The sequence below is a fragment of the Streptomyces sp. NPDC030995 genome, assembly GCF_055571215.1.
In genome coordinates this window covers 406,213-455,754 of the sequence record NZ_JBVIFS010000003.1, presented here as the reverse complement: position 1 = coordinate 455,754, position 49,542 = coordinate 406,213, and the positions used below count along the sequence as shown (strand labels likewise).

Here is a 49,542-nt window from a genome sequence, read left to right as displayed (position 1 = left end):
CGTAATCGGGTGCACACACACTTAGAGCGGGCACACCATGTCGGAATAAGACCGGTGCGCCACAACGTCCTCGCTGTGTTGTTGCCTGCAAGCACCCCGAAACCGGAGCCTTACAGGTCTTTTTCAAAGGAACCTCATCCACCGAAGTGGACGGGGTATCAACTTCTGGCGTTGATTTTTGGCACGCTGTTGAGTTCTCAAGGAACGGACGCTTCCTTTGTACTCACCCGCAGCAACATTGGCTGGGGCTTTCCTCCGGGCTTTCGTTCTGTTCTTGCGTTTCCGACTCTATCAGACTCTTTCGTGTCCGACTTCCTCGGCGCTTTCCAGGTTCTCGCTTTCGCGTTTCCCTTTCCGGCGGTTCCGACTCTATCAGCGAATTTCCATCTCTCTGACCACTCTCCGCATTCCCAAAAGGGCATGCAAAAAGGAGACTGAGATCAAGATCAATGCTGAAGAGGAGGAGTCCCGTCCATCCGGCGTTCGCGAGAAGTTCACACGAGCCGTCCTGGCAGGAGTCACGACAGTACAGGCCCCGTGGTGCCCAAGCAAATCGATTCAGGCGTATGGTCTAGTCCACCGGTCTAGTCCACTAGTCTCCGTGCCTAAGGGTCAGCCCGTGATCGAGACCAACATACGGGCGAACCCGAACATCTAGTGACTTATCCTTCTGAAGAGTACGCCGTTCGCAACAGGCAGTGACGGCGACACGATGAGCCCCACCCCTGGGAGGCCCCCATGACCAGCGTGACGTCCCCACTTGCCGGGCGCGCCATCGGACTCGCGGCAGTGCCCGATCCGGTGTTCTCCGGCGCGATGGTGGGACCGGGCACCGCTATCGATCCTGTGCGTGAGCCCTCGGAGGCGGTGTCCCCCGTCGATGGGGTGGTCGTCTCCTTGCACCCGCACGCGTACGTAGTCGTCGACGGTGAGGGCCACGGTGTACTCACGCACCTCGGCATCGACACGGTTCAGCTCAACGGCGAGGGCTTCGAGCTGCTCGTCAACAAGGGCGACACCGTCACCCGCGGCCAGGCCGTCATCCGCTGGAACCCCGCTGCTGTCGAGGCCGCCGGCAAGTCGGCGATCTGTCCCGTCGTGGCTCTCGAGGCGACGGCCGACTCCCTCTCCGACGTCGTCGAGTCCGGCGACGTGAAGGCTGACGACGCGCTCTTCAGCTGGCAGTGACGCTTCCGCCCGCAGAGGCGAGTCGGACATCCACCGCGGCGGCTCGGCCCGCCGCTCAATCGGAGACGGGTGAAATGGAGACAACGCTGCGAGGCGTCGGCGTGAGCCACGGTGTGGCGATCGGCGAGGTGCGGCACATGGGCACGGCTGTTCTCGAGCCGCCGGCCAAGCAGATCACCGCGGACGAGGCGGAGCGCGAGCAGGGGCGCGCCCGTCAGGCCGTGAGCGCTGTGGCGGCCGACCTGATCGCGCGGGGCCAGCTGGCCGGTGGCGAGGCCCAGCACGTGCTCGAGGCTCAGGCGATGATCGCTGAGGACCCCGAGCTGATGGCGGACGTCGACCGGCGGATCGCCGTCGGCAGCACCGCCGAGCGCGGGGTGTACGACGCGTTCGCCGCCTACCGCGATCTGCTCGCGGGGGCCGGGGAGTACATGGCCGGCCGGGTGGCCGACCTGGACGACGTACGCAACCGCATCGTGGCGCGGCTGCTCGGTGTGCCGATGCCGGGTGTGCCCGACAGCGACGAGCCGTACGTACTGATCGCGCGGGACCTGGCTCCTGCCGACACGGCTCTGCTCGACCCGGCGCTCGTCCTTGGTTTCGTGACCGAGGAGGGCGGGCCGACCAGCCACAGCGCGATCCTCGCGCGGGCGCTGGGCGTGCCGGCGATCGTGGCGCTGCCGGGTGCCGGTGAGATCGCCGAGGGCACCGTGATCGCCGTGGACGGCAGCACGGGTGACCTGTTCGTCGACCCGTCGCCGGAGAAGCGGGCCGAGCTGGAGGCCGCGGCCGCCGAGCGCAAGGCCGCGCTCGCCGCCTCGTCCGGTCCGGGTGCGACGTCCGACGGTCACAAGGTGCCGCTGCTGGCCAACGTCGGCGGTCCCGCGGACGTGCCGGCGGCCGTCGAGGCCGGGGCCGAGGGTGTGGGTCTGTTCCGCACCGAGTTCCTGTTCCTGGACGACAGCAAGAAGGCGCCGTCCGAGGAGAAGCAGATCGAGTCGTACCGCAAGGTGCTCGAGGCCTTCCCCGAGGGGCGTGTCGTCGTGCGCGTGCTGGACGCCGGCGCCGACAAGCCGCTGGACTTCCTGACTCCGGGCGACGAGCCGAACCCGGCGCTGGGTGTCCGCGGGCTGCGTTCGCTCCTGGACCACCCGGACGTGCTGCGTACGCAGCTCACCGCGCTGGCCAAGGCGGCAGAGGGTCTGCCGGTCTACCTCGAGGTCATGGCACCGATGGTCGCCGACCGCATCGACGCCAAGGCCTTCGCGGACGCCTGCCGCGAAGCGGGGCTCAAGGCGAAGTTCGGCGCGATGGTGGAGATCCCCTCCGCCGCGCTCCGGGCGCGCTCCATCCTGCAGGAAGTCGAATTCCTGTCGCTGGGCACCAACGACCTGGCCCAGTACGCCTTCGCCGCCGACCGTCAGGTCGGCGCCGTCTCCCGGCTCCAGGACCCGTGGCAGCCGGCGCTGCTCGACCTCATCGCCATGTCGGCCGACGCCGCCAGGGCCGAGGGCAAGAGCTGTGGTGTCTGTGGTGAGGCCGCTTCCGATCCGCTGCTGGCCTGTGTGCTGACGGGTCTGGGTGTCACCTCCCTGTCGATGGGTGCCGCTTCGATTCCGTACGTGCGGGCGACGCTCGCCAAGTACACGCTGGCCCAGTGCGAGCGTGCCGCGGCGGCCGCTCGCGCGGCGGACAGCGCCGAGGAGGCCCGCGTGGCCGCCCAGGCGGTGCTGTCCGGGGAGTAGCCGGACGGTGTGCTGTGGATCGAGGGGCCCTCGCCGGTGGCGAGGGCCCCTCGGTCGTCCGGGCGGGCGCCTAGGGCCTGTCTTTCGGATCAGGCCCGGCCTGATCCGAAAGACAGGCCCTAGTGGTGGGGCCCGGGGTCGTCGACCTCGTAACCGGGGCAGTATTCGACGCCCGGTTCGGGGGCGACGGGGTCTCCGGTGTCGGCGTCGGTGCAGTAGGCGTTGAAGACGGCCGCGGCCGACAGGGCGGTGAGGCGGCCCCGGTCCAGGCGCCAGCCGTGGACCCGGTCCCGGTGGCCCTCGGTGGTGCTGCGCGCCACCAGTCCCCCGGGTCCGCCGAGGGCGAGCCCGGCGGCCAGCACGGTCACGAAGTCGAGCCCGTCCCGGCCCTCGATCCGGGGCGGCGCGTCCGGATCACCGGTGGTGTCGGCGTGGAGGACGGCGACGAGCTGTTCCGCCTCGGTCGGGATGCTGCAGACGAAGTGGTGGTGGCCGGGTCCGGCGCCGGCCACGAGGCGTTTGAGCGCGTCGGAGGCGCGGTCGAAGGAGGCCTGGCCGATGTCCTCGCCGCAGTCCGCGCAGGTGCCGACTCCCGCGAGGAGGGTGGTGGCGTACTCCCAGGTGGCCTGGCGCACCGCCTCGTCGACGAGGAGCGGGACGAGTTCGTCGATGGGCTGGCCGCTGTAGGGCAGTACGGCGCCGCTGCCGGCGAGTTCGGCCGTGAAGCGGGTGCGGGTTTCGGCGGTGTCCGGGTCGAGGCCGTTGTCGGCGCAGAAGTCGGCGTATTCCTCGGGATCGAAGAGGGCGACGGTGGTGTGGATGCCCTGGGCCGCGAGGGACCGGAGCAGGCCGTCGACGTGGCGCAGGTAGTCGCTGTAGTCGTCGTGGTGGTCGAAGGTGAAACTGCGGTAGTCGCGCATGGCCGCGAAGTCCCCGGCGTCGGCCAGGAGGCCGACGGTGCTGGGGACCTCGCGGCGCAGTGTGCGGCGCCTGGCGGTGGTGCGGGTCCTGTTGGTACCGGTGTCGTTCTTGCGTGGCATGGCTCCCCCTGAGTGCTGCAATCATTTGCTCACTCAGAGTAATCACGACCACTGACAGTGACCTCAGCCGCGGGTGCGGGCCAGCTCCTCGTAGAAGTGGAGGAGGTCGAGGTTGTCGACGGAGCCCGGGTTGACCGCCTTGGCCAGGGGCGCGCCCTGGAGGAGGCGCTTGACGGGGACCTCGATGCGCTTGCCGGTGAGGGTGTGCGGGATGCCGGGGACCTCGATGATCTCGTCGGGTACGTGCCGGGGGGAGAGCTCCTCGCGGATCGTCGCCTTGATGCGGGCGCGCAGGTCGTCGTCGAGGGTGGCGCCGGGGGCGAGGTGGACGAAGAGCGGCATCCAGTAGCCGCCGTTCGGCTCCTCCAAGCCGATGACCAGGGACTCCTTGATCTCGGGGAGGCGTTCGACGGCCTCGTAGATGTCAGCGGAGCCCATCCGGACGCCCTGGCGGTTGAGCGTGGAGTCGGAGCGGCCGTGGATGATCACCGAGCCGTGGTCGGTGATGGTGATCCAGTCCCCGTGGCGCCAGACGCCCGGGAACATCTCGAAGTAGCTGTCGCGGTAGCGGCTGCCGTCGGGGTCGTTCCAGAAGTGGATCGGCATGGACGGCATGGGGTTGGTGACGACGAGCTCGCCGACCTCGCCGGTGACCGGCTTGCCCGACGGGTCCCACGCCTGGAGGTCGGTGCCGAGGCAGGCGGCCTGGAGTTCGCCGATGTGGACGGGCAGGGTGGGGACGGCGCCGGCGAAGCAGCTGCAGACGTCGGTGCCGCCGCTGACGGAGGCGATCCACAGGTCCTCGGCCACCTCGTCGTGGAGCCAGCGGAAGCCGTCGGGCGGGAGCGGGGAGCCGGTGGTGGCCACGCACTTGACGGCCGAGAGGTCGAAGTCCCGGGCCGGGTGGACCTCGGCCTTGCGGCAGGCCATGACGTAGGCGGCGGAGGTGCCGTACAAGGTGGCCTTGGTGCGCTCGGCGATGCGCCACTGGGCGCCGGTGTCCGGATAGCCGGGGCTGCCGTCGTAGAGGACGACCGTGGTGCCGGTGAGCAGGCCGGAGACGAGGAAGTTCCACATCATCCAGCCGGTGGAGGTGTACCAGAAGAACCGGTCCTCGGGGCCGAGGTCGCAGTGCAGGCCGAGCTGCTTGAGGTGTTCGAGGAGGATGCCGCCCTGGGACTGGACGATGGCCTTGGGGAGGCCGGTCGTGCCGGAGGAGTAGAGGACCCAGAGGGGGTGGTCGAAGGGGACCGGCTCGAAGACGGGCTGGGTGGCGGCGGAGGTCAGGTCCGACCAGGTGAGGGCGCCCGCGGGGGCCGGCGTACCGAGCAGCGGGATGTGGACCACGGCGCGCAGGGACGGGAGCTCCGCGCGGAGCTCGGCGACGGTGTCGCGGCGGTCGTGCTCCTTGCCGCCGTAGCGGTAGCCGTCCACGGTGAACAGGACGACGGGCTCGACCTGCTGGAAGCGGTCGAGGACGCTGCGGGCGCCGAAGTCGGGGGCGCAGGAGGTCCAGACGCCGCCGACGGCGGCGGTGGCGAGGAGCGCGACGGCTGCCTCGGGGATGTTGGGGAGGTAGCCGCTGATCCGGTCGCCGGGGCGTACGCCGAGGGCGCGCAGTTCGGCGGCGAGCGACCCGACCTGGCGGCGGAGCTCGGCCCAGGTGACGGGGGTGACGTCCTGGGTCTCGTCCACGTACAGCAGGGCGGGTTCGGCGGCGCGGGCCGGGTCCTCGGCGGCGCGCAGGGCGTGCTCGGCGTAGTTGAGGGTGGCTCCGGTGAACCAGCGTGCGCCGGGCATGGACCGGTCGGCGAGCACGGAGGTGTACGGGGTCGTGAAGCGGACGTCGAACCACTCGGCGACGGCCTGCCAGAAAGTGTCGAGCTCGTCGACGGACCAGCTGTGCAGGGCCGGGTAGCCGCCGTCCGCGGGGGCTCCGAAGCGGGTCGCGGCCCAGGCCTGGAAGGCGGTGATCCGGGCCGCGGCGATCCGGTCGGGGCCCGGCGCCCAGAGGGGTTCCGGCTGCGTGGCTGAGGTCATGGGTCGGCTCCCGGTCAAGTCTGCGGCTCGCGCTTCGTGTGCGTACGGTGCCATCGCGCGGGGGGTGTGCACGCGGCGGCTCACAGGGACGATGCCATGTGATCGACCGCTGCACCAGGGCTGCCCTGGCCGGTCGGGTGACCGCCGCGGGGGTTCGCTCCCGGGTGAACGGCAGTTGAACGCAGTCCCCGCGGCCGGGGCCCGGTGGCAGGGTGAGCGGCATGAACGGTCGTGATCTGGTGCGTGCGGTGAAGGACATCGGTACGGAGCGCGGTCGGCGCGCCTTCCTCTCGGCCTGGCGCCACCGGCGCGCGGACGCGGTGGGGCTCCCGCGCCGGGGCGCGGAGCGGGCGCGCGTGCCGGGGCTGCTGACCGGTACGGAGCCGCTGCCGGGCGGGGGCGTGCTGCGGTTCGCGCGCGCGGAGCTGGTGGTACGGGTCATGGCGGGCGGCGCGGTGTTCTGGGGCTGGGACGGGGCCGGGCCGACGCCCTCGTACGCGGTGGTGGGCAGCGGGCCGGAGCCGGATCCGCGGGCCGTGCTGGAGCCGGACACCGGGGGCGGCTGGCGGGTGGTGTCGGAGCGGGTGACGGTGGCGGTGTCCCGGAACGGGGCGGTGGAGGTGCGCACCCCGGGCGGGACGGTGCTGCGGCGGGAGTCCCCGCCGCGCTGGTGGGAGCCGGTGGATCCCCGGATGGGCGGGGCCCGGTGGTCGGTGCGCAGCGAGGTGCCGGCGGACGCCCGGTTCTTCGGGCTGGGCGGGCGGGCGTCGGGCCCGCGGCTGCGCGACGGGGCGTACCGGCTGTGGAACACGGACCCCAAGGGGGGCTTCGGGCCGGGTGTCGACCCGCTGTACCTCACGATGCCGGTGCAGCTGGTGGTCGCGGACGCGGGGACGCACCTGGCGTTCCACGACAACTCCTGGGACGGCCGGGTCGTACTGCGCGAGGGCGAGGAGGGGGCGGGTTCGGGCCCGGACCGTCCGGGGGCGAGCGAAGTGCGCATGGAGGGCGGGCCGCTGCGGTGCTGGGTGCTGGTGGGGACGCCGGCGCGGGTGTTGCAGGGCTGGTCGGGGCTGACGGGTGCGCCGGCGGTGCCGCCGGAGTGGGCGCTGGGGTACCAGCACGCGCGCTGGGGGTTCGGGAGCGGGGCGGAGGTGCGGCGGGTGGTCGCGGGGTACGCGGCGCGCGGGCTGGCGCTGGCGGCCGTGCATCTGGACATCGACCACTACGACGGGCACCGGGTGTTCACGGTGGACGAGGAGAGGTTCCCGGATCTGCCGCGGCTGGCACGGGAGTTGGAGGAGCTGGGGGTGCGGCTCGTCTCGATCGTGGACCCGGCGGTGAAGGCCGGCGACGCGGTGCACGCGTCGGGGCTGACGGTGGGAGGGGGCGGCGCCTTCGTACGGGACGCGCGCGGCGGGGAGGTGCGCGGTGAGGTCTGGCCGGGCGAGTGCGCGTACCCGGATTTCACGGATCCGGGGGTGCGGGAGTGGTGGGGCGGGCTGTACGAGGAGCGGCTCGCGCGGGGCTTCGCCGGCTTCTGGCACGACATGAACGAGCCGGTGTCCTTCGCGGCGTTCGGGGACGCCTCGCTGCCGCGGTCGGCCCGGCACGCGATGGACGGCGCCGGCGGGGACCATCGCGAGGGGCACAACGTGTACGCGCTCGGGATGGCGCGGGCGGGCTGGGAGGGCCTGGTCCGGCTGCGGCCCGACGAGCGGCCGTTCCTGTTCTCCCGGTCGGGCTGGGCGGGCATGCAGCGGTACGGGGGCACGTGGTCGGGTGACGTGGAGAGCAGCTGGGAGGGGCTGCGGGCCTCGCTGGCGCTGGTGTTGGGGCTCGGACTGTGCGGGGTGCCGTACTCGGGCCCGGACGTCGGCGGCTTCGGCGGTTCGCCCTCGCCCGAGTTGTACGTGCGGTGGCTGCAACTGGGCGCCTACCTGCCGCTGTTCCGGACGCATTCGGCGATCTGGGCGGGGCGGCGGGAGCCGTGGCAGTTCGGGCCGGAGGTCGAGGAGCAGGCCCGGGCGGTGCTGGCGGAACGGGAGCGGCTGCGGCCGTACTTCGTGACGCTGGCCCATCTGGCGCGGCGGACGGGGGCCCCGTACGTGCGGCCGGTGTGGTGGGGGGCGCCGGAGGAGCGGGGGCTGCGGGACTGCGAGGACGCGTTCCTGCTGGGCGATGCGCTGCTGGTCGCGCCGGTGCTGGAGTGCGGGGCGGACCGGCGGGCGGTACGGCTGCCGCGGGGCCGGTGGTACGACACCGCGACCGGCGCGGCGCACGAGGGGCCCGGGCAGATCCTGCTGGACGCCCCGCAGGGGCGGATCCCGGTGCTGGCGCGGGCGGGCGCGGTGCTTCCGGTGCGGGGCGCCTCCGGCGACGGTGGGGTGGAGCTGGAGGTGTGGGCGCCGGCGCGGGGGCGTACGGGCGGCGGGGTGGTGATCCGGGACCCGGGTCCGGGGTTCGAGGCGGGCCGGGTCGAGCGGTACACCGTGCGGTGGGCCGGGGACGCGGTGGTGGTGGAGGACGAGGCGGGGGCCGTGGTGGAGGGTGTGGTGGTGCGGGGGGTGGGCGTACGTAGTCAGGGTCAGCGCGGGCGCTGAGCTTGAGCCTCCTTCAGGAGTTGCGCGTACGGCGTCTGGGCCATCGAGCCACGCACGAATGCCAGACCGTACCGATCAACAGCCTGCCGCTGTTCTTCGGGATCGTTGAGGTCGATGGCCTTCCTTTCAGCCGGACTCGCAACACCCACATAGACGACCGGCTTTGAGCGGTACAACCACCAGACCGTCACACGCTCCCGACCTCGCGTCATGTTCAGGAGCTCACTGCTTTGGGAGATGTCGGCCTGATATCTGAAGTACTCCCCCTTGTTGGCCGGCAGGGGCCCCGGAGGTTCGTCGTCCTTTCCTTCCTTCTTGAGCTTCCCCCGCCACTTCCCGGACTTCTCATAATCAGCATCCAGCGTCATTCTGTCCTGCCTGAACGCGTAAGCCTCGACCTGGGCCGTGACTGCTTCATATTCACGGTCAAGCTTTCCGGGGTCTGGGATCTCGATGACCACATCCTCCGAAATCACCTCCTGCGGACTCAACTCCCGCCCCGGCGGCTTGACCAGCTCACCAGGTTTGAGCAGTTTGTACCTGTCTTTCGGATCGCTCGCGAGCTTGGCATGGATCCAGTAGATGCTGCCGAGGATGTGGACCGGAACCTGGCCGGAGTTCTTGAGACTCAGACGAACGCGCAGGTACATCTTCGTCCCGTCCCTGTTCAAACTCGGCTTCCCGATCTCGGCTGCGCCCTGCACCAGCGGGCGCGACATCGAGGGAAGGTAGACCTGCGTATACGCCAAGTTGGTGATGACGAGGAGGGTGGAGACGATCGCCCCGATCGCAATTCGCCCAGGATAACGGAGCGCCTTCCACACCCGGCGGCGGCAGAGTATCCACAGACCCCATGAAGAGCAGAGCACGAGGGCTATCCAGAGCAGCAAACACAGCGCGTATGACGGCCTGCCCCTGTTGGCGATGTACATCAGGAGCAGCACCGAACCGACAAGAAGTTCGATCAATGCCCCGAGCAGAAGGACCGGACCCGAGTACCTCAATCTCCGCTTACGCCAATAGTCGAAAACAGCCGCGAAGGCGATCACTTCCACGACGGCCATGAACAGGAAAATGAATCCTGTTACCCGACCGGCGAAGGTAAGGGCATCAAGGGAGTCCTTCACGCCTATCCAGGTGCACATGGCTGCAGTCGCCAGGAAGCCAACTGCCATGATCGTGCCGGTAATGCGCCGCCCCCAATTCCGGGCCGGCCAGACAGAACCGTGCCCGCCGCGCCATTCGATGTCGGCATCGGGTGCCACCCCGGCACGCTGCAGGACTTTCTCCAGTTCGCGGGGGCACCACACCTTTCGCACGGGCTTTCCGTCGATCACGACTTTCCGCAAGCCGATGTCATCCGGTGGCCCTACGACCACAGCAGGCTGGTTCTCCATGGCATCAGCCTGCTCCTGCACTTGGGCGGACGCCCCTGGAGCGCGCGTCCCGGGAGCGCCTCCCGTGCAGTGACGGGGGCGCAGCCGTCACCCGAATGGAGTAACAGGGTGCGCCCTGGACGCCGTGTGGGGTGAAGCTGATGACGACCGTGTCGCTCGCCCTTGTCGGAGGTCCTGATGCGTACACGACTTTCCGGTTTCATCGCCGCCGCACTGTTGATCGTTCTCGGCACCATGGCTCCTGTGGCGCAGGCTGCCGTGCCCGCCATCGACGGGCAGACGTGCATGGACGGCGGCGGAACGGTGGAGTACGAGTCCACCAAAGGCTCGTGGATCTGCGTCGATGGCGAGCACAACGGCCAACCGATCGACTGAATCCCTTCGAGTCGTGGCACCCCGGCCCCACGACCACCGGCGTCGCGGTCGTCAGGCGTAGCGGCCCGCGAACCAGGAGGCTGCTGCCTGGGTGTGGAGGGGGAAGGCTAGGACCGACGGGGTGCGCAGGATGTGCCAGCCCGTGGTCTCGTCCGTCGGCTTCGAGAGGGGGAGGTCGGCGGCGGGGCGGGGCGGGAGGAGGCCGAAGAGAAGGAGGTGGCCCGCCGGGGAGCTCAGGGCGTCGGCCAGGGTGACGTCCGAGGCCAGGGCCGTGATGCCGGTCTCCTCGCGGAGTTCGCGGACGACCGCGTCGCGCCAGTCCTCGCCGAAGTCGATGAAGCCGCCGGGCAGGGCGATGCCGCCGAGGGCCGGTTCGATCGTGCGGGTGATGACGACCAGGCCGGTGCCGTCCGCGTCCTCGACGGGGAGGAGGGCGACGGCCACCGGCAGCGGGTTGCGGTAGGCGGTCGCGCCGCACGAGGTGCAGGTGCGGGGCCAGGTGGTCGTACCGTACGGCGCTCCGCAGGTGGAGCAGTGCGAGTCCTTCAGCTGTGCCGGCATCCCGCGATGGTATGCCAAGGGGTATGTGGACGACGGCTGTTGTGGGAGTGCTCGCGGTGCTGGCCGGCGGGTCCGCCCCGCCCAGGTTCGCCGCGCTGCGCGAGGTGGATCCGAGCGTCCGGCAGGACATGCGGTATGCCGGTGCGCGGAATTTCACCGGCGGGGTGGTGGACGGCTACGAGGAGCCGGTGTGCCTGCTCGCCCGGCCCGCCGCCGAGGCGTTGCGGCGGGCCCAGCGGCGGCTGCTCGGGCAGGGGTACTCGCTGCGGGTGTACGACTGCTACCGGCCGCAGCGGGCGGTCGACCGGTTCGTGTCGTGGGCCCGCGGGGAGGACGGTCCGGACGACCGGGAGGCGAAGGCCGAGTTCTATCCGAACGTGGAGCGGAGCCGGCTGATTCCCGACGGATACATCGCGGAGAAGTCCGGGCACAGCCGTGGGAGCACGCTCGACGTGACCCTGGAGGAACTCTCGGGCCGGGAGGTCGACATGGGGACGCGCTTCGATTTCTTCGATCCGCTGTCGCACACCGATGATCCGCGGGTCACGGGCGCCCCTCGCGCAAATCGGCAGTTGCTCAAGCGGGTGCTGGGCGAGGAGGGGTTCGTGAACCTTCCCGAGGAGTGGTGGCACTTCACGTACAAGCCGGAGGTGTACCCGGACACGTATTTCGATTTCCCGGTCGCTGTCGCCGCCGTCCGGCCGTGAGTACCGTGCCCGCATGACCTTCAGTACGTACGAAGAGTTCTGGCCGTACTACGTCGCGATGCACTCCCGCGCCGCCACCCGCTGGGTCCACCTCACCGGCACCCTCACCGGCCTGGCCCTGACCGCCTACGGGCTCGCGCGCGGGCGGGGGCGCTACCTCGCCGCCCTTCCCCTCATCGGGTACGGGACGGCCTGGCCCGCGCACTTCTTCATCGAGGGAAACAATCCGGCGAGCTTCGGCAATCCGGGATGGTCGCTGCGCGGGGACGCGCAGATGATCCGGATGATGCTGGCCGGGCGGGACGCGGAGTTGGGCGAGATCGCCCGGAAGTGGCTCGCCGAGAACGGGTGACCCGGCCGCCCTCCCGTGACAAACTTCTGACGATCCGTCAGTTCTTTGGCATGGGAGGGGTCTTGGCACTCACACGTACACCCGTCGTGAGCGGGTGGTTCACCGAGGACGCGTCGGTCGGCGGCTTCCGGCTGCTCGGCACCCGTTGCTCCGCCTGCACCGCGGTGTTCTTCCCCCGCGAGGACGCGTACTGCCGCAATCCGCACTGCCCCGGCGGTGGCGAGCTCGCCGAGGTGCCGCTGTCCCCGCGGGGCCGCGTCTGGTCCTACACGGACGGGCGCTACCGGCCGCCCGCCCCGTACGTGTCCGATCCGGACGCGCCCTGGGAGCCGTACACGCTGGTCGCGGTGGAGCTGGAGGCCGAAGGGATGGTCGTGCTGGGGCAGGCGGCGCCCGGCGTGGGCATCGCCGATCTGGCGGTCGGGATGGAGGTCGAGGTGGTGGGCGGCGTGCTGAACGAGGACGCCGACGGCGGGACGGCCTGGACCACCTGGCAGTTCAAGCCGGCGGGAGGGGCCCGGTGAGCGCCGACATCGCCGTCCTCGGGGCCGGGATGCACTCCTGGGGCAAGTGGGGCCGCAGCTTCGTCGAATACGGGCGGGCCGCGGCGCGGACGGCGCTCTCCGACGCCGGACTGGACTGGACGGACGTGCAGTCGATCGTCGGCGCCGACACCATGCGCTCCGGATACCCCGGCTACGTGGCCGGCGCCACCTTCGCCCGGGCGCTCGGCTGGCAGGGCGCCCGGGTGACCAGCGTGTACGCGGCCTGCGCGTCCGGGGCCCAGGCCATCGGGGCGGCCCGCGCGCAGATCCTGGCGGGCCTGGCCGACGTGGTCCTCGTGGTCGGCGCGGACGCCGCACCCAAGGGGTTCTTCGCGCCGGCGGGCGGCGACCGGCCGGACGATCCGGACTGGCTGCGCTTCCGTGTGCTGGGCGCCACCAACCCGGCCTACTTCGCGCTCTACGCCCGCCGCCGGATGGCCGTGTACGGGGACACCCCGGAGGACTTCGCCCAGGTCAAGGTGAAGAACGCGGCGGCCGGGGTGCTCAACCCCCACGCCCGCTACCGCCGGCCCGTCACCGCCGAGGAGGTCGCGGCCTCGGCGGTCGTCGCCGATCCGCTCCGGCTGCTCGACATCTGCGCCACCTCCGACGGGGGCGCGGCGCTGGTGCTCACCAGCATGGACTTCGCCCGCTCGCGCGGGGTGGCCGATCCGGTGCGGATCCGGGCCGTCTCGACGGTGACGCCCACGTATCCGCGGACCGTGCTGGACCTGCCGGACATCGCCACCGACTCGGCGGTGGCCGCGGCGCCGGCGGCCGGATCGTTCCGGTCCTCGATCGCGCGCGCCGCGTACGAGGAGGCGGGGACCGGTCCGGAGGACCTCTCCCTCGCCGAGGTGTACGACCTGTCCACCGCCCTCGAGCTGGAGTGGTACGAGGACATCGGGCTGTGTGCGCAGGGCGAGGGGGCGAAGCTCCTGCGGGAGGGGGCCACCGCACTCGGCGGCCGGATCCCGGTCAACACCAGCGGCGGGCTGGCCTCCTTCGGGGAGGCGGTGCCGGCCCAGGCCATCGCCCAGGTGTGCGAGCTGACGTGGCAGTTGCGCGGTACGGCCGGGGACCGGCAGGTGCCGGGGGCACGGGCCGGGATCACCGCCAACCAGGGACTGTTCGGGCACGGGTCGGCCGTCGTCGCCGTGCGCTGAACAGCTCGTGCTGTCCGAACGCTTGACGGCCCCCGGCGGCAGGTTCACACTCGCTCCACGGTCCCGCGCCGCGACCGGGACCCCGAAGCCCCCCGAGAGAGCTGCGGCCCGTACCCCAGTCGGCGGGGGTACGGGCCGCCTCCGCGTCAGGCCCCGGCCTCCGCCGTGCGGCCCAGGCGCCGTTCGCGGGCCAGGGACATCGCGTGCTCCACGACCCCCACCAGCACGTCCTTCACGGATTCCCGGTCCCGTGCGTCGCACAGCAGGACCGGTACCCCGGGATCGAGGTCGAGTGCCGTCCGTACGGTGACCACGGGGTGCCGGTCCGCTCCGTCGAAGCAGTTGACCGCGACCACGAAGGGGATCGCGCGCCGCTCGAAGTAGTCGACGGCGGCGAAGCAGTCCGCGAGGCGGCGGGTGTCCGCGAGGACCACGGCGCCGAGCGAGCCCTGGGCCAGCTCGTCCCACAGGAACCAGAAGCGGTCCTGCCCGGGCGTGCCGAACAGGTACAGCACCAGGTCCTCGCGGAGCGTGATGCGCCCGAAGTCCATGGCCACGGTCGTGGTGCTCTTGCCCTCCACTCCCCCGGTGTCGTCGATGCCGACGCCCGGCTCGGAGAGCCGTTCCTCGGTCCGCAGCGGTCTGATCTCGCTCACCGCACTGACCAGGGTGGTCTTGCCCACCCCGAAGCCGCCCGCGACCAGGATCTTCAAGGTCAGCGGTTCGACCGGCGACACCGCGTGCATGGCACCGGTGCGGCTAAAGCGCCCGAAGGCCATCGATCACCTCACGCAGAATGGATTCATCGGGCAGTTCGGCCGGTGGCACCGGCCGGGTCACATGGACCAGTTCCTCGTCGACCAGGTCGCCGATCAGGACGCGTACGACCCCGACCGCGAGGTCGAGGTCGGCCGCGAGTTCGGCGACCGACTGCGGTCGGTCCCGGCACAGCCCGAGGATGTGGGCGTGTTCTGGGGAGAGGGTCAGGTCCCACACCGGATCGTCGGCCGCCGGTTCGGCGACGACGAGCGCGATCAGGTCGAGCCGGTGCTGGCCCGCGTGGCTGGTCCGGCCGCGGGTCATCGCGTACGGGCGCACCACGGGGCCCGCTTCGTCGTCGAACCAGTGCGCGTGGTCAGGAGTGGGGGCGGACGGATCGGCGGGGATGCCGTCGGGATGGTCCTGGCCTGGATCGCTCATGCCGTCCGTCTCACCCTCCGGCGGGCAGCCCGGTGCGCGGGGCGGTCGCCAGGTGGTCGCCCACTCGCTTGACCATCAGCGTCATCTCGTACGCGACCTGCCCGACGTCGGAGTCGGAGTCGGCCAGTACGGCGAGGCAGCTGCCGTCGCCCGCGGCCATGACGAAGAGGAAGGCCTCGTCGAGTTCGACCACGGTCTGGCGGACGCGGCCGGAGTCGAAGTGCCGGCCGACGCCCTTGGCCAGGCTGTGGAAGCCGGAGGACACCGCCGCCAGGTGCTCGCTGTCCTCGCGGGTCAGGTCCTTGGAGCTGCCGGTGGGCAGGCCGTCGCCGGAGAGGACCACCGCCTTGCGGATGGAGCCGACCCGGTCGACGAGCTCGTCCAGGAGCCAGTTGAGCGGACCGGAGCCGCGGCCCCTGCTGTCGTTGCCGGTCTGCGGTGCGGTCATCGACCGTCCCCCTCGTTCTCGGATCCGGGACCGCCGGCGGCGGATGTGCCTGCCTCGGTCCCGGACTGCTGTGCGTGCTGGTTGCGGCCCGCCGTCCAGCCACGCTGGAGTGCGGACATGCGCGTACGTACGTCTTCCGCGTCGCGGTCGGACGCCTGGTCGGCGGCGGCCTCGGCGGGTGCGGGCGACGGGGTCTTCTTGAGCTGGGGCGCCAGGTTGGCCTGCCGGACCCGGCGGGGCAGCCCGCCGGTGCCGGGGCCGGGTGCGGGGTCCGTGTCAGCGGATCCGGCTGCGGAGGCGGGGGCGGGCTGCGGGACCACGGACACCGGGCGGGGCTCCACCCGGCGGCCGTGCTCGGCGACCAGGGTCGGGGTGGGGCGGCGGCGGGGCAGCGGTACGGCTCCCGAGGAGCGGGGGCCGTCGGGGTGCGGGGCCTCCAGGCGCTGGGTCTCCAGCCGGACCGGGCCGGTGGGGGCGAGCGGCTCGCGGTCGCGGTGGCCCGTACGGGCGCCGCCGCGCTCGGCCGTGTGCCGGTCGGCGTGCGGGCGGTCCGCGGGGCGCAGGCCCAGCAGGGCGCTGCGCGGGATGCCGTTCGGCGGGGTCTCGTCGTCGAGCGTGGCCATGGCCGGGCGGCCCGCCGCGCCGGCGCGGCCCTTGATCCCGGTGGCGGGCCCGCCCAGGACCGCGGGGTCGTCGAGGCCGTCCAGGGCCTCCAGGGCGCCGCCGACGAGCGGGGCCTCCAGCTCGACCGGGCCGCGCAGTTCGGCGACGGGCAGCGGCCGGCCGGCCGGCGCGCGCTCCACGGCGGCGGGCGAGGGCCGCTCGGACGGCGTCCTGCCGACCTGGCCGGGCCGTGCGGCCCGGGTGAGCCGGGCGGGCTCGGGGCTCTGGGCGCCGTCCAGCCGCACGCCCGTGCCGTTGGTGTCGGGGGCGTCGGTGAGCAGGGCCGCCGGGAGGAAGACCACCGCGGTGGTGCCCCCGTACGGACTGTGCTGGAGGACGACCTTGACGCCGTGGCGCTGCGCGAGGCGGCTGACGACGAACAGGCCGAGGCGGTCGGTGTCGGAGAGTTCGAACTCGGGGGTCTCCGCGAGCCGGAGGTTCGCGTCGAGCAGTGCCTCCGGGGTCATGCCGAGGCCGCGGTCGTGGATCTCCAGGGTGAAACCGTTGGCCACGCGCTCGCCGTGCACCTGGACCGCGGTGTGCGGCGGCGAGAACACGGTGGCGTTCTCCAGGAGTTCGGCGATGAGGTGGGTGATGTCGGCGACGGCGGGACCGGCGATGCCGAGACGCGTGAGCCGGCGCACCTCGATGCGTTCGTAGTCCTCGACCTCGGCGACGGCGGCCCGTACGACGTCCATCAGCTGGACGGGCTTGCGCCACTGGCGGGAGGGTGCGGCGCCGGAGAGGATCACCAGGCCTTCGGCGTGGCGGCGCATGCGGGTGGTCATGTGGTCGAGGCGGAAGAGGTCGGCCAGCTCCTCGGTGTCCTCGGTACGGCGTTCCATGGTGTCGAGGAGGGTCAACTGGCGGTGCAGCAGCACCTGGTTGCGGCGGGCCAGGTTGACGAACACCTCGGAGACGCCGCGTCGCAGGTCGGCCTGCTTGACGGCGGCCTCGACGGCGGCGCGCTGGAGGGTGTTGAGGGCCTGGCCGACCTGGCCGACCTCGTCCTTCTCGTACTCCAGGTGGGGCGCCTCGGTCTCCACGTCCACGTGTTCGCCGGCGGCGAGGCGGCGCATCACGCCGGGCAGCCGGACGCCGGAGGCCTCGTGGGCCTCCTTGCGCAGCCGTGACAGGTCGCGGACCAGGTCGCGGCCGATGCGTACCGAGAGGACCACGGAGACGATCAGGGCGATGAAGCCGAGGACGCCGGCGACGGCGGCCTGGATCATGACGTCCATGGCGACGGGCTCGATGCGCTCCTGGTAGCGGTCGCCGGCCTCGGTGTTCATGGCCGCCAGGTCTTCGAGGACCTTGACGGCGGCCTCGTCCCACTGGGCAGCGGTGACGCTGCGCGGCTTGTTGACGGCGCCGCCCGCGATGAACCGCTCCTCGGCGTCGCGCAGGGGCTTGCTGTCGGGGTCCTTCCAGTACTGCTCGAAGCGCTCCCGGTCATCGGCGGGGAGGGTCACGAGGTTGAACTCGTAGAGCAGGGTGCGGTTCGCGGCGAAATCGGAGACGCGGCGGACGTCGGGCGCGGTGACGTTGCGCGCGGCGAGGGCGGAGGCGACGACGGCGTCCTCGCGGGAGAGCAGCTCGCGGGCGCGGCTGATGCCGACGAGGGCGCGGCCCTCCTTGTCGACCTCCACGTTGTCCAGGCCGTGGAGGTTCATGAGGAAGTCGTAACAGGGGTCGACGAGACGGTTGTAGAGCTCCAGGGCCTGGCTGGGGTCGAGGGCGTTCTGGTCGACCGAGTGGCGCATGGAGCCGATGCCGTGGAAGGCGGCGACGATCGAGCGCAGGCGCCGGACGCTCGCCGGGCTCATCTCGTCGAGGACCTTGGGGTCGCGGGCGCTCTCGGTGATCTGCTGGACGGCCTGGTCGGTCTCGGTGCGGCGCTTGACGAGGTCGGCGGTGGCGGTGGCGGCCCGGGGGTCGCCGAGGACGACGAGGGTCTGGCGCCGCTCCTTCTGGATGACGCGGACGACGTCCTCGACGGGGTAGCCGACCTTGTCGATGATGTAGGCCACGTCGAAGAGCTGGATCGCCTCACGACCGGTGATGACCGTGGCGAATCCCCAGAGGGCGGTCAGGGAGACGAGCGGCACAAGGAGCAACGCCACGATCTTCCGGCGGATGGACTTCCCGCGAAAGCGCATGGCCTCCCCAGCCTCCCCCAGGTCAACCCCGTTACCGGGGGTCGGTGTTCCGTCATTTAAACGGCGTGAGCCTACTACTGCCCGGGGGAAGGTTCGAAGGCGTGTCCGGACGTTTTCGGCCGGACACCTGGACGAAGATCACCAGTTGTCCGATACTTCCGGTCAAGAGCGGACCGATATGTGACTGATGACACTTGATGAGGCATCAGTTCCCGCAACCTGATGGATGGCTGGAATTATTCGTTCCGCGATCATCGGGGCTGGTGGAGGCATTCCGCGATTCGGGAATCTCTCGACGCCGCCGAACGTCTGTCTGTTCGAGGGGACGCATCGGGGTAGACGTGGTGGGGATAGGCATGGCGGACCGCGCGGTGGGGAGTGAGCGGACCATGAGCAAGTACGAGAACGGCGGCGGTGGTTCCCGGCAGGGGCTGTGGGTGGAGGAGCCGGCGCGGCGGCGCCGCATGCCGGATCCGGTGCGGACGGCCGCGGTGCGGGCGGTGCTGATCGTGTCCGTCACGCTGACCCAGGCGACGATCAGCTTCTTCCTGGCCCTGACCGGCTCCTGGCTGGCCTTCCCGATGGCGCTCGGCGCGGTCGGGGGGACGATCGTGGCCACGTGGGGCGTGCTGGACGTGTGGATCACCCGGCAGACGTGGAACCAGCGGTACGGGGTCCTGTCGGAGCCGAGCAGCACGGCGCGCAGCCGCCGCCGTGAGGCCCGCCGGGCCGCCCGGGCGGCCCGGGCCGCGCGCGAGAGCGGCCCGGGCCGAATACCCCGCGAGGACGGCCCCCTGGCGGCGTTCGGCCGCCGGTAACGGCTACCCGGGCCCGGGCCCGACGGACGGAGTCCGTCAAGAAGCGGAAGCGGTGGCGCTGCGGCGGAACATGCGGGTCGCCGTGATTTCGCCGTGGATGGTCTCCTCCTCCGGGGACTGCTGCGGCAGACCCGGGCGGAGGTGTTCCTCGACGCTGATGTACTTCAGGCCCGCCCGCAGGTCCGCGTCGTTGCGCAGGCGGATCACCAGCGGGAACTCGGCGAGGGCCGTGGTGTCGAACAGGCCGGTCGTGTACAGCAGCTGGACACCGAGCGCGTCGGAGACGGCCCGCTGGAGCTCCAGCAGGTACGTGGCGTTCGCGCGGCCGATCGGGTTGTCGAGGAACAGCGTGCCCGCGTGCCGGTGCTTGTCGCGGCCGCGGTCGTTGCTGCGCAGCGCCGCCATCGTGCAGTACAGCGCGATCGCCGCGGTCAGCAGCTGTCCGCCGGAGAACACGTCGCCCATCTGGCCCACCGGCACCCGCTCGGCGCGCAGCACCGCGTCCGGCTTGAGGATCTCCACCGCGATGCCCTTGGGTTCGAGGGCCGCCTGGACGCCCCTCAGCAGCAGGGACATGCCGTCGCGGCGGCCCTCGCCGAAGGAGGCGCTGCTGTTCTTCTTCACGGCCGTGCGGGTGGCCTCGTCGATGACCTCGCCGAGCCGCTCCGTGAGGGTGGCCTGGTCGGGCTCCTCGAAGCGGATCCGCAGGAACTCCTGGCCCGACCACTCCCCCAGGCCTTCCGGCAGCTGGGAGAGCCGCTGCGCGGAGCGGAGCGTGGCCAGGGCCGACTCCACGAGGCCGCGCAGGCGGTCGACGATGCTGTCGCGGTTGCGCTCCAGCTGGGCGAGTTCGTCGGTGAGGACGCGCAGCCGGGGGGCGAAGGCCGTGGCCCAGGCCGCCGCGTGCTCGGGCAGCGCGGAGGCGGGCAGTTCGCGGATCTGCTGGCGCGCGGGGGTGCGTACCTGCTCGTAGCGGCTGGCGTTGGCGTGCCGGACCAGGATGTCGCTCGCCTCGCGCACCGCGGCCTCGGCGGCCGAGAGGTCGGCCGCGCAGGCGCGCAGGGAGCGGCGGGCCTCGGTGGCCGACTGGCGGGCCTCCTCCAGGGTCCCCGGGTGGGCCACCGGCTCCTGCTCGTCGTCGGCGTGGGTGTGGTCGCGCAGCAGGTCCCGCAGCAGGGCGGCGGTCTCGTCGAAGCCGCCCGCGCCGTCCTCCGCGGTGCGGTGGGCGCGCAGCAGGTCCGCGTGGGCGGCCCGGGCGCTCTCCACGGCCGCGGTGTGGGCGGCGAGCTGGGCGGTGGCCGTACGCAGCAGTGCCTGCGCCTGGTCCACGTGCTCGGGGATCAGTTCCTCGGGCAGCTCGGTGTGCGCCTCGCCCTCGGCGGGGGCGTGCCGTTCGGCCTCGCCGCGCAGCCGGCCGAGCTGCTCGCTCGCGGTGGACGCGCGGGTCTCCAGCATCTGTACGAGGGACTCGGCGCGGGCGGCCGCGGCCTGCCGGGAGGGGCCGTCGGCGCCGTCGGTGCCTTCGAGGAGCTGGGCGGCGCGGGTACGGACCTTGTTGGTGAGGCGGTCGAGCTCGGCGAGGGCGGCGCTCTCGTCGCTCTCGGCGCGGGCCTGTTCGGCACGCAGGTCGGCGCCGACGCCGACCTTCTCGTAGAGCTGCGAGGCCGCGCGGTAGGCCTCGCGCAGGTCCGGGAGGGGCACGCGCCGGCCGCCCCCGTCGCCGTCGGGCAGCTGGTCGGGGGCCCCGGCGATCTCGGCGCGCTCGGCGCGCAGGGCGCGGGCGGTGCGGCGGGCGTCGTCGGCGGCGCGCTGGGCGGCGCGGCGGTCCTCGTCGGCGGCGCGGGCCCGGTCCAGGCAGACCTCGGCGCGGGCCTCGGACTCGGCGGCGTCGTCGGCGAGTTCGCGGAGCCGGGCCTGCCAGCCGGCGCGTTCGCGCAGGCGGAAGGCGAGGCCGGCGAGGGCGTCGGCGACGCGGCGGGCGCGCTGGGCGGTGTCCTGGCGCTCCTCGCGGACGCGGGCGGCGTCGGCGGCGGCCTCGTCGGCCTCGGCGCGTACCGTACGGGCCTCCGCGAGCTCGGCGTCGGCCTCCTCGGCGAACGTACGGGCGGCCGCGGCCTGCTGCGCGAGTTCGGCGAGGCGGCCGGGCGGGCAGCCGGTGCGCCACGAGGCGAGGCGGGCGGCGAGCTCGCGGTCACCGGCGAGGCGGGCGGCCAGGTCCCGGATCTCGGTGTCGCGGGCGGTCGCGCGGGTGCGCAGTGCCTGGCGCTCCTCGTCGGCGGCGTGCTCGTCGTGCATGGCCGGGTTCGGCGGTACGAGGAACACCGCGTCGTCGTCGGTCTGCGGGACGGGGGCCAGCAGGGCGGCGGCCGTGCCGACGGCGACGGCGGAGCGGGGCAGCAGGGCGGCGGCGGACAGCACCTCGCGGGCCCGGCTGTGGGTGTCGGGGTCGGTGATGACGACGCCGTCGACGAGTTCGGGGCGGGCGGCGAGGACCGCGGCGTGGTCGGCGGGGTCCACGGACTGGGCGAGGTAGCGCCAGCCCGGGAGGGCGGGGATGCCGTGCTCGCCGAGGTACTCCACGGTGGCCAGGACGTCGGGGCCGGGCGGCAGCAGGCCGCCGTCGCCGAGCGCGCCGAGGATGCGGGCGTCGTCGGCGGCGGCGGTGCGCAGCTCGAACAACTGCCGTTCGGCCGCTGCGACTCCGTCGGTCAGCAGGGTCCGGAGGTCGTCGGCGCCCCGGTCCAGGTCCTCGACGGTGAGCCATCCGGCGGGGGTGGCGTGCTGGGCCGCGCCCGGCGCGGTGTCCTGGCCGGGCCCGGCCGCGCCGTCACCGGAGCGCGGGGACGGGACCGAGGCGTTCGGGAACGAGGCGTTCGGAACCGAGGCGTTCGGGGCCGACGGGAGGCCCAGGAGAGCCGCCAGGCGCGGGGATTCGGCGAGGGAGGCGGCGGCCCGGTGTTCGGCCTCGTGGGCGGACTCGGCCGCGTCCGCGGCGTCGGCCGCGCGGGCGGCGGTGAGCTCGGCGCGGGATTCCGCGGCGGCGGCCTCGCGGGCGGCTTCGGCTGCGGCGCGGGCGGCTTCGCGCGATTCGTCCCAGGCGGCCACGGCGGTCTTCTCCGCGTCGGTGGCGGCGAGGGCGGCGCGGGCCGGGTCGGCATCGGGCGCGGAGTCATCGAGCCAGCCGGCGCGGACGGCCTCGGCGGTCTCCTGCTGGACTTCGGCGAGGCGCGAGCGGAGGTGTTCGGCCTCGCTGCGGGCCCGCTGGGCGGCCGTGGCGGCGTCGGTGGCATCGCGGTGGGCGGCCTCGCCGGTGGCTTGGAGGGCGGCGGAACGCTCCTCCTCCTCGTTGGCGAGCCGCTCACCGTGCTCGGCGGCGGTGTGCAGGGCCCGTACGAGCTCACCCGCGGCGGTGGCGCGCGCGGCGAGCGCCGGGGCGGCGTCCCGCTCGGCCTCCAGGATCGCGGCGGCGACGCGGGCGGAGCGGTCGGCGGCGGCGCGGTGGCGGAGCACGATCTCGGCGGCCTGCCACGCGGAGTGCAGCGTGCGGGCTTCGAGCAGTTCGCGGCGCTGGGCGGCGGCGGCCTTGTCCGCGACGGTCAGGGCCAGCGAGGCGTGCCGGTAGGCGAGTTCGGCGGAGACGGCGGCGCTGCGGTCGCGTGCGGACTCGGCGGCGGTGACCTCGTGGGCGGCGCCGGTGACCCGCTGGGCGAGGTCGGCGGCCCGGCCGCGGTCCTCGGTGGCGCGGGCGGACAGCCTGCGGGCGAGGGTGCGCGTACGGCGTTCCGCGCCCGCGTGGACGTCGCGCAGCCGCGAGCGGGTCGCGGCGGCCTCGACGATGCGGGTGAGGAGGTCCACCGAGCCCGCGGTGAAGTCCCGTTCGGCCATGAGCTCGGCGCGGCGGCCGAGCTTGTTGCCGAAGCCGTGGACGAGGTCGGCGAGGCCGTCGGTGTCCCGGGTGTCGGTGACGGCCCGCAGCAGGAGGTCGGTGAAGTCCGAGTCCTTCTTCACCGCGAAGAGGCCGGCCGCCTCGCCCTCGTCGGCGTTCATCTCGCGCTGGTAGCGGAAGAGTTCGGGGTCGAGGCCGAGCTCGGTGAGGTGCTCGTTCCAGCGGTCGTGGATCTCCTCGAAGTACACCTCGAGGTGCGGGTAGGCCTTGCCGGCCTCGGTGAGGGCGTCGCGGAAGCCCTTCATGGTGCGGCGGCGGCCCTGGGCGCCGGAGGCGCCTTCGACGGGCGGGCGCACGGCGGTGGCCTCGGCGACGGGCAGGTTGTCGAGGCCGAGGCCCGGGCCGGGGCGGAAGGAGTACCAGGCCTCGGCGAACTTGCGCGGGTCGTTGGAGACCTGGCGGCCGCGCCATTCGCTGACCTTGCCGACGACCACGCACTCGCCGGTCTGGGTGTGCTGCCACTCCAGGGCGACGTGGCCGCAGTCGTCGGCGAGCAGGAACTTGCGCAGCACGCCGGAGCTGGCGCCGCCGAGGGTGTTGCGGTGGCCGGGGAGCATCACCGAGAAGATCAGCTTGAGCAGGACGGACTTGCCGCCGCCGTTCTCCAGGAAGAGCACGCCCGCGGGCGCGGGGCGGCGCGGCGGGCCGGTGGGCTCGTCCTCGAAGAACTCCGCCTGGGCCGGCGCCGGGTGGGGCACCGGCTCGCCGACTCCGCGCAGGTCGAGCACGGTGTCGGCGTAGCGCGCACCGGCGGGCCCGATGGAGTAGAGGCGGATCCGGGACAGCTCGTACATGGCGGCGGACTCTCGTGGTGTCTTGGTGCGGACGTACGGATGTACGGAGGGCGGGTGGCTCAGGCGTGGAACGGGAGACCGGCGTCGGCGGCCAGGTCCAGGTCGTCGCCCTCGGGCGGCGGCAGGAGGGTGGCGGAGCCGTCGCTGACGGGGACCACGCCGAGTTCCAGGAGCTCGGCCATCGCCGCGCTGCCCGCCATGTCGCGGACCTGGAGCTGGTAGCGGGGGGTGGTGCGGTAGGTGCCGCCGGCCTCGTCACCGGTGCGCTGGAGGAAACCGGAGTCGGTGAGGAAGGCGGCGGCCTTGCCCACGATGCCGGTGGTGGACCCGGCGAGGCGGCGGGCGTCCTTGGTGGCGCCGGTCGCGCTGCGGCGGGCGTAGACGCGCCAGGCGGCTTCCAGGCCGGGGGCGTCGGAGGCCGGGTCGGTGTTCTCGCCGAGCTCCTCGGCGCGCTCCTCCAGGCGGCGGCAGGTCTGCCGGACGAAGGCGTCGACGCCGTTGACGGTGATGCGCCCGATGTAGCCGTCGTCGGCGAGGTCCTCGGGGCGCGGGAAGGCCAGGGCGGCGACGGCGAGGTGGGCGAGGCCGTGCAGGAACCGGTCGGCGGAGTCGGCGGCGGTGCGGCGGGCGTAGTCACCCATCCGGACGGCGAAGACGGAGTCCTCGCCTGCGGCGACGGCCATGCCGGCGCGCGGGGACACCTCCAGGACGACGAGGCCGAGGCCGGTGGCGACGGCGTCGGCGAGGCGGCCGAAGGCCGGGTCCTCGCGGTAGCGGCGGAGCAGCTCGGCGTACTCGGCGTCACGGGCGGGGAGCAGCTTGGGCTGGAGCCCGAAGGCGACGAGCCGGGCCGCGTCGGCGGCGTCCGCCGGGGTCACCGGGGCGGCGCCCCGCGCCGGCGCGGCCGTGACCGGCTGCACGGGCTCGCTCCACGCGGTGGGCTCGGCGTGGTGGTCGCTCACGGGTACGTCTCCTCGGCGGTGCGGATGGTGCGGGTGGTGCGGGCCAAATCCAGCCTCGTCGGCGTTTGAGGCGCGGGGTCTGGGGCAGCGCCCTGGGGGCACCCCCCAGCGGTAGCCGGGGGAGAAACCCGGCTCCGCCGGGCACCGGGCTCCGCCCGGACCCGCTCCTCAAACGCCGGAGGGGCTGAATCGGGAGCCGGCGGGGCTGAGATGGCGACGCCGGTCATGAGGCCTCCGCGCGATCGGCGGCCATGCCCGCGGCGTCGAGGAGGGCGGTGCCGACGATGAGGTCGGCGCCGCCGAACTCGTGGTCGTCGAGCTGCGTGCCGTCGTCCACCGCGAAGAGCAGGCGCTCCTCCCCCTGACGGTACGCCGTGCCGACGGCCGGGCTCGCCGCGTGGACGGCCAGCAGGGCTACCAGGTACGGCAGGTCCGGGTCGCTGCGGCGGGCCTCCGCGAGGAGTCCGGACAGCCGGCGGGGGGCGTCGTGCGGGAGGTCCAGGAGCTCCATCGCGGCGGCGAGCTGCTCCTCGCTGAAGCGGCTGTCGTCCGGGGTGGCGATGAGGTCCGGCTCCGGCATCTCCGCGCCGAGGTGCTCGCGCTCCACGGGCGGGGTGAGCAGGATCTCGACCAGGTCGGCCACCCGCACCGAGACGGGCGTACGCAGCCCCGCGCCGGAGGCGAAGAAGGCGTCGGTCACCCGGCTCGCCTGCTCCAGGGGAAGCGGCAGCAGCGGGGCCACGAGCTGGCCGTACAGGTCGATGCCGGAGCGCGGCGCGGGGGCGGCGAAGGCCTGGCGGTCCTGCTCGGCACGGAACAGCGGGCCCGCGTCCAGCAGCCGGGACTGGAGCTGGGTGTGCCGGCGGATGCAGTCCTTGACGATGTCGACGAGCTCGGCGGCGCGCCGCTTGTTCTCGGGCTCCTCCGCCTCGTCACGCGCCTTGCGGATGTTCGTCAGGATCGCGTTCTCGTGCCGGTAGCGGTCGGCGACGTGGTCGAGGGCCTCGGCGATCATGTCGGGGACGGCCTGGAGCCAGTCCACCGCCCGGACGTTGCGCCGCGTCGCGTCCAGCGTGCGGCGCAGGGTCTCCGCGTACTGGACGGTCCGGTAGCGGGCCTGTTCGGCCGCGAGCTGGGCGTCGGCCAGCCGCCCGCGGCTGATCAGCACCTCCAGCTTGACCTCGGCGGCGATCTGGGCGCTGGTCACGTCGGTGTCGAGGGCGCCGACCAGCACGTTGACGGCCTCGTCGGTGGTGCGCAGGTAGACCGCGCCGCCGTAGCCGGGGACCTCTTCGATCAGCTTGAAGTCGTAGTCCCGGCGGACGTAGACACCGTCCGGGCCGAAGGTGCCGTAGATCGCGCGGAAGCCGCGGTCGACGCTGCCGACGTTGATCAGGTTCTCCAGCACCCAGCGGGCCACCCGCTCGTGCTCGGCCGCCGGACGCGAGGGGGCCTGGGCGGCGACGCGGGGCAGCAGCCTGGCCACTATCTGCTCGTGGTCGGCGCCCGTGTCGAAGTCCATGTTGAGCGTGACCAGGTCGATCGCGGCCAGCGCGACCTCCGCCATCGCGTAGACCCCGTACTCGCCGGCCAGATTGGCCTTGCGTACGTCGAGGTCGTGCAGCGGGGCGGTGCAGGCGAGGGCGCGAAGCCGCCGGGCCAGGCCCTCGTCGGCGGCCGGGCCCGGCGCCGGGGACGGAAGGGTCTTCGCCGGGGCGGGGAGAGTCACGGACAAAGACTAGGCGCTGACCCTGACAACATCCCAAACGGCATGGTTCGGCCGGATCGTCCCGGGCCGCCTGCTCTACGCTCGGCGCATGGATTCCATGATCGCATCCGCACCCGTGATCGACCTCAACGCCGACCTCGGCGAGGGCTTCGGGCGCTGGACGCTCACCGACGACGAGGCCCTGCTGTCCGTCGTGACGAGCGCCAATGTGGCCTGCGGCTTCCACGCCGGGGACCCGTCCATCATGCGCCGGGTCTGCGAGCTGGCCGCCGAGCGGGGGGTGCGGATCGGGGCCCAGGTGTCCTACCGCGACCTCGCCGGCTTCGGCCGGCGCTCCATGGACGTGCCGGCCGGCGAGCTGGCGGACGAGGTGGCCTACCAGATCGGGGCGCTGGAGGTGTTCGCGCGGGCGGCCGGCTCCCGGGTGTCGTACGTGAAACCGCACGGCGCGCTCTACAACCGCACCGTGCACGACGCCGATCAGGCGGCCGCCGTGGTCGCGGGTGTCCGGCTGGCGGCCGGGTCCGGTGCCACGGGCGGCCTGCCGGTGCTCGGGCTGCCCGGGTCGCTGCTGCTCGTCGCCGCCGAGGAGGCCGGGCTGGCCCCCGTACCGGAGGCCTTCGCCGACCGCGCCTACACGCCGGCCGGGACCCTGGTGCCGCGCGGCGAGCCGGGGGCGGTGCTGCACGAACCGGACGCCGTGGTCGCACGGGCGGTCGAGATGGCCGCGCGGGGCGCGGTGACGGCCGCCGACGGCTCCCGGGTGGCCGTGGCCGCGCGCTCGCTGTGCCTGCACGGGGACACCCCGGGAGCGGCCGGGCTCGCGCTGCGGGTCCGGGAGGCCCTGGGCGCCGCCGGGGTGCGGGTGGAGGCCTTCGCGTGAGGACCCTGGTGGTCGGCGGCGAGGCGCTGCTCGTCGAACTGGACTCCGCGGCGGAGGTGGCCGCGCTCCACGCGGAACTGCTGCGCCGCCGGGACGCGGGCGAGCTGGGCCCCGTACGGGACCTGGTGCCCGCGGCCCGGACCGTACTGCTGGACGGCGTACGGGATCCGGCCGCGCTCGGCGACCGGATCGCCCGGTGGGAGGTGCCCCCGCTCGCGGAGTCGCAGGGGCCGCTGGTCAACGTCCCGGTGCGGTACGACGGGCCGGACCTGGCGGAGGTGGCCCGGCTGTGGGGGGTGGCTCCGCGGGAGGTGGCGGGCCTCGTCGGCGGCACGGTCTTCCGGGTGGCCTTCTGTGGTTTCGCGCCCGGCTTCGGCTACCTGACGGGGCTTCCGGAGCACTTGCACCTGCCCCGCCGGGACACTCCCCGTACGGCCGTCCCGGCGGGCTCGCTGGCCCTCGCCGGGGAGTACGCGGGGGTGTACCCGCGCTCCTCCCCCGGCGGCTGGCAGCTGATCGGCTCCACGGACGCCGTGCTCTGGGACCCGGAACGCGAACCGGCGGCGCTGTTCGCCCCGGGGGTACGGGTGCGGTTCACGGAGGTGACCCGATGAGCGGGCTGCTGGTGGTGCGGCCGGGGGCGCTGACCACCGTCCAGGACCGGGGGCGGCCGGGACACGCGCACCTGGGGGTGCCGCGCAGCGGGGCGCTGGACACGGCGGCGTACGCGCTGGCCAACCGGCTGCTCGGCAACCCGCCGGGCGCGGCGGCGCTGGAGACGACCCTCGACGGGGTCGGCCTCCGGGCGCTGACCGCCACGGTCGTGGCGGTCACGGGCGCGCCCTGTTCCGTACGGGTCTCCGGGCGCCCGGCGGCCTGGGGAGCGCCGGTCGGGCTGCCGGCCGGGGCGGAGCTGGAGGTGGGCGGGGCGGAGTCGGGGCTGCGCAGCTACGTCGCCGTGCGGGGAGGCCTGAGCGTCCCGCCGGTCCTGGGCAGTCGCGCGACGGACCTGCTGTCCGGCCTGGGGCCGCCGGTGCTCCTCGCCGGGACGCTGCTGCCGGTGGGCCCCCCGGGCCCGGATCCGGCGCCCGGCGCGGACGCCTGCGGCCTGCCCGGGCCGCCTGCGGAGCTGCTGCTCCCGCTGCGGCTCGGGCCGCGGGCGGACTGGTTCACGGAGGCCTCGCTCGACGGGCTGTGGCGTGCGGTGTTCCGGGTGTCGGCGATGTCCAACCGCATCGGCCTGCGCACGGAGGGCGGTTCCGCCCTGGTCCGCGGCCGCCCGGGCGAACTCCCCAGCGAGGGCATGGTGCTGGGCGCGGTCCAGGTCCCGCCGGACGGCCTGCCGGTGGTGTTCCTGGCCGACCACCCGGTGACGGGCGGCTACCCGGTGGTGGGCGTGGTCCCGCCGGGCCCGGCCCTGGACGCGGCGGCGCAGGCCCGGCCGGGTACGCCCGTCAGGTTCCTCCGGTCCCGATGAAACGTTCCGGGGCGCTGCGGCCAAGTACAGGGTGAGGGGGCCGACGGGGTCCCCGACGCAGGGGAGGAACCGGGTGCGCAGCCCACGACACGAGACCGGACCACCGGATCTCACCACGCCCGAGGGGTTCGGCGCGTTCTACGAGGAGCACATCGACGCGGTCCTCGGCTTCGTCACCCGCCGGGTCGCCGACCCGCACCTGGCGGCCGACCTGACGGCCGACATCTTTCTCGCGGCGATGGGATCGGCCGGGGCCTACCGGGGCCACAGGGGAGCCCCGGTCGCCTGGCTGTTCGGCATAGCCCGCAACGTCCTGTCGGGCCATGCCCGGGGACGCGCCCGCGAGAGCGGCGCGCTGGCGCGGCTCAGCGGACGCCGGCTGCTCGACGACGAGGACGTCGCGGCGCTGGAGGAACGGATCGACGCGCAGCGGGCCTTCAGGGCCCTGGCCGAGCGCCATGCGGCGCTGTCCGAGCCGCTGCGCGCCGCGCTCGACCTGGTCGTCGTCGACGAACTCACCCCGGCCGAGGCCGCGCAGGCCCTCGGCGTCACCCAGGCGACCGTCCGGGTCCGCCTGCACCGGGCCCGGCGCGCGCTGAGCGCCCCGGGCGCCGTCACCGAACGCCAGTTGGAGGTAGCCCGATGAGCACCCGGCCCAGCGGCTTCGAGGACCGGCTGAAGGCCGCGCTCCTGGCCCGCCTCCCGGAGGCCCCGGCCCCGTCGCCGGCACCCACCTCCGCCCGCCGCTATGGCATCCCCCTCGTGGTGGGCGTCGCCACGGCCGCCGTCGTCGCCGTCATGGCCCTGCCCGGCAGCGCCCGCAACGGCTCGCTGCCCGCCGGTGGTCCCACCGCCTCGCCGAGCCCCTCGGCCACGGACGCGCCCGAGATCAAGAAGGATCCGGACGGCTCGCTCCGGTTCAAGCTGCCCGAGAACAACCAGATCCCGGCCCTGGTGGACGAGCTGAAGGCACTGGGGGTCCCCGCCGTTCTGATCCCGATGCGGCCGCGGTCCCAGTGCTCCGAGCCCGGCGGTGGGTACCGCGGTCCGCAGGCCGACCCGGAGGCCGAGATCATGCAGTCCGGCAAGGGCGACTTCGACCTGAAGGTCAACGCGAAGACGGTCCCCCCGGGGTACTCGCTCACGTTCGAATGGGCGGAGTACCACCCGCTGGGTCAGTGGGGGCGCGGCGTCGGCGTGATCGAGACGTCCAAGGTCGCGTCCTGCCACATCGACTACTCCGAGGGCTTGGAAGAAGCGCTGAAGGCGGCCACCGAGCCGCCGAAGGACACTGGCAAGACGATCGAGGTCGCGGTGCCCACGCCTGATGAACTGCCCGAACTGGTGAAGAGGCTTCAGGCGCAGGGGGTCAGCGTCGCGGTGACCGAGATGAAGCCCGCGTCGGAGTGCTCGCACATGGGTGGCGGCTACCGCGGTCCGCAGGCCGACCCCGAGGCCGATCTGTTCCGCATGGGGGGCGGAACCACGTTGAAGATCAACTCGAAGACGGTCCCTCCGGGTTACACGCTCGTGTTCTCGAAGGCCAGGCCATCAAGCCCTTACGCGCAGGTCCGGTACGGCGTGAAGGAGACGTCGAAGGTCACGCCCTGCGAGATCGACTTCTCCCCGAGCGACGAAGAACAGGCCAGGTTGCAGGCCGATTTGCAGGCCAAGCTCAAGGAACGCCAGGGCAGTTCCCAGCCTCCTGCGTCACCGCCCAGTACGTCATCGCGGTAAGCCCGGCCTTCCGCCCCGGCCCCTCAGGGCCGGGGCGCACGCGTGCCCGCGACGAGACGACCACGATCAGGTGTCGGCAGGGCTCGATGGCCGGCACGCGGAACGGCCCCGCCTTCAGGCCCGGTTCGATCCGGATGCCCGTCGGCCGGGGCCGTTCGCGTTCCCGAAACGTGGAACCGCAGTGCCGCCCACGGTGTCCCTCCTACACGGGGGACTCCGGCGCGATCCGGCTCCGCACGGCCGACTGGACGTCCTCTTCCTCCGCCGGGTCCGCCGCCAGGCGGCGCAGCCGGGGCGCGACCCGCGCGTCGGCGGTTTCGGCGTGGTGGGCCGCCACCTCGCGGGTGGTCTCCTCGCAGTCCCAGAGGCACTCGACCGCGAAGCCCGCCGCGAAGGAGGGGTCCGTGCTGGCCAGGGCGCGCGCGGCCCGGCCGCGCAGGTGGGACGAGGCCGTCTCGCGGTAGATGTGGCGCAGTACGGGGGCCGCGCAGCCGATCGCGAGGCGGCCGGCTCCGTCGACCAGGGCGAACAGCCGCTGCGTGTCCGGGCCGGAGCCGCGGACCGTGGAGCGCAGGGCGCCCAGGACCAGGGACGCGTCCTCGGCTCCGCCCCGAGCGGCCAGGGTGGCCGCGGCGGCCGCGCCCAGCGCGTCGGGGCGGTGGACCCAGCGCCGGGCCCGATCGACGGCCTCGGAGCCGCACATGCGCTCGTAGGCGGCCACGGCGGGCTCGTCGGCGGCGGCTTCGATGAGGTCCAGCACGGCCGGGTTGTCCGGTTCGGCGAGGACCAGGTGGTGCAGGGCGGTGGCGCGGGCCGCCTCGCCGGAGGCACCGGCGGCGGCCGCGAGGATGGCGGCCCGGTCCTCGGGCGCGGCCACGGCGGCCAGGCAGCGCGCGGCGGGCACGTGCAGCGGCGTGCCGCGGCGCAGCCCGTCGGCGGCCCAGTCGAAGACGGCCTGGACTCCCCAGCCCGGCCGGGGCCCGTTCGGGGTGAGCTGGCGCTGCCAGCGGTCGAAGGAGCCCTGCTGACGGGCGGCGCGCAGGCGCTCCCCGTACTGCGGCGACTCCTCCCACAGCCACCACGGCCGGGGCTCGTACGCGTCGCGGACGGCGGCGGCCAGCCGCGCCTCGCCCTCCGCCGTGGCGGGGAAGCGGGCCAGGACGGGCGCGGCCAGGGACCGCAGCCCCTCGTCGTCGTCGCGCAGGGCGAGCTCGTCGAGGGCCCAGGCCCAGTTCGCCCCGGAGGCGGCGTACCGGCGCAGCAGCATGAGCGCGTCGTCGCGGCCGTACGAGGCCAGGTGGCCCAGCACGGACAGGGCGAGGCCGGTCCGGTGGTCCTCCTCGTCGAGGAGGTCCTCGGCGCTGAAGAGGTGGGCCTCGATCTCGCCCAGGGGGCCGTCGAGATCCAGGTACAGCCTGGCGTAGTACAGCGAGCGGTTCTCGACCTGCCAGTCCTGGCGCGGGTCGCGGAGCACGCACTGGTTGAGGGCCTCGAGGGCCTCCGCCCTGGGTGCCGCGAGTGCGTGCAGCGTGCCGTCGCCGCGGCCCCGCTGGAGGAGCCCGAGCAGGGTGCCGCTCGGCGCTATGACTGGTTCGAACATGGGAATGGCCTCAAATCAAGCTGGGGACGCAACCGGGAATCGGGATTCACAGGGCCGCGTAACAGCATGTGAGGACGTCCGCCGTCATGTTCCGCTCGATGTAGACCATTGCCTTCTCACTCTCGTCGGTGCTTCGTGACCATGGGAGCCGGTTCCGCAGGGCCGGGCCGGGACACCCGTTGTGTCCTGCCCGCTCCTGCCCGTCCCCCGTGCTCGCGAATCGAATCCGACGCCATGATGACCCAGCCGGTTTGTGCACCGCGACCACATTTACGGCCGCCGTGACCAACCTGTGAGGTCTGTGGCGCTCCCAGCCCGGCAAAAAGCGGACTACTTGGCTCCGAAGAGTTCCAGCAGGTCGGCCTTTGCGAACATGCGCGCCGTGTCCACGGCGGAGGGGGTTCCGGCGTTCGGATCGGCCCCGCCGGCGAGCAGGGCGCGGATGACGGCCTCCTCGCCCTTGAAGACGGCGCCGGCGAGCGGGGTCTGGCCGCGGTCGTTGGCGCGGTCGGCCTCGGCGCCGCGGGCGAGCAGGGCCGTGACGGCGTCGGCGTGGCCGTGGTAGGCGGCGAGCATGACCAGGGTGTCGCCGCGGTCGTTGGTGAGGTTCGCCGGGACCCCGGCGTCGAGGTAGGCGGTGAGCGTCTGCGTCTCCCCCTGGCGGGCGAGGTCGAAGATCTTGGTGGCCAGTTCGATGACGTCCTCGTCGGGGACTTCGCCGGAGGCGCCTTCGGTGTGCTCGCTCATCGTGCGTACCGCCTTTCACTCGCTGCTGGCATGAAGCTTCCCCGGGCCGTGCGGGCAGGGGGGCGCACGGCGCTGCGTCCGTACGGGTGAATCGCCAGAGTAGCGCCCTGGCCTGCACATGTACGGCCCGGGCCGAGGCAAGGATCACCCAGCACCCCCTGCGCGCCGGACGCGCCAGCCGGGGTGAGCCGGTCAAGTGAAAAACTCACGGATTCACTCTTATGCACCTTTTGTCGCATTGATACTTCCTGTGAGCCTGGAAGAACTGATGGTGACTGTCCCCACCAACCAGGAGAACCTCTCATGGTCCTGTCCATCTCAGGCGTGGTCCTGCTCGGCATCATCTGCTTCCTCTTCTTCAAGAAGGACGGGATGAAGCTGACGCACGCGTTCGTCTGCTCGCTCTTCGGCTTCTTCCTCGCCGGCTCCGCCATCGCCCCGAGCATCACGGCGAGCACGGCCAGCCTCGCGAGCCTGCTCGGCGGGATCAAGCTCTAGCCCGGCCACCCCGCAGCGCACGACCAGCAACACCCGAAACACCCGTCACACCCACAACTCCAGGAGACGCCCGTGGCCCGGCGCCCACTTCCCCGCATCCTCAGCAGCGGCACCACGTCGCTGGCCCGGGGCCGCGACCTCGCTCGCACGGCCGCCGACAGTGCCACGGACGTCCTCCATCCGCTCCTCACCATCGGACGCGGCCTGCGCATCCTGGCCTCGGCCGGGCGGCGCAAGTGGGCCGAGACCCCCAAGGACAAGCGTGGTCCCGCGCTGTTCCTGGGAGCCGCCTGCGTCCTCGTGGTCGCACTGGTCCCCTACGGCCCGCTCATCGCCCTGATCACCCTCATGGCGGCGGCGGCCTGGCAGGGCCGCGACCGCAATCCGGTGAAGACCGGGCCCAGCGATGCCGAGACCGAACGGCTCGGCTCCCTCTACGAAGCCCTCGTGCCGTACTTCTCCATCCCGGAGGACCCCAGTCCGCTCTTCGCCCACGGCGGGGAGTGGGACAAGGCCTTCAGCGGCTACGAGTTCGACGAGGCGGGCCGCATCACCCGGCTCCACATCCGCTACCCGGCCTACTTCACCGATGGCGAGGCCGCCTCAAGGGCCCGGATCGAGGCACTGCTGCACGCCAAGTCCGGGCGCGGACGCGAGTATCTCTTCGACTGGGACGAGGAGGGCAACCAGCTCGACCTGAGTGTGCTGGCGGCGCTGCCGACGGGCATCGCCGCCCAGCCGTTCGTCACCTCGCCCGGCGAGACCGTGCTCGGCTTCACCGACGCCGGCAGCGTGCAGCGCACCCTGCCCGTCCTGGAGGGCGACGAGCCCCGCGACGTGCCGCCGGTCATCTGGCGCACCGGGCCCCGCTCCACCGAACCCCACCTGCTGGCCGTCGGCCAGCCCCGCAGCGGCACCTCCACCCTGCTCCGTTCCATCGCCCTCCAGGCCCTGCGGCACGGCGGCGACGTCATGATCGTCGAAGGCGGCGGCAGCGGCGATTACGCCTGCCTGGCCGGCCGCAGCGGCGTCCTCGCCGTGGAATGCGGGCCGACCGGGGCGCAGGCCACCATGGAATGGGCCGCGCGGGAGACCGAGCGGCGGCTCATCGCCACCCACCGGGCCCGGGAGGCCGGCCGGCCGGCGCCCGAGGACACCCGGCGCCCCCTGTGGATCCTGCTGGACCAGCCGAGCGTGCTGGCCCACCTCGCCGTCGCCGAAGGGCGCCCCGACCCGCTGGCCCAGTTGCAGGTGCCGCTGCGGCACGGGCGGCCCGCGCACGTCACGGTGGTGGTGGCCGAGCAGTTCGACCACCTGGAGCTGCTGCACGACGCCGTCTGGCAGCACACCCGCGCCCGGGTCGTGCTCGGGCCCGCCGCGATCCAGCAGATCGCCGACGTGCTGGGGCTGCCGCCGCACACCACGCCGACGGCCCACGTGCCGCCGGGCCGCGGGTACGCCCGGCTCGGTACCGGTCCCGTACACCGCTTGCAGGTGCCCGCCACCCCGGACCCGTACGACGAGGCCACGCACCCGGTGTACCGGCAGGCCGTACTGGAGCTGCTGCCGCAGCGGCCGGCGCCGGGCGCGGGAGGCGGCCAGGGCCACACCACGCCGGGCAAACCGCTCCAGGGGCAGCCGCCGGCCCAGGGCTCGGCTCTGGATGCCCCGGAGATTCCGGAGGTGCCGGCCGAGGCTCCGTAGGACGCGGCCCAATCCAGCCTCGCCGGCGTTTGAGGCGTGGGGTCTGGGGCGGAGCCCCAGTTTCGGGAAGGGGCGGGGTGGGGGAAGGATCCGCGCAGCGGCGCACTGGCTACCGGTGCCCTCCCCGGCGGGGTCGGGTCGGGGGCCGGTTCCGACGGGGCCGGGCGCGCGCCGGGGCGTCTCCTCGGGCGCCGAACGTGGCCAGGGGTCGGGTAGTGCGGCGGTGTTGTGTTCGGCGCCCTGCGGGGACGCCCCGACGCACACCCGGCCCCGCCGAAACCGGCGGGCGGGGGCCCGTGCGGCCTGCGGGGCGCCCCGGCGCAATCAGCGGTTACGCCACGAAGGTGCGCGGCGGCTCCGCCCCGCCGCCGCCCGCGCCCGTGCCGACCAGCCGGGCCGCAGCCGCCAGCCGGGACGCGGCCTCCTCGGCCACCGGCCCGCCCACGGTGAAGGGCAGCCGGACATAGCCCTCGAAGGCCCCGTCCACGCCGAACCGCGGCCCCGAGGGGACCCGTACGCCCACCCGCTCCCCCACCTCGGCCAGCCGGGACCCGGAGAGCCCGCCGGCGCGGGCCCACAGGGTCAGCCCGCCCTGGGGCACCTCGAACTCCCAGTCCGGGAGCTCCCGGCGCACCGCCGCGACCAGCGCGTCGCGGTTGTCCCGGGCCTGGTCGCGGCGGATCCCGACGGCCTCCCGCCAGCCCCCGGTCCGCATCAGCCAGTTCACCGCGAGCTGTTCCAGCACGGGCGTGCCCAGGTCGGCGTAGGCGCGGGCGGCCACCAGGCTGCGGATGACGTCGGGGGCGGCGCGGACCCAGCCGATCCGCATGCCCGCCCAGAAGGCCTTGCTGGCGGAGCCCACGGTGATGACCGTGCTGCCGGCCGGGTCGAAGGAGCAGACCGGCCGGGGCATCTCCAGGTCCGGGTCCAGCTGGAGCTCCAGCATGGTCTCGTCGGCGACCAGGACGGTGCCGGCCGACCGGGCGGCCTCCACCATGGCGCGGCGCTGCTCCTCGGAGGCCAGGGCTCCGGTCGGGTTGTGGAAGTCGGCGACGACGTAGGCGAGGCGGGGGGCCGAGTCGCGCAGCACCTGCCGCCAGACGTCCATGTCCCAGCCGGCCAGCCCGTCGGCCATGGCGACGGGGACCAGGCGCACCCCGGCGGCGCGCATGAGCTGGAGGATGTTCGCGTAGGAGGGGGACTCGACGGCGATCCGCTCCCCGCGCCCGGCGAAGAGGCTGCAGATGGCGTCGATCGCGCCCATGGCACCGGTGGTGACCATGATCTGCTCGGGCATGGTGGGGATGCCCTGCTCGGTGTAGCGGTCGGCGAGCATCCGGCGCAGCGCGGGCAGGCCGGCCGGGTAGTCCCCGTGGGTGTGCGCGTACGGCGGCAGCTCCTCCAGCGCCCCTTGGACGGCCTTGGTGAGCCAGGGCTCGGGGGCGGGCAGGGCGGCGCAGCCGAGGTCGATCATCGAGCCGAGGGACTCGGGCGGCAGCGGCTCCAGACCGCGGGCGGGCAGCGGGTTCCCGGCCGGTACGGAGGTCCAGCTGCCGGCGCCCCGGCGCGATTCCAGGAACCCCTCCCCGCGCAGGGCCTCATACGCGGCGGCGACCGTGGTGCGGCTGAGGGAGAGGGCGACGGCCAGCTCCCGCTCGGCGGGGAGCCGGGCGGCGACCGGGACGCGGCCCTCCAGGACGAGGAGGCGGATCCCGTCGGCGAGGGTGCGGTACGCGGGCGGTTTGCGGGCGCCGGAGACGGCGGTCCGCTCCTGCTGCGAGCTGATGAGACGGGCGAGCTGAGCGGCGCCGACCGCTGAGGTCCATTCGGCCATGGCGTCCGGTCCACCTTCGTCGGATTGGCCTCGACGGAGCACGTCGGGGGCCTGGATTGGATTGATACCTGCGGCACAGACTGTCACGCGCCAGTCCACTCGCACCAGGGGCCTCGGCCTTCGCACCCGGGCGCGGGCTCGGGCGGCACCCGACACGGCCCCGGTCGCGTCCGCCGTTCACCTCGCCGACCACCGGCCCCTCCCGCCACGGGGGATACTGCCGCCGTGACGCACGTACGCCTTCGCCATCCGTATCTGGACCACCCGGCTCCGATTCCCTTCGCGCACCGGGGAGGTGCCGCGGACGGCCTGGAGAACACCGCCGCCGCCTTCCGCCGGGCGGCCGACGCGGGCTACCGGTACTTCGAGACCGATGTGCACGCCACGGCCGACGGGAAGCTCGTCGCCTTCCACGACTCCACCCTGGACCGGGTCACCGACGGCCGGGGCCGGATCGCCGAGCTGCCCTGGGCGCGGGTCCGCGAGGCCCGCGTGGCGGGCACCGAGCCGCTGCCGCTGTTCGAGGAGCTCCTGGAGGAGTTCCCGGACGCCCGCTGGAACATCGACGTCAAGGCCGAATCGGCGCTGCACCCGCTGGTGAACCTGATCGCGCGGACCGGGATCTGGGACCGGGTCTGCGTGGGCTCCTTCTCGGAGAGCCGGGTGGCCCGCGCCCAGAAGATCGCCGGCCCCCGGCTGGCGACCTCCTACGGGGTGCGCGGGGTGGTCGGCCTTCGGCTGCGCTCGTACGCGATCCCGGCGGCGCTGCGCGTGGGGGCGGTGGCGGCCCAGGTGCCCGAGACCCAGGCGGGCATCCGCGTGGTCGACCGGCGCTTCGTACGGACCGCGCACGAGCGCGGACTCCAGGTGCACGTGTGGACCGTGAACGAACCGGAACGTATGGAGGCTCTCCTCGACCTGGGTGTCGATGGCATCATGACCGACCAGATCGACATCTTGCGCACGGTGCTGGACCGGCGCGGAGCCTGGGCCTGACTCGCTCTTGGGCCGCCGCGCGGGCCCGGCGGCCGCTGCGGTACGGGGACCAGCGAGGGGGACACCACATGAGTGCCGAAGACACCAGGAAGACCGGCGAAGCGGAACCGGGTGCGGAGCCGGGCGCGGAGGACGGCAGACCGGCCGTCACGTCCGCGGCCGCGACGGCTGCGGCGGCCGCGCGCAAGCGCGAACAGCGGGGCTGGTACTTCTACGACTTCGCCGTCTCGGTGTACTCGGCGAGCGTGCTCACCGTGTTCCTCGGGCCGTACCTGACCTCGATCGCCAAGGCCGCCGCCGACGCCGAGGGCTTCGTGCACCCGCTGGGCATCCCGGTGCGGGCCGGTTCCTTCTTCGCCTACTCGGTCTCGGCCTCGGTGATCCTGGCCGTCCTGATGATGCCGCTGGCCGGGGCGGTCGCGGACCGGACCGGCCGCAAGAAGCCGCTGCTGGCGGTGGCCGCGTACACGGGCGCCGCGGCGACGGCCGGGATGTTCTTCCTCGGCGGTGAGCGCTACCTGCTGGGCGGGCTGCTGCTGATCGTGGCCAACGCCTCGCTGTCCGTCTCGATGGTGCTCTACAACGCCTATCTGCCGCAGATCTCCACGCCCGACGAGCGGGACACCGTCTCCTCGCGGGGCTGGGCCTTCGGCTACACCGCGGGCTCGCTGATGCTCGTGGTGAACCTGGTGCTCTACATGGGCCACGACTCCTTCGGCCTCACCGAGGGCATGGCGGTACGGATCTGTCTGGCCTCGGCGGGCCTGTGGTGGGGCGCCTTCGCGCTGATCCCGCTGCGCCGGCTGCGGGACCGGGCCGTGGTCCGGGAGCCGGGGTCGGCGCCGGCGCTCAGCGGCTGGAAGCAGCTCGTCGCGACGCTGAGGGACATGCGGCGCTACCCGCTGACCCTGTCGTTCCTGCTCGCGTACCTGATCTACAACGACGGCGTGCAGACGGTGATCTCCCAGGCCTCCATCTACGGCTCGGAGGAGCTGGAACTGGAGCAGTCCACGCTGATCGGGGCGGTGCTGCTGGTGCAGATCCTGGCGGTGGCGGGCGCGCTGGGGATGGGCCGGCTGGCGCGGATCTACGGTGCCAAGCGGACGATCCTGGGCTCGCTGGCCGCATGGGCGGTGACGCTGGCGGCCGGCTACTTCCTGCCCGCCAGGACTCCGGTGTGGTTCTTCGCGCTCGCCTCGATGATCGGGCTGGTGCTGGGCGGCAGCCAGGCGCTGTCGCGCTCGCTGTTCTCGCACCTGGTGCCGGCGGGCAAGGAGGCCGAGTACTTCTCGGCGTACGAGATGAGCGACCGCGGGCTGAGCTGGGTGGGGCCGCTCGTGTTCGGCCTGACCTACCAGGTCACGGGCAGCTACCGGGACGCGATCATCTCGCTGGTGGTCTTCTTCGCACTGGGATTCGTGCTGCTGGCGAGAGTGCCGGTGCGGCGCGCGGTGGAAGCGGCAGGCAATCCTGTACCGGAGCGGATCTGAGAGCGGGTCCACGAGCGCGCACGGCCCGGATCCACGAACGAATTCCGAACGAATTTAGACGTTGAAGCAAAGGGCCGGTAGTGTACGCCTTTGGCCTGCCAGGCGGACCGTTACTGCGCGCTTGAGAAGTGTAGACGTTGGGTGACATCTGCTGCCAGATGTGACAAAACGGGCATTGGTGGGTACAACAAGGGGCGGCACGACGGGCGACGCATGACCCGGAGCGGGAATCTATACCGCAGTCCGGACGTTGACCGGATGACGACGACAGCGACACCTGTCCTGTGGGCGACAAAGCCCGGGAGGCACGATTCATGAGTGAGCGAGCTCTCCGCGGTACGCGCCTCGTGGTTACCAGCTACGAGACGGACCGCGGCATCGATCTGGCCCCGCGCCAGGCGGTGGAGTACGCATGCCAGAACGGACATCGATTTGAGATGCCGTTCTCGGTTGAGGCAGACATTCCGCCGGAGTGGGAGTGCAAGGCGTGCGGCGCCATGGCACTCCTGGTGGACGGGGACGGGCCCGAAGAGAAGAAGGGCAAGCCTGCGCGAACGCACTGGGACATGCTCATGGAGCGGCGCACCCGCGAGGAGCTGGAGGAAGTGCTGGCCGAGAGGCTTGCGGTCCTTCGTTCCGGCGCCATGAACATTGCCGTGCATCCGCGGGACAGCCGCAAGTCCGCCTGACAGCCGGACGAACAGATAAGCCGAAGGGGCCCCGCCACACTCAGTGTGGCGGGGCCCCTTCGGCTTTCTCCTGCCCGTCGGCTCCTACGGGGCCAGGGGCGGGCGGTACGTCGTGTCCGGGCCGTCGTGCTGCTGCCCGGGCCGGTCCTCGCGGATGACCTCGCCCTGGACGATCTTGCCGTCGGGGTAGTGGATGCGGGCCTGCTGGAAGGCGTCGCCGAAGGGGCCGGCCGGAGCCGAAGCCATCTTCCGCTCCAGCGAGCGGGCCGCCCGGCGGCCCAACCAGGCCCGGACGGGCGGGAGCAGCAGGAACAGGGCCGCCACATCGGAGAGCAGGCCCGGCAGCATCAGGAGCAGGCCCGCCAGCATGGTGAGGCCGTTGCCCCGGCCGGGCTGCTGCGGGGTGGGCTGCTGCCCCTGCTGGGCCTGCTGGAAGGTGTCCGCCAGGTTCTTGAAGGCCCGCCGCCCCGCCCGCTTGATGACCACCGCGCCGAGGACCATCCCGCCCGCGAGCAGCGCGGCGACGGTCACCCCACCGGCGGCTCCGGCGACCAGGCTGAGCAGCCAGATCTCCAGGATCAGCCAGGCGGCGATCGCCAGGGGGAGGAAGGTGCGGGCGGGCGAGCGCCGCCGGGGGGCGGTCGAGGTACCCGACCGCATGGATCCAGTGCCGGTCGTCATACCGACCAGTGTGCCCGGAGCCGCGTAAAAGTGGCCTCAGCCGGAGGTACCGGACATCCCCTAGGGGGTGTGTCCGGGGTCCGTCAGACCTTGCGGTCCGGCTTGCCCAGCAGCTTGGCCGCCTGGGCCTTGAGACCCCACTGGGTAACCCGCCACAGGGCCTCCACCACGATGTCCTTGCTCATCTTGCTGTCGCCGAACTCACGCTCGACGAAGGTGATGGGCACCTCCACCACGCGGAAACCCTTCTGCACGGCCCTGCGGGCCAGGTCGACCTGGAAGCAGTAGCCCGCGGAGGCCACCTCGTCCAGGCCGAGGCCCTCCAGGGTCTCGCGGCGGAAGGCGCGGTAGCCGCCGGTCACGTCGCGGATCGGGACGTTCAGCATCAGCCGGGAGTACGTCGAACCGCCGCGCGAGAGGATCTCGCGGCTCTTGGGCCAGTTCACGACCCGGCCGCCCGGCACCCAGCGGGAGCCGAGGACCAGGTCGGCACCGGCCAGCGCGGTGAGCAGCCGGGGCAGCTCCTCCGGCTGGTGGGAGCCGTCGGCGTCCATCTCGACGATCACCCCGTACCCGGCCTCCAGGGCCCAGACGAAGCCCGCCAGGTAGGCGGCGCCCAGCCCCTCCTTGCCCTTGCGGTGCAGGACGTGCACGTGGTCGTCGCCGGCCGCCAGCTCGTCGGCGAGCTTGCCGGTGCCGTCGGGGCTGTTGTCGTCCGCGACCAGGATGTGGGCCTCGGGCACCGCCGCACGGACGCGGCCGACGATCAGCCCGATGTTCTCCGCCTCGTTGTAGGTCGGAATGATCACCAAGGCTGTACCGAGCGGCCCGTAGGTCCGCTGTCCGCCGTCGCTCACTGAGTCCCCTTTTGTGCGCTTGCACGTCCTGTACGTCTGGTCGCAGAGGATGACTTTAGAACAGCGGTCGGGGCCCGCGGTCCTTCGGGCCGGTCAGAAGGCCGCTGGATGCGGGCCGCCGTGACCGTTGTCTACTGGACCGCCGGGCCCCGACCGGGGGCCACCTCCCCCAGCTACCGCTGGGTGCCCCCACCGGCGAAACCTTCCCTCGCCCCCGAGGCGCGGGCGCGCTGAGCAGACGGATCCGTCCGGCACGGACGTCCTGTGGTGGACCCGGCCGAACTTATCCGGGTCCGACCGCCCGTACCGAACCCAGGCCCGCCGGATCACCCCTGTGGGCGTACGAATGCCTCCCGCCCGCCGACGACGGTCGCGAGGCACACCGGCAGGTCCGATCCGGGGGTCAGGTCGGGCAGTCCGGGAGTGCCCGAGCGGGGGTCGGTGGACCAGCGGGCCACCCGGTCGTCGGGGGCCTGGACGACCAGTTCACCGGTCTGCCAGACCGCGTAGTCGGCGGGGGCGCCGGGGACGAGGATCCCCGCGTCGTCGCGGCCCAGCGCCCGCCAGCCGCCCCGGGTGTGGGCGGTGAAGGCGGCCCGTACGGAGATGCGGTGCTCGGGGGTCCGGTGGAAGGCGGCCGCGCGGACGGTGCCCCACGGGTCGAGCGGGGTGACGGGGGCGTCCGAGCCGAAGGCCAGCGGGACACCGGCCTTGAGCATGGCCGCGTACGGGTTGAGGGTGCGGGCGCGGTCGGCGCCGAGCCGGTCGGCGTACATGCCGTCCTCGCCTCCCCAGGCCGCGTCGAAGGCGGGCTGCACGGACGCGGTGAGGCCCAGCTCGGCGAAGGCGGCGATGGCGGCGGGGGTCATCATCTCGGCGTGTTCGACGCGGTGCCGGGCGGCGCGGACCCGGGCCAGGCCGACCCGCTCGGCGGCCTTGCGGACGCCCTCCACGACGGCGGTGATCGCGGCGTCGCCGATGGCGTGGAAGCCGGCCTGCAGGCCCGCCTCGGTACAGGCGGCCACGTGCTCGGCGACTGCGTGCTCGTCGAGGTAGCCGGTGCCGGTGTGCGAGGCGTCGGCGTACGGGGCGTGCAGGCACGCCGTGTGCGAGCCGAGGGCGCCGTCGACGAAGAGGTCCCCGGCGGCTCCGACGGCCCCGAGCGCCTTGGCCCGGTCGATGTCCCGGTCGGCCCAGTACCCGAAGACGCGCGGCCCGGGCCGCTCGGCGGCCAGGGCGAGCAGGCCGGTGAAGTCCTCGGCGGAGGAGATGTCGGGCCCGCCGCACTCGTGGAGCGAGCCGATGCCGAGGGACGCGGCCCGGTCGAGGGCGGCCCGCTGGGCCTCGGCGCGCTGAGCGGGGGTGACGGCGGCCAGCGCGGCCCGCCGCACGGCGTGGTGGTCGTCCCGGGTCAGCGGCTCGTCCCCGTCGGGCCGCACCCCCGGAACCAGGTCCAGCAGGGCGGTGGTGACCACGGCCGAGTGCACGTCGATGCGGCTCAGGTAGAGCGGGCGGCCGCCGGCGGCCTCGTCGAGCTCGGCCCGCCGCGGTGCGCGCCGCTCGGGCCAGCGTGCGGCGTCCCAGCCGTGCCCGAGGAGCACCCGGTCGGCCGGACGGCTCGCGGCGTACACCCGTACGAGGTCCAGCGCGGCGGACAGGGAGCGCGCCCCGGAGAGGTCCAGCCCGGTCAGGGCCAGACCCGCGGAGGTGGCGTGCACGTGGGCGTCGGTGAAGGCGGGCGTGACGAGCGCGCCGCCCAGGTCGACGACCTCGTCCACGCCCTGCGCGAAGGCGTCGGCGGCGCCCTCGGAGCCGACCCAGGCGATGTGGCCGCGCTCGACGACCATCGCGGTGGCGAAGGGGTCGGCGGGGCTGTGGACCTCGCCCCCGCGGAGGAGGACGGTCCTGGTCGGTGCTCCGGCGGCGTCGGCGGAGTGGGCGGTGCGGTCAGTCATGCCGACCAGTCTCCCGCGTCCCCCTCCCCCGTCCGACCGCCGGGTCCCCCGCGGGGCGCCGGACACCGGCTACACGCGGGGCGGGCGGGCTTCGTAGGGGGTGGAGAGGACCACCGTGGTGCGCGTGGAGACGTGCGCGAGGGCGCGCAGGCGGCCCAGGAGGTCTTCCAGCTCCAGGGGGGTGGCGACGCGCACCTTGAGGATGTAGTTCTCGTCGCCCGCGACGCTGTGGCAGGCCTCGATCTCGGGGACGCCGGCCAGCCGGTCGGCGATGTCGTCCGGGGCGCTCGGGTCGAAGGGCTTGACCGAGATGAACGCCGTCAGCGGCAGGCCGACGGCCTCCGGGTCGACCACGGCCGCGTAGCCGCGGATCACCCCGCGCTGCTCCAGGCGGCGTACTCGCTGATGGACTGCCGACGTGGACAGTCCGGTGGCCTTGCCCAGGTCCGTGTAGCTCATCCGCCCGTCCCGCACGAGCAGATCCACGATCTGGCGGTCCAGCTCCTCCATTGCGCTCATAGCCGCACAACTTAAGGCCCAATGGCCCTCCAGGCACAGCGGTGTCCGCCCACTGGAGGCATCTGCGCCAGGCATGTGACCAAGGCCACAGGGGTATGCAAGGGCAGGCCGGTCTGTTGTGGTTACTCGTGACGCTCGGCGGGAAGTGGTTGCTGTGGCCGAGGCCGCAGAACCTGCCCGCCCGGCCCACCCAAGGGGGAGTACATCCATGCTGAACACCAAGCGCGCCGGTCGCACCGAACCGGGGCCCCTGGAACCGCTCGATTCCGGGAACGGCACGTTCCCGCGGGACGCTCAGGACGCCGAAGACGGCGAATACCTCGACGACACCGAGGGATTCGAGATCCACCACGCCATCTGCCCCGACTGCGGCCAGTCAATCGCCCTCGTCGCGGACGAGGAGTACCTGCCGCAGCACGCGCTCTGCCTGACCCCGTGGAACCCCTTCGGGCTCACGGTGTGCGCGGGCACCGGGCGGCCCGCGACCGACGCGCTGCCCACCGTCGGCATGATCCAGCCGGTGGAGGCGCAGGAGCCGGAACCCGTCGTGCTCTCGGCCCTGCCCCAGGGCCTGGACTGGCGGACGCAGCCCTTCTCGCACGTCGGCGGCCCGGGCTCGCGTCCGGTCCGGGTGGTGAGCCCCGTACTGCCGCAGCCGCAGGCGCAGACGCGGCAGCAGCACGCACAGGCGGCCTGACGGTCGCCCGGGCGCTCCGCTCCCTTCGCTTCTCTTACATCCCCGCTCGCTACCAGTACGTCCCCTGCACCATGGCGGCCAGGCTGGCGTGGTGCAGGATCAGGCTGTCCGGATCCGCCGGGATCTCCACCTCGCCGAAGTGCGCCTGCCGGTAGGCGATGCGCAGCATCACGATGCCGTGGCGCAGGGCCGCGTACAGGGTGTGGAACTCCATGTTCCGCGGGGTGTGCCCGGTGAGTTCGGCGTACCGGCGCTCCAGGTCCTCGCGGCGCAGGAAGTCCGGCAGGCCGGGCTGGCCGAAGCTGACCGTGAGGTCCTGGAAGAAGCGGTGGAGGTAGACGGTCCAGCCGAGGTCCACCTCACGCGGGGCGTACGCCGCCATCTCCCAGTCCAGCACGGCCGCCGGCGTGAAACCGTCGTAGATGACGTTGCCGATGCGGGCGTCGCCCCAGTTGAGGACGGCCGGGCCCTCGTCGGCCGGCCACAGCTCCTCCAGGCGGGCGAACGCCCGCTCGATGAGCGGGGACGGGGCGAGCCCGCCCACCACCCAGGAGTAGTAGGCGCGTTGGGCGTCCACGTGCCGGCGCAGCGGGCTGCCCTCGCCGGCCGGGAGGAGGAACTCGGCCTCCTTGGCCGGGAACTGGTCGTGCAGACGGGCCAGGAGCGAGATGCTCGCCTCCTGGAGACCCGCGCGTTCGGCGTCGGTCGCGGCGTGCAGCCAATTGCCCTCGTAGGTGTAGGGCATGACATCGGGCGGGACCCGGCCCTCGGCACGGGCCATCACGAAGAACGGCGCCCCCAGCGGCCCCGGGTCCTCCTCCAGCCACTGCACGCGCGGGACGGGCAGGTCCGTGTGCTCGGCGACCAGGCTCATCACGCGGTGCTGGCGGGGCATGTCGTAGGTCGGGAAGACGGTGTAGGCGGCCGGGTCGGCGGCGAGCCGCAGCGCGCAGGCGCGCAGCGGGGCGTCGGGGTGCTCTATGTCGAAGAGCAGGGTCTCGCTGGACATGCCGTTGGAGCCGGGGACGGAGACGTTGGCGACCTTCGCACCGGGGAGCCTGGTGTCGAGCCAGGCGGCGAGGCGGCGGCCGAGCTCTTCGGGCTCTCGGGTGGAGGTGCGCGGACGTGGAGCGGTGGCCATGGGATGGGCTCCCTTCCTACGAGTTCCTACGAGTTCCTACGAGTTCCTACGGGGCTGCTGGGCAACCGAACTACGGGGGTACCGGTCTGCTACCGGTCTACTGGGCGACGGAGGAGTAGTCGGCGAAGCCGCTCGGGTCGTGGCGGCCGAAGCTGCCGTGTTCGAAGATGCCGTGTCCCACCCGGCCGTCGAGGGTGAAGCGCGCCGAGTGGTCGGTGACGCCGAAGGCGGCCATCGGGTGGGCCGCGGGGTCGGACAGGTCGAAGACGCGGCGGTCGGTCCAGCCCCGCCCCTGCCAGGTGCCGTGCTGCCAGTCGGCGGCGGGCGGGTAGCCGGCGCCGACGGCGAGCGGGGAGGAGTTCAGGATCTCCACGCCCAGTTCGAGGGGCTTGCGGGCCGGGTCGGTGAGGTGGACGACGGCGCTCTCGGGGTGCCGGCTGCCGGGCCGGTAGCGGATGTCGGTGTGCGGCCAGCCGAGCTGGACGTCGTTCCGGCCGCTGCCTTCGGGGAAGACCTGCACGGCTTCGTTCAGGGTGCGGTGGCCGTCGGCGTCCTCCTGCGCGATCACCATCACGAAGCGGTCCTCGAAGCGGACCGGGACCCAGAGCCAGTGGAAGCCCTCGGGGCGGTACTCCTCGGCGGCGCGGCCGCCGTCCTCGCCGGGTATGGGCCGCACGCCCCAACTCCGGTCGCGGGTACCGGTCCACTCCCCCGGGGTGAGGGTGAACTCCTCGCCCTTCGCGCGGATGGTGCCGGTGACGTTGCCGGCCTGGACGAAGCGACGGCCTTCCAGCATGAGGCGGTCGCCGCGCCGCTGGATGTGGTGGGGCTCCCAGACGGCGGGGAACTCCGCGGTCCAGGTGACGTCGTACGAGAGCCCGTGCGGGTCGGCCGGGTCGGGGGCGCAGCGCAGCGTGAGCTGCTTGAGCGGGACGTCGACGGTGATGGACAGGGGTCCCACCGAGAGGTTCATCCGCTCGTCGGTGAGGGCGTCGGAGGCCCGGACGGCGAGGAGCTCGTCGCCGATGCGGAGGGTGGCGTAGGCGTCGATGACCCCGGCGTTGGGGTAGACGCCGAGGCCGAGGATGAGGACGGCGCGACCGGCGTGGTCGAAGACGTGGAAGATGCAGCGGTCGTAGGCGTTCCGGTCGCCGCTGACGAGGTGCTTCATCGACAAGGGAGCCTGGTGGATGGGGTATTCGTCGAGGGCGACGGGCCGGTCGGCGGGCATGGCGAACCTCCAGGACGGACGCGTTCGGGGGCTTCGGAGAAGCTTCGGAAGGGCTTCGGGGCTTGGAGAGCGGGGGGCGGCTCAAGCGGATATGACGGTACGTCAGAAACCCGGCTGGAGGCCACCCTTCTGGCACGGTCTGACAGACGGGCACGGCGCGCCGGGGGGCGAGGCGGGGGGTGAGGCGGGGCGGGGGCGGCGTTGCGCGCGGGGTGGCTTCGGCGGCGGCAGCCGCGCGGAGGGATGGGATCGCGCGGCGGGGGTGAGGCGGCGGCAGCCCGCGAAGCGGGTCGAGACCGGACGGGGACGGCTAAAGCCGGGGGGAGCCGGCGACCGGCATCAGGATCTTGGGCGGCGGCTTCGGGGGCGGGCGGGAGCCCCTCAGGCGGAATCAGAGAGGGTTTGGGGGTTTCCCGTCAGTCTCATCGTCTCTCCGTGTCGGGCCGGTCCCTCAAGGGCGCTCCCTTCGGTCGCGTCGCTTCGCGATGGCCTTCGGCCACCCTTGACCGACCGTCCCGCCACGGACATACGAAGACCGACGGGAAACCCCCAAAGGAACGGGCCGGGCGTTCTTTTCCAGGGACGGGGAGATCGGAGACCGTCGGGTCTGGTGCCGGCGGCCCAGCCCCCGAGGCGGCCCCATCTCCATCAGATCCGGGGCCGGGGGCTCGGGGCGCGTCAGATCGCTACGCGACGCTACGCGCTCCCCGACGACGGCGACTGCCAGCCGCCTGGGGCTGACGGGGACCAATGCGGGCTGATGAGGGGTCCGGAGGGGCGATTGCTCACCTCAGCCGAGCTCTACCCGCATCAGAGCGACCTCGTCACCACAAATGCAGGGACAGAAAGGGGCAATTGGGGCAAACGGACGGCCCTTTCGGCCGCCCACCCTCCCTCACCCGAGTACAGCTCGGTATAGCCGCTGTCTGACGCCTGCACGTCCCCAGACAGCCGTCAGACGCAGTCATTGAGGAGCATCCAAGGGCTGTGGCGGCTTATGAACGGCCCCAGACGGCCGGCAGCCGCCGTAGTCGAGGAGCGCGTAGCGATCTGACGCGTGCACCCCGTCTGATTGGTCGCCAGCTCGGTCTGGCCGCCGTCTGGTGGAGCTTTGGCCGCCCCAGACCCCGGATCTGATGGAGATGGGCCCGCTCCTGGGGATCTGCCCGCCGGCACCGGCCCGTCCATCGCTGATGTGCCCGTCTTGGAAAGCTCGGACCGGCCCGTTCCTTTGGGGGTTTCCCGGCAGTCTTCGTATGTCCGTGGCGGGACGGTCGGTCAAGGGTGGCCGAAGGCCATCGCGAAGCGACGCGACGTAGGAGCGCCCTTGAGGGACCGGCCCGACACGGAGAGACGATGAGACTGCCGGGAAACCCCCAAACCCACTCTGATTCCGGTCGAGGGGCTCCCGCGACTCGCAGCCACCGCCGCACAGCCTGATGGCATCCGCTGAGCTCCGGTCCACCGAAGCCACCGCCGCACAGCCCGATGCCGCCCGCCCGAGCTCCCGCCCACCGAAGCCCCCGCCGCACAGACTCCTGCCGCCCGCCGAGCCCCGGCCGCCCGAGCCCCGCCGCACCGGCCGATACCGCCCGCCAAGCCCCGCCACCCGGAGCCAACGCCCGACGTTCTGATGCCGTCCGCCCAGCCTCGCCCACCGAAGCCACCGCCGCACCGGCTAACGCCGTCCGCCCAGCCCCCGGCCCGCCGAAGCCCCGCCGCACGACCCGCCCCCGCCCCCACTCCCGCCCCCGCGGGGACGGCTCGAACGGATACCCGGGCACCGGGGGCGATTACCCAGCCCTTCGGTCTCGCGTTGGCCGTGCATGACCATGCTTCAGTCGGCAACGGGCCGGCGGCGTCGTCCGACGCCGCCGGGTTGCGAAGAATCGGTTCAGCGCCAGCAGCAGCCTCTGCGTGAGCAGCAGCAGGCTCCCGATCCGCCGATCTACCGTGATCTGCTGGCCCGGTGGGCCGACGCCGGCCGCACGCTGCCCGGGCGGCGCGATCCGGAGTGGTCCCGGCTCACGTCGTCCCCGATCTGGCCCACCAGCAGCAGCGGGCTGTACTAGGCGGGGCCTGCGCGGCGGGTCCGTCAGCGGGTCTCCGGGCCTGCCAGGTGGCGGGCGATGACCATGCGCTGGATCTGGTTGGTGCCCTCCACGATCTGGAGCACCTTCGCCTCGCGCATGAGCCGCTCGACGGGGAAGTCCGCGGTGTAGCCGTAGCCGCCGAGGATCTGCACCGCGTCCGTGGTGACGGCCATCGCCGCGTCGGTGCAGAACAGCTTGGCCATCGCCGCCTGACGGGAGAACGGCTTGCCCGCGTCCCGCAGCCGCGCCGCCGCGAGGTACAGCGCCCGGCCCGC

Annotated in this window: 43 protein-coding genes (1 of these 43 only partly in view); 22 read left to right on the top strand and 21 right to left on the bottom strand. The window is 73.0% G+C overall.

The features are described 5' to 3' along the window. From ACZ45T_RS08370 to ptsP, 3 genes are all read left to right on the top strand, one after another. Positions 1-438, top strand: a 438-nt coding sequence (locus ACZ45T_RS08370; RefSeq protein ID WP_468438700.1) for a hypothetical protein, incomplete at its 5' end; no start/stop codon positions are given. A gap of 300 nt (positions 439-738) precedes the next feature. Next, positions 739-1,188 (top strand): PTS sugar transporter subunit IIA, encoded by a 450-nt coding sequence (locus ACZ45T_RS08365; RefSeq protein WP_451568428.1) that lies wholly within the window; start codon positions 739-741, stop codon positions 1,186-1,188. 74 nt (positions 1,189-1,262) lie between these two features. Next, on the top strand, positions 1,263-2,933 hold the full coding sequence (gene ptsP / locus ACZ45T_RS08360) for a phosphoenolpyruvate--protein phosphotransferase (RefSeq protein WP_468438698.1): 1,671 nt from the start codon (positions 1,263-1,265) through the stop codon (positions 2,931-2,933). A gap of 119 nt (positions 2,934-3,052) precedes the next feature. On the opposite strand, the gene ACZ45T_RS08355 is transcribed toward ptsP, so the two are convergent. Together ACZ45T_RS08355 and ACZ45T_RS08350 are read right to left on the bottom strand one after the other, a co-directional pair. Then, complete coding sequence (locus ACZ45T_RS08355; protein WP_468438696.1) at positions 3,053-3,973, bottom strand: hypothetical protein; 921 nt, start codon at positions 3,971-3,973, stop codon at positions 3,053-3,055. A 63-nt stretch (positions 3,974-4,036) separates the two neighbouring features. After that, on the bottom strand, positions 4,037-6,013 hold the full coding sequence (locus ACZ45T_RS08350) for an acetoacetate--CoA ligase (protein ID WP_468438694.1): 1,977 nt from the start codon (positions 6,011-6,013) through the stop codon (positions 4,037-4,039). A gap of 221 nt (positions 6,014-6,234) precedes the next feature. On the opposite strand from ACZ45T_RS08350, the gene ACZ45T_RS08345 reads away from it, so the two are divergent. Beyond that, entirely contained in the window at positions 6,235-8,616 is a 2,382-nt protein-coding gene (locus ACZ45T_RS08345; RefSeq protein ID WP_468438692.1) for a glycoside hydrolase family 31 protein, read from the top strand. Here ACZ45T_RS08345 and ACZ45T_RS08340 read toward each other — a convergent pair. Next, positions 8,601-10,013 (bottom strand): hypothetical protein, encoded by a 1,413-nt coding sequence (locus ACZ45T_RS08340; protein WP_468438690.1) that lies wholly within the window; start codon positions 10,011-10,013, stop codon positions 8,601-8,603. The two genes, ACZ45T_RS08345 and ACZ45T_RS08340, sit on opposite strands and share 16 nt — an antisense overlap. A gap of 177 nt (positions 10,014-10,190) precedes the next feature. Here ACZ45T_RS08340 and ACZ45T_RS08335 point away from each other — a divergent pair, with 177 nt between their 5' ends. Beyond that, positions 10,191-10,388 carry a hypothetical protein gene (locus ACZ45T_RS08335; protein ID WP_468438688.1) on the top strand — a complete coding sequence of 66 codons (198 nt, stop codon included), beginning with the start codon at positions 10,191-10,193 and terminating at the stop codon, positions 10,386-10,388. 51 nt (positions 10,389-10,439) lie between these two features. On the opposite strand, the gene ACZ45T_RS08330 is transcribed toward ACZ45T_RS08335, so the two are convergent. Beyond that, complete coding sequence (locus ACZ45T_RS08330; protein ID WP_468438686.1) at positions 10,440-10,949, bottom strand: NUDIX domain-containing protein; 510 nt, start codon at positions 10,947-10,949, stop codon at positions 10,440-10,442. A 23-nt stretch (positions 10,950-10,972) separates the two neighbouring features. Here ACZ45T_RS08330 and ACZ45T_RS08325 point away from each other — a divergent pair, with 23 nt between their 5' ends. The 4 genes from ACZ45T_RS08325 to ACZ45T_RS08310 all read left to right on the top strand — a co-directional run bounded on the left by ACZ45T_RS08325 (position 10,973) and on the right by ACZ45T_RS08310 (position 13,719). Beyond that, positions 10,973-11,656: a M15 family metallopeptidase gene (locus tag ACZ45T_RS08325; protein WP_468438684.1), complete on the top strand. Its 684-nt coding sequence runs from the start codon at positions 10,973-10,975 to the stop codon at positions 11,654-11,656. A 13-nt stretch (positions 11,657-11,669) separates the two neighbouring features. After that, the gene (locus ACZ45T_RS08320; RefSeq protein ID WP_468438682.1) at positions 11,670-12,008 is read left to right on the top strand and encodes an Mpo1-like protein; all 339 of its coding nucleotides are present in this window, start codon (positions 11,670-11,672) and stop codon (positions 12,006-12,008) included. A gap of 62 nt (positions 12,009-12,070) precedes the next feature. Then, positions 12,071-12,532: a Zn-ribbon domain-containing OB-fold protein gene (locus ACZ45T_RS08315; RefSeq protein ID WP_468438680.1), complete on the top strand. Its 462-nt coding sequence runs from the start codon at positions 12,071-12,073 to the stop codon at positions 12,530-12,532. Then, positions 12,529-13,719, top strand: coding sequence for a lipid-transfer protein (locus ACZ45T_RS08310; RefSeq protein ID WP_468438678.1), 1,191 nt, complete (start codon positions 12,529-12,531; stop codon positions 13,717-13,719). Before ACZ45T_RS08315 ends, ACZ45T_RS08310 begins: the two co-directional genes overlap by 4 nt. A gap of 146 nt (positions 13,720-13,865) precedes the next feature. Here the strand turns inward: ACZ45T_RS08310 and ACZ45T_RS08305 are convergent, their stop codons facing one another. Genes ACZ45T_RS08305 through ACZ45T_RS08290 form a run of 4 tightly spaced genes read right to left on the bottom strand, consistent with a single transcriptional unit; the run spans position 13,866 to position 18,189 of the window. After that, positions 13,866-14,498, bottom strand: coding sequence for a GTP-binding protein (locus ACZ45T_RS08305; protein ID WP_468438676.1), 633 nt, complete (start codon positions 14,496-14,498; stop codon positions 13,866-13,868). After that, the gene (locus tag ACZ45T_RS08300; protein WP_468438674.1) at positions 14,479-14,919 is read right to left on the bottom strand and encodes a DUF742 domain-containing protein; all 441 of its coding nucleotides are present in this window, start codon (positions 14,917-14,919) and stop codon (positions 14,479-14,481) included. The genes ACZ45T_RS08305 and ACZ45T_RS08300 overlap by 20 nt, the downstream gene beginning before the upstream one ends. A gap of 10 nt (positions 14,920-14,929) precedes the next feature. Then, entirely contained in the window at positions 14,930-15,367 is a 438-nt protein-coding gene (locus ACZ45T_RS08295; RefSeq protein ID WP_360900949.1) for a roadblock/LC7 domain-containing protein, read from the bottom strand. Next, positions 15,364-18,189: a sensor histidine kinase gene (locus ACZ45T_RS08290; protein ID WP_468438672.1), complete on the bottom strand. Its 2,826-nt coding sequence runs from the start codon at positions 18,187-18,189 to the stop codon at positions 15,364-15,366. Before ACZ45T_RS08290 ends, ACZ45T_RS08295 begins: the two co-directional genes overlap by 4 nt. A gap of 389 nt (positions 18,190-18,578) precedes the next feature. Here ACZ45T_RS08290 and ACZ45T_RS08285 point away from each other — a divergent pair, with 389 nt between their 5' ends. Beyond that, positions 18,579-19,007 (top strand): hypothetical protein, encoded by a 429-nt coding sequence (locus ACZ45T_RS08285; protein ID WP_468438670.1) that lies wholly within the window; start codon positions 18,579-18,581, stop codon positions 19,005-19,007. Between the two features lie 36 nt (positions 19,008-19,043). Here ACZ45T_RS08285 and ACZ45T_RS08280 read toward each other — a convergent pair whose 3' ends face one another. The 3 genes from ACZ45T_RS08280 to ACZ45T_RS08270 form a co-directional block, all read right to left on the bottom strand. Beyond that, positions 19,044-23,747: a hypothetical protein gene (locus ACZ45T_RS08280; RefSeq protein WP_468438668.1), complete on the bottom strand. Its 4,704-nt coding sequence runs from the start codon at positions 23,745-23,747 to the stop codon at positions 19,044-19,046. A 59-nt stretch (positions 23,748-23,806) separates the two neighbouring features. Further along, positions 23,807-24,709: a hypothetical protein gene (locus ACZ45T_RS08275; RefSeq protein ID WP_468438666.1), complete on the bottom strand. Its 903-nt coding sequence runs from the start codon at positions 24,707-24,709 to the stop codon at positions 23,807-23,809. Positions 24,710-24,932: 223 nt separating this feature from the next. Further along, a complete protein-coding gene (locus ACZ45T_RS08270; RefSeq protein ID WP_468438664.1) occupies positions 24,933-26,438 on the bottom strand; it encodes a hypothetical protein in 1,506 nt (501 codons plus the stop codon). Positions 26,439-26,553: 115 nt separating this feature from the next. On the opposite strand from ACZ45T_RS08270, the gene ACZ45T_RS08265 reads away from it, so the two are divergent. From ACZ45T_RS08265 to ACZ45T_RS08245, 5 genes are all read left to right on the top strand, one after another. Then, positions 26,554-27,321 carry a LamB/YcsF family protein gene (locus ACZ45T_RS08265; protein WP_468438756.1) on the top strand — a complete coding sequence of 256 codons (768 nt, stop codon included), beginning with the start codon at positions 26,554-26,556 and terminating at the stop codon, positions 27,319-27,321. Further along, a complete protein-coding gene (locus ACZ45T_RS08260; protein WP_468438662.1) occupies positions 27,318-27,935 on the top strand; it encodes a 5-oxoprolinase subunit B family protein in 618 nt (205 codons plus the stop codon). Before ACZ45T_RS08265 ends, ACZ45T_RS08260 begins: the two co-directional genes overlap by 4 nt. Then, positions 27,932-28,798: a 5-oxoprolinase subunit C family protein gene (locus ACZ45T_RS08255; protein WP_468438660.1), complete on the top strand. Its 867-nt coding sequence runs from the start codon at positions 27,932-27,934 to the stop codon at positions 28,796-28,798. The genes ACZ45T_RS08260 and ACZ45T_RS08255 overlap by 4 nt, the downstream gene beginning before the upstream one ends. 73 nt (positions 28,799-28,871) lie before the next feature. Continuing rightward, positions 28,872-29,444 carry an RNA polymerase sigma factor gene (locus ACZ45T_RS08250; RefSeq protein ID WP_468438657.1) on the top strand — a complete coding sequence of 191 codons (573 nt, stop codon included), beginning with the start codon at positions 28,872-28,874 and terminating at the stop codon, positions 29,442-29,444. Beyond that, positions 29,441-30,535, top strand: a complete 1,095-nt coding sequence (locus tag ACZ45T_RS08245) for a hypothetical protein (protein ID WP_468438655.1) — start codon at positions 29,441-29,443, stop codon at positions 30,533-30,535. The genes ACZ45T_RS08250 and ACZ45T_RS08245 overlap by 4 nt, the downstream gene beginning before the upstream one ends. Positions 30,536-30,737: 202 nt before the next feature. On the opposite strand, the gene ACZ45T_RS08240 is transcribed toward ACZ45T_RS08245, so the two are convergent. Next, positions 30,738-32,135: a HEAT repeat domain-containing protein gene (locus ACZ45T_RS08240; protein WP_468438653.1), complete on the bottom strand. Its 1,398-nt coding sequence runs from the start codon at positions 32,133-32,135 to the stop codon at positions 30,738-30,740. A gap of 330 nt (positions 32,136-32,465) precedes the next feature. Continuing rightward, complete coding sequence (locus tag ACZ45T_RS08235) at positions 32,466-32,882, bottom strand: ankyrin repeat domain-containing protein (protein WP_468438651.1); 417 nt, start codon at positions 32,880-32,882, stop codon at positions 32,466-32,468. Between the two features lie 303 nt (positions 32,883-33,185). On the opposite strand from ACZ45T_RS08235, the gene ACZ45T_RS08230 reads away from it, so the two are divergent. Next, the gene (locus ACZ45T_RS08230; protein WP_030031218.1) at positions 33,186-33,380 is read left to right on the top strand and encodes a hypothetical protein; all 195 of its coding nucleotides are present in this window, start codon (positions 33,186-33,188) and stop codon (positions 33,378-33,380) included. Between the two features lie 72 nt (positions 33,381-33,452). Next, positions 33,453-35,084 carry a hypothetical protein gene (locus ACZ45T_RS08225; protein WP_468438649.1) on the top strand — a complete coding sequence of 544 codons (1,632 nt, stop codon included), beginning with the start codon at positions 33,453-33,455 and terminating at the stop codon, positions 35,082-35,084. A 331-nt stretch (positions 35,085-35,415) separates the two neighbouring features. Here the strand turns inward: ACZ45T_RS08225 and ACZ45T_RS08220 are convergent, their stop codons facing one another. Continuing rightward, entirely contained in the window at positions 35,416-36,918 is a 1,503-nt protein-coding gene (locus ACZ45T_RS08220; RefSeq protein ID WP_468438647.1) for an SCO1417 family PLP biosynthesis transcription factor, read from the bottom strand. A 225-nt stretch (positions 36,919-37,143) separates the two neighbouring features. On the opposite strand from ACZ45T_RS08220, the gene ACZ45T_RS08215 reads away from it, so the two are divergent. From ACZ45T_RS08215 to ACZ45T_RS08205, 3 genes are all read left to right on the top strand, one after another. Next, positions 37,144-37,914, top strand: coding sequence for a glycerophosphodiester phosphodiesterase family protein (locus ACZ45T_RS08215; protein ID WP_468438646.1), 771 nt, complete (start codon positions 37,144-37,146; stop codon positions 37,912-37,914). Between the two features lie 68 nt (positions 37,915-37,982). After that, complete coding sequence (locus tag ACZ45T_RS08210; RefSeq protein ID WP_468438644.1) at positions 37,983-39,404, top strand: MFS transporter; 1,422 nt, start codon at positions 37,983-37,985, stop codon at positions 39,402-39,404. A gap of 314 nt (positions 39,405-39,718) precedes the next feature. Beyond that, positions 39,719-40,093 (top strand): RNA polymerase-binding protein RbpA, encoded by a 375-nt coding sequence (locus tag ACZ45T_RS08205; RefSeq protein WP_031146696.1) that lies wholly within the window; start codon positions 39,719-39,721, stop codon positions 40,091-40,093. An 84-nt stretch (positions 40,094-40,177) separates the two neighbouring features. Here ACZ45T_RS08205 and fxsA read toward each other — a convergent pair whose 3' ends face one another. The 4 genes from fxsA to ACZ45T_RS08185 form a co-directional block, all read right to left on the bottom strand. Further along, positions 40,178-40,774, bottom strand: coding sequence for an FxsA family membrane protein (gene fxsA, locus ACZ45T_RS08200; protein ID WP_468438641.1), 597 nt, complete (start codon positions 40,772-40,774; stop codon positions 40,178-40,180). Between the two features lie 83 nt (positions 40,775-40,857). After that, positions 40,858-41,631 carry a polyprenol monophosphomannose synthase gene (locus tag ACZ45T_RS08195; protein ID WP_468438639.1) on the bottom strand — a complete coding sequence of 258 codons (774 nt, stop codon included), beginning with the start codon at positions 41,629-41,631 and terminating at the stop codon, positions 40,858-40,860. A 326-nt stretch (positions 41,632-41,957) separates the two neighbouring features. Then, complete coding sequence (locus ACZ45T_RS08190; protein WP_468438637.1) at positions 41,958-43,586, bottom strand: amidohydrolase; 1,629 nt, start codon at positions 43,584-43,586, stop codon at positions 41,958-41,960. 69 nt (positions 43,587-43,655) lie between these two features. Continuing rightward, positions 43,656-44,096 (bottom strand): Lrp/AsnC family transcriptional regulator, encoded by a 441-nt coding sequence (locus ACZ45T_RS08185; RefSeq protein ID WP_030011705.1) that lies wholly within the window; start codon positions 44,094-44,096, stop codon positions 43,656-43,658. Between the two features lie 217 nt (positions 44,097-44,313). Between ACZ45T_RS08185 and ACZ45T_RS08180 the strand changes: the two genes are divergently transcribed. Next, the gene (locus ACZ45T_RS08180; protein ID WP_468438635.1) at positions 44,314-44,802 is read left to right on the top strand and encodes a hypothetical protein; all 489 of its coding nucleotides are present in this window, start codon (positions 44,314-44,316) and stop codon (positions 44,800-44,802) included. A 49-nt stretch (positions 44,803-44,851) separates the two neighbouring features. Here the strand turns inward: ACZ45T_RS08180 and ACZ45T_RS08175 are convergent, their stop codons facing one another. Together ACZ45T_RS08175 and ACZ45T_RS08170 are read right to left on the bottom strand one after the other, a co-directional pair. Then, positions 44,852-45,943 carry a phosphotransferase family protein gene (locus tag ACZ45T_RS08175; RefSeq protein ID WP_468438633.1) on the bottom strand — a complete coding sequence of 364 codons (1,092 nt, stop codon included), beginning with the start codon at positions 45,941-45,943 and terminating at the stop codon, positions 44,852-44,854. 97 nt (positions 45,944-46,040) lie between these two features. Further along, complete coding sequence (locus tag ACZ45T_RS08170; protein WP_468438631.1) at positions 46,041-47,174, bottom strand: Rv3169 family protein; 1,134 nt, start codon at positions 47,172-47,174, stop codon at positions 46,041-46,043. A 1,826-nt stretch (positions 47,175-49,000) separates the two neighbouring features. Here ACZ45T_RS08170 and ACZ45T_RS08165 point away from each other — a divergent pair. After that, on the top strand, positions 49,001-49,246 hold the full coding sequence (locus tag ACZ45T_RS08165) for a hypothetical protein (RefSeq protein ID WP_468438629.1): 246 nt from the start codon (positions 49,001-49,003) through the stop codon (positions 49,244-49,246). A 23-nt stretch (positions 49,247-49,269) separates the two neighbouring features. Here the strand turns inward: ACZ45T_RS08165 and ACZ45T_RS08160 are convergent, their stop codons facing one another. Beyond that, positions 49,270-49,542: the 3' portion of an acyl-CoA dehydrogenase family protein gene (locus ACZ45T_RS08160; RefSeq protein WP_468438627.1), read on the bottom strand. Its footprint extends 900 nt past the window's final position; only the last 273 of its 1,173 coding nucleotides appear in the window; the start codon falls outside the window, past its right edge; its stop codon occupies positions 49,270-49,272.

Bases quoted from the DNA above. Each gene is read 5' to 3' on its own strand.
- ACZ45T_RS08365 (WP_451568428.1), top strand. From the start codon at position 739: ATGACCAGCGTGACGTCCCCACTTGCCGGGCGCGCCATCGGACTCGCG.
- ptsP (WP_468438698.1), top strand. From the start codon at position 1,263: ATGGAGACAACGCTGCGAGGCGTCGGCGTGAGCCACGGTGTGGCGATC.
- ACZ45T_RS08355 (WP_468438696.1), bottom strand. From the start codon at position 3,973: ATGCCACGCAAGAACGACACCGGTACCAACAGGACCCGCACCACCGCC.
- ACZ45T_RS08350 (WP_468438694.1), bottom strand. From the start codon at position 6,013: ATGACCTCAGCCACGCAGCCGGAACCCCTCTGGGCGCCGGGCCCCGAC.
- ACZ45T_RS08345 (WP_468438692.1), top strand. From the start codon at position 6,235: ATGAACGGTCGTGATCTGGTGCGTGCGGTGAAGGACATCGGTACGGAG.
- ACZ45T_RS08340 (WP_468438690.1), bottom strand. From the start codon at position 10,013: ATGGAGAACCAGCCTGCTGTGGTCGTAGGGCCACCGGATGACATCGGC.
- ACZ45T_RS08335 (WP_468438688.1), top strand. From the start codon at position 10,191: ATGCGTACACGACTTTCCGGTTTCATCGCCGCCGCACTGTTGATCGTT.
- ACZ45T_RS08330 (WP_468438686.1), bottom strand. From the start codon at position 10,949: ATGCCGGCACAGCTGAAGGACTCGCACTGCTCCACCTGCGGAGCGCCG.
- ACZ45T_RS08325 (WP_468438684.1), top strand. From the start codon at position 10,973: ATGTGGACGACGGCTGTTGTGGGAGTGCTCGCGGTGCTGGCCGGCGGG.
- ACZ45T_RS08320 (WP_468438682.1), top strand. From the start codon at position 11,670: ATGACCTTCAGTACGTACGAAGAGTTCTGGCCGTACTACGTCGCGATG.
- ACZ45T_RS08305 (WP_468438676.1), bottom strand. From the start codon at position 14,498: ATGGCCTTCGGGCGCTTTAGCCGCACCGGTGCCATGCACGCGGTGTCG.
- ACZ45T_RS08300 (WP_468438674.1), bottom strand. From the start codon at position 14,919: ATGAGCGATCCAGGCCAGGACCATCCCGACGGCATCCCCGCCGATCCG.
- ACZ45T_RS08295 (WP_360900949.1), bottom strand. From the start codon at position 15,367: ATGACCGCACCGCAGACCGGCAACGACAGCAGGGGCCGCGGCTCCGGT.
- ACZ45T_RS08290 (WP_468438672.1), bottom strand. From the start codon at position 18,189: ATGCGCTTTCGCGGGAAGTCCATCCGCCGGAAGATCGTGGCGTTGCTC.
- ACZ45T_RS08285 (WP_468438670.1), top strand. From the start codon at position 18,579: ATGAGCAAGTACGAGAACGGCGGCGGTGGTTCCCGGCAGGGGCTGTGG.
- ACZ45T_RS08280 (WP_468438668.1), bottom strand. From the start codon at position 23,747: ATGTACGAGCTGTCCCGGATCCGCCTCTACTCCATCGGGCCCGCCGGT.
- ACZ45T_RS08255 (WP_468438660.1), top strand. From the start codon at position 27,932: ATGAGCGGGCTGCTGGTGGTGCGGCCGGGGGCGCTGACCACCGTCCAG.
- ACZ45T_RS08245 (WP_468438655.1), top strand. From the start codon at position 29,441: ATGAGCACCCGGCCCAGCGGCTTCGAGGACCGGCTGAAGGCCGCGCTC.
- ACZ45T_RS08240 (WP_468438653.1), bottom strand. From the start codon at position 32,135: ATGTTCGAACCAGTCATAGCGCCGAGCGGCACCCTGCTCGGGCTCCTC.
- ACZ45T_RS08235 (WP_468438651.1), bottom strand. From the start codon at position 32,882: ATGAGCGAGCACACCGAAGGCGCCTCCGGCGAAGTCCCCGACGAGGAC.
- ACZ45T_RS08230 (WP_030031218.1), top strand. From the start codon at position 33,186: ATGGTCCTGTCCATCTCAGGCGTGGTCCTGCTCGGCATCATCTGCTTC.
- ACZ45T_RS08220 (WP_468438647.1), bottom strand. From the start codon at position 36,918: ATGGCCGAATGGACCTCAGCGGTCGGCGCCGCTCAGCTCGCCCGTCTC.
- ACZ45T_RS08210 (WP_468438644.1), top strand. From the start codon at position 37,983: ATGAGTGCCGAAGACACCAGGAAGACCGGCGAAGCGGAACCGGGTGCG.
- ACZ45T_RS08205 (WP_031146696.1), top strand. From the start codon at position 39,719: ATGAGTGAGCGAGCTCTCCGCGGTACGCGCCTCGTGGTTACCAGCTAC.
- fxsA (WP_468438641.1), bottom strand. From the start codon at position 40,774: ATGACGACCGGCACTGGATCCATGCGGTCGGGTACCTCGACCGCCCCC.
- ACZ45T_RS08190 (WP_468438637.1), bottom strand. From the start codon at position 43,586: ATGACTGACCGCACCGCCCACTCCGCCGACGCCGCCGGAGCACCGACC.
- ACZ45T_RS08185 (WP_030011705.1), bottom strand. From the start codon at position 44,096: ATGGAGGAGCTGGACCGCCAGATCGTGGATCTGCTCGTGCGGGACGGG.
- ACZ45T_RS08180 (WP_468438635.1), top strand. From the start codon at position 44,314: ATGCTGAACACCAAGCGCGCCGGTCGCACCGAACCGGGGCCCCTGGAA.
- ACZ45T_RS08175 (WP_468438633.1), bottom strand. From the start codon at position 45,943: ATGGCCACCGCTCCACGTCCGCGCACCTCCACCCGAGAGCCCGAAGAG.
- ACZ45T_RS08170 (WP_468438631.1), bottom strand. From the start codon at position 47,174: ATGCCCGCCGACCGGCCCGTCGCCCTCGACGAATACCCCATCCACCAG.
- ACZ45T_RS08165 (WP_468438629.1), top strand. From the start codon at position 49,001: ATGACCATGCTTCAGTCGGCAACGGGCCGGCGGCGTCGTCCGACGCCG.